The following is a 57,671-nucleotide window of genomic DNA, read 5'->3' as shown; positions in this document are numbered from 1 at the left end:
TAAGAGATGCGGCCTACAAAGATGTACTAACCGGTATTTCTAATCGTACTAATTTTATTGAGCGGGTGGTGCGTTATCAAAAACCACATGTTAATGACTACGTTTTTGTATTAATTGATGTGATTGGTTTTGCAGATATTAACAATGGCTTAGGACAAGAAATTGGCAATCATTTGTTAATCGAGATTGTAAAGCGGCTTAAAGATGCTTACCCAGACGCAAAGTTATTGTCGCGTATTGGTGCAGATGTATTTGGCTTTATTATTCGCCAAACGGAGTTTGACCTTGAACAATTTAACGACGTGCTAAGTGTGCCTTTTAGTGCTGGCGAGCATATTTTGCCTGTCGATTTTAGAATTGGTTTATGTCAGCAGCAAGACTTTCAAAGTACTGGGTTAGATACACTCAAAGTTGCCTATATTGCATTAAACCAAGCTAAAAAGCTTAAATGCAAAGAGGGTATTTACTACGATATTGATATGCAAGACAAAATGGCTTGGCGCTTAGGTATTATTAGGCAGTTACGTCATGACTTTGCTCGGCAAAAGCTCCAAGTGTGGTATCAGCCTCAGCTTTCACTCGATAATTTATCTTTGATTGGCTGTGAAGCATTGCTGCGCTGGCCATCAGAAGATGGCTCGTTTATATCTCCCGCGGTGTTTGTGCCTTTAGCTGAGGATGCCGGTTTAATTGTTGATATTGGCCAATGGGTTTTAGAACAAGCTTGCCAACAGCAAAGACGCTTAGAGGCACTCGGTGAAGAAATTTGCATTGCTGTAAATGTATCTGTGCCGCAATTTAAGGTTAAAGGCTACGCTACAACAGTAAAAAACACCTTACAAAAGTACGATGTTAAACCCTGCAATATAGAGTTAGAAGTGACTGAAAGCGTGGTAATGGATGAATTAGAAACCGTGATCAATACCCTAAAAGAGTTAAAAGAATTAGGCGTAGAAGTGGCGATTGATGATTTTGGAACGGGCTTTTCTTCGTTAAGTTACTTACAAAGTTTACCGCTTGATAGGCTTAAAATAGACCGCGCATTTGTAAAAGATTTACCCGATAACGATACCGGTGCTATTGCTGCTTTAGTGGTGTCGCTTGGTGCTAAACTAGGACTAAAAACAATTGCTGAAGGTGTAGAAACACAGCAGCAGGCAGAGTTTTTGAAAAACTTAGGGTGTGATGAAGTACAAGGTTTTATGTACGCTAAGCCAATGCCTGAGCATGAACTTTTAGAGTTTATTAAAGAGCGAAATAAAAAAACTTAATATCAACAGACTTTACAGTAGGCGCGATATCTCTAGGTAATGTTGTATAAATAAGCAATGTATTAGGATATAATTCGCGCCTTTTGTTATTCTACGGCCAAAACTATGAGCTCCCTTAAAGCTGAACGCGCGCTATTTTCATACCCCAAATATTGGGCTGAATGTTATGGCACCGCCCCATTTTTACCTACCACTCGCGAAGAAATGGACGCTCTTGGCTGGGATAGCTGCGACATTATAATTATTAGCGGCGATGCCTATGTAGATCACCCTAGTTTTGGTATGGCGGTTATTGGCCGTGTACTTGAAGCGCAAGGCTTTAGAGTAGGTATAATTGCTCAGCCAGATTGGCAATCAAAAGATGCCTTTATGGGGCTTGGTAAACCAAACTTATTTTTTGGTGTAACAGCCGGCAACATGGATTCGATGATCAACCGCTACACGGCAGAAAAACGAATGCGCCATGACGATGCCTATACACCAGGTAATGTGGGTGGCAAGCGCCCTGACCGTGCGGTGATGATTTACTCTCAGCGCTTACGCGAAGCCTACAAAGGTGTGCCTATTGTTATTGGTGGTATTGAAGCAAGCTTGCGCCGTATTGCTCATTACGACTACTGGCAAGAAAAAGTACGCCGTAGTATTTTATTTGATGCCAAAGCCGACATCCTTATTTATGGTAATGCAGAGCGCCCGCTGGTGGAAGTAGCCCACCGTATAGCCGCTGGCGAAACTATGGATACAATTCAGGATATTCGTGGTACAGCGGTTATTCGTAAAGAGCCAATACCGGGCTGGCGCGGAAGTGATTCAACAGCGATTGATAAAATAGGCAAAATTGATCCTATCCCAAACCCCTATGGAGCTGATGATGTTGGGTGTAGTAAATCAGAGTTTAAGCAAGCCGGTATTGATTTAAAAGCCGAGGCCGCTAAACCCATTACCATTCAACCTGCGCGCCCTAAACCGTGGGAAAAAACATACGTTAAACTGCCTGCATTTGAGCAAGTAAGCGTTAATAAACCGCTTTATGCCCATGCTTCGCGCATTTTGCACCAAGAGACCAACCCAGGTTGTGCTCGTGCGTTATTTCAGCGCCATGGCGATCGCTCTATTTGGGTTAACCCGCCGGCATTTCCGCTCGAAACCCATGAGATGGATGATGTATTTGGTTTGCCTTATCAGCGTATACCGCACCCAAGTTATGGTGATGCAAAAATACCAGCCTACGATATGATTAAAACGTCGGTTAATATTATGCGTGGCTGTTTTGGTGGCTGTTCGTTCTGCTCTATTACCGAGCATGAAGGACGTATTATTCAAAGTCGCTCGCAAGAGTCGATTATTGATGAAATAGAACAAATTAGAGATAAAGTACCTGGTTTTACCGGTGTTATTTCTGATTTAGGTGGCCCAACGGCCAACATGTATAAATTACGCTGTACGAGCAAAAAAGCAGAAAGTACCTGTAGACGACTTTCATGTGTTTACCCTGATATATGTAAGCACATGGATACAGACCATACACCTACTATCGATTTATACAAAAAAGCCCGTGAAGTGAAAGGCATTAAAAAGATTTTGATCGCCTCAGGCGTTCGTTACGATCTAGCCGTACAAGACCCTCGCTATGTAAAAGAGTTGGTGACGCATCATGTGGGTGGCTATTTAAAAATTGCCCCTGAGCACACAGAAGATGGCCCTTTGTCTAAAATGATGAAGCCGGGCATGGGTGCTTACGATCAATTTAAAGAACTATTTGATAAGTACTCAAAAGAAGCGGGTAAAAAGCAGTACTTAATACCGTACTTTATTTCAGCGCACCCAGGTACCAAAGACGAAGACATGGTTAACATGGCATTGTGGCTTAAATCTAACGACTTTAAGTTAGACCAAGTACAAAACTTTTACCCGTCGCCTATGGCCAATGCAACCACCATTTACCATACAGAAATGAACTCGTTGCGTAATATTAAAAACAATAAAGAGCAAGTACCCGTGCCAAAAGGAGCGCGCCAACGTCGCTTACACAAAGCCATATTGCGTTATCACGATCCATCGGGTTGGCCAATGATCCGCGATGCACTGCGTAGTATGGGGAAAGCTAATCTAATTGGTAAAGGCCCAAATTGCTTAGTGCCAGAAGAAGGCCGCGATGAAAAAGCACATAAAGGCGCTGGTAAAGGTAAAGGAGGGCGCCCAGCCTTAACGCGCCATACTGGGTTTAGCCAATTTAAAAAGGCTAACACTAAGCCTAAAGTGGGCGGCAATCGCCAGCGTGCTTCTCGCTAAGCGTTAAAACAAGTAAACAAAAAACCCGATACTGAGTAACAGTATCGGGTTTTTTATTGCGTTAATTTACTGCTGTTAGGTGTGCATTACACCTTAAAGTTTTCTACCGATATTCTTAGCTCTTCAGCAAGTTTGGCTACTTCTGAGCTTGAAATGTTTGTTTGATTTGCACCCTCAGCTGTTTGCTCGGCTATGGCTACAATAGATTCTAAACGTTCACTAATTTCTTGTGATACTTGTTGTTGCTCTTGAGCTGCGGTAGAGATTTCTTCACTTACATCGTGTGCTTGCGATACGGCAAGTGTAATTGAGTCTAATGCGCTGCTTGCTAAGTCGCTTTGTTCAACACATGATTCTGCTTGCTGTTTACCTTTATCCATTGCTGTTACAGCCGCTTCTGCGCCACTTTGAAGCGATTCAATCATAGATTGTATCTCTTGGGTCGACTCTTGCGTTTTGCTTGCCAGTGAGCGTACTTCATCCGCTACTACCGCAAAACCTCGGCCATATTCACCTGCACGCGCTGCTTCAATTGCAGCGTTAAGTGCTAATAGATTGGTTTGCTCTGCAATGCCGCGTATTACATCTAAAATACTGCCTATAGATGCGCTGTCTTGATGAAGCTTATTGATAACACCTGATGCATCGTCCACCTCGCGAGCAAGTTGCTCAATAGTGGCTTTGTTCTGATGAGATATACCTTTTACACGTTCAGCTTCTTTATCGGCATTTTTTATTTCGTTAAGTGCCTGCTGTGCGCTGTTGCTTACTGTTTGCGACGTGCTGCTCATTTCGGTTGTGGCTGTTGCCGCTTGCTCTACTTGTGCTTGTTGGTTACGGATAGCTTGGCTTGACTCACCGGTAATGGCCGATGTTTGCTCAGACGCCGCTGCTAATTGAGTTGAGCGTGAAATAATGCCCTTAATTAAGCTACGTAGGCTATCTATAAGGGTGTTACAGCTTTTTGATAGCTCGCCAAATTCATCTTTTGCAGAGTCATCTAAGCGTTGGGTCATATCACCGCTGGCAACAATATCTAAAATCCGATTAACCTCAGCCAGTGGCTTAGTGATTCTATTAACGGTAAGAATCGCAATTGCAATTGCAATTAACGTTGCGATGATCATACCTGCCCATGTCCAGAGCGTCGCTGAGTCTACATCCTCGCGAACACCTTCTTGTAATTTGTAAGCTACAGTACTTGCTTGTGTTACTAAATCATCAATTTGCGACAGTGCCATAGTGGTCGCTTGCTCTGATTGGGCAAGTTCTTTTTCGGTAAGTGCGATAGCGTCAATAAGGCGCTGCTTATTGGCCGCTAGGCTATTATTACCGCTAATATTTTCTATCAGCGTATCAACGTATGCTTGTAAATCACTGTATAGGTCGTTGTTATCTTGCTCTATAGCTGGCTTTATTAACGTTAAAGTACGAATTACTTCGTCAAGGTAATAAGCTTGCTCATTTTTTACAATATCTAAGGTGTTTGTCGTCTTAACCGTGAGCATATCGGTACTGTTACTCACCACAGACATAAAGTTGTTTTCTAAGTTATTGGCGGCTTGGTAAGCGCGTGGGTGATTTTGCTCAAAGTTAGTAATATCTGTGATATCAAGCACGACTGAATTGGCATCTTCAGCTGCAATCTCAATTGTTTCAAGCTGTGCTGTGAGGGTTTTATTAAGTGCTAGTTGTTTATCTTTATCAGCTAATAGGTTTTCGACCGTACCTAAAAAGCTTAAGTAGGTTTTTTCTACAGCTTGGCTTTTTTGACTCAGTGATGCATCGTTTTTTACAACACGTTGAAGGTCGGCGTGCAGCGAGTTGAATTTGTCTTTTTGCTCAAGTACTTTTTGTTTTATAGGGGTGAGCTGTGCGCTTGAGGTGGTATAAAAACTAGCTTGGGCTGCTTTACTCATTAAAATAAATTCAGCTTGTAGTTCTGAGCTTTTATTAAGCGCGGGCAGTGATAACTGGTTTACCTGCTGGGTAGAGCGGTCAATGCTCGCAATTTTTATTAAAGAGTTACCACCAATGATTATGAGTAATAAGGTGATAAATATAAAACCACACCAAATTCGTTGGCTTACTGTCAGATTCATATGGATTTCCAATTAAAGTACTTCAATCACATCTTATCGGCTTTTTAACCAATAAGTTAAGCAATTAATATCTATTAATTTAAATTTAACATATGTGGTGGGGTTTTACAGTTTATTTAGATAAAAGCGTCGGCTTTTCTACTATTTTTTGCTTAGTTTGCAAGTTCATCATCGTTAAAGCACCGCCCCATATGCATCCGGTATCGAGCGCATGTATGTGATTGAGCTGAGTAACCCCTTCAAGAGCGGCCCAATGGCCAAATATAAGGTTGTTTTCTAATGCTTTTATATTAGGGTGAGTGAACCAGGCTGTTAACGTTTTATTATCGCTAATTGCGCCTTTCGCACTAAGCTCTAACGTGTTGTTGCTGGTTAAAAAGCGCATGCGGGTAAAGTAGTTAACAATGTACCTAAACTTATCAAATTCGTTTAAATCGTCATGCCATATAGCGGGATGAGGCTGATACATTTTTTCAAAAAAGTGCTTAGCATTTGCCGATTGATAACAACGCTGAGCAAACTGTGCGTATTTAAGTGCGCTTTCTATAGACCAATTAGGGTTAAGCCCTGCATGCGATATAAAGCTGCGATGCTGTGCTAAATAAATAGCAAGCGGCTGAGTTTGCAAATAGGCGATATAGTGAGGAAGCTTTTTACTATCAAAAATAGCACCGAGTTTATCTTTGGGGTTGATTGGCTTATTAAGATAGTGACAGGCAACCATGTGTAAATCATGATTGCCTAAAGTAACAGTCATGCTGTCTTGATGGCGATAAATATAATCTAGGCAGGCCAGAGAGTCCGGCCCACGTGCGACGATATCGCCCACTAAATAAAGGTGATCTTTGCTTGGGTTAAAGTCAACCCGTTTGAGCAAGCGGCTAAACTCTTCAAAGCAGCCTTGTAAATCACCAATTGCGTAATCAGCCATGGCGCTTTTTACTAATGTAAAATGTTAGGGCACGCTAAACGAAATACGCTTATAGGTGCTTCAAACTCAGAGCCAAACTCATTGCGCAGTGTGTAGTGTCCCTGCATGGTGCCAACAGGGGTGTCCAATATTGCGCCACTGGTGTATTTATAAGTTTCGCCTGGGCCTATAACGGGGGTTTCGCCCACAACGCCTTCGCCTTCTACTTCAACTTCTTTACCATTGGCATCGGTGATCAACCAATAACGGCTCAAAAGTGTAGCGCTGCAAAGACTGTGGTTTTTAATTGTCACTGAGTAGGCAAAAACGTACTTTTCTAGCTCAGGCTGAGATTGCCCTTCAACATAAAAAGTCTCTACAGAGACTTTTACAGGAGAGCCAATATTACTGCTTGTTGTCATAAATCCAATTAGCTATATCAATAAATTGTTGTAACGTTAGGCTTTCAGCACGCAAAGTAATATCAATACCAATGCTGGTAAGCTCATCTGCGGTGAGTAAGTTGCCTAAGCTGTTACGCAATGTTTTACGGCGTTGATTAAAGGCTTCTAAACACACGGTGTTTAAAATTTTCACGCTTTTAGCGGTACGTTGCTCGGCTTTTTTAGGGATCAGACGAATAACCGCAGAGTCTACTTTAGGTGCTGGTTTAAAACACTCTGGCGGTACTTCAACCACGGGCATTGCGTGGCAGTAGTACTGTGTCATTACACTTAAGCGGCCAAAGGTTTTGCTGCCTGGGCCTGCAACCATACGTTTTACTACTTCTTTTTGCAGCATAAAGTGCATGTGCTCAATATGATCAGCAAACTCAAAAAGATGAAACAGTAATGGCGTAGAAATATTGTAAGGCAGGTTACCAAACACTTTTAATTTTTTGTCATCGCGTACAAGGCTTGCAAAGTCAAACTTCATTGCATCGCCTTGGTTTACGTTTAATTTAGGACCTAAAAAAGGGTGCTCAATTAAACGCTGAGCTAAGTCTTTATCTAGCTCAACAACAGTAAGTTGGCCGCTTAAATCGGCAACAGGCTCGGTAATTGCGCCTAAACCTGGGCCAATCTCTACTAAGTTGTCTTGTGGTTTAGGATCGATTGCAGTCACTATTTTATCAATGATAGATTCATCAAATAAAAAGTTTTGCCCAAAACGTTTACGGGCGCGGTGTCCTAAATGTACTTTATCGGTCATTGATTCTGTGCTTTTTCATGGGCGAGCTTAATTGCTTCGCGGATCGCTAATTCAAAACTGCCAACTTCAGCGTCACCGGTGCCTGCTAAATCAAGCGCAGTACCGTGATCAACCGAAGTGCGGATAAATGGTAAACCTAAGGTTATATTTACCGAGTTACCAAATCCCTTGTATTTTAGCACAGGTAAACCCTGATCGTGATACATAGCAAGCACGGCATCGGCTTGAGAGAGGTATTTATCCTGAAATAGGGTATCAGCAGGAAGCGGACCAATTAAATTCATGCCTTGGCTGTTTAAAAGCTCAAGCGTAGGTGAAATTGTTTCTATTTCCTCAGTGCCTAAATGACCGTCTTCGCCGGCATGGGGGTTTAATCCACACACTAAAATTTTTGGTTGCTCAATACCAAACTTAGTTTGTAAGTCGTGGTTTAAAATACTAATAACTTTAGTTAAGCGCTCTTGTGTAATAGCACGCGATACATAAGCCAGTGGTATATGCGTTGTTACTAGGGCAACACGCAAGCCTTCAGTTGCTAGCATCATTACTACATCAGAGGTGCCCGACTGCTGAGCAAAGTACTCAGTGTGGCCACTAAAGGAAATACCGGCTTTATTAATAATCCCTTTATGAACAGGGCCCGTGACAACGGCATCAAAGGTACCGTCCATATTTTTTTCGCTGGCAATACGTAAGGTATCAAGCACGTATTGGCCATTTAAGTCGTCTAGTTTACCTAGCTTAACGTCAGTGCCTAAATCTACTTGGTGAATATAAATGCTACCTGCAGGCGCTATAGCTGCAGGGGCATTTTCATCAAAATCAATTAGCTCAATATTAAGGCCCAAGTGTTGAGCGCGTTCTTTTAATAACTGTTTGTCGGCGATAGCGACCAGTTGTGCTTGCCATGGTTGCTGCGCTAATTGCAGCAGCAAGTCAGGGCCAATCCCCGCAGGTTCACCCGGGGTAATTGCAATTCGTAATGTCATAATTACTCGTCTATAGGGAAAATTTCAACATGGGCTTGTTCGCGCATTTCTTGCTGCCAGTTAAAACTTTCTTCTTTAAATTTACGATTAAACAACATGCCGTGCGCACGGTTACGTTTAGCTAGCTCGGTTTTATCTGCTACACGTTTATCTAAAAGTTGTACTATGTGCCAACCAAATTGTGTTCTAAATGGTTCACTAATTTGATTTTTATCAAGTGATAACAAAGTATCTTTAAACGCGGGTACATACGTTGTAGGGTCAGTCCAATCATACTCACCGCCTTTAAGGGCTGAGCCTGGATCTTCTGAGTATTCTTTAGCAAGCTCAGCAAAGTCTGCTTTTCCTGCGCGTAAATCTTTGGCAAATCCTGCTAGCATGCTACGTGCTTTTTCTTCACTTAAAATAATTGAAGGCTTAATAAGAATATGGCGTGAGCGTACTTCTGTAGTTTCTACTAATTGGCGACCACGTACATCTTGCACCTTAATTATATGAAAGCCAGCACCCGAGCGAAGCGGGCCAACAATAGCGCCTTTCTTTTGACCTTTTACAGCTTCGGCAAATAACGAAGGCATTTCGTTGATACCCATATAACCGAGTTGTCCGCCTTCAAGTGCTTTTGAGCCACCTGATGATGAAATAGCGATGCGTTTAAACTCTTGGCCATCGTTTAATAGTTCAATAACTTTGTCAGCACGGGTTTTAGCACTGGTGATTTCATCTGCTGTTGCATCGTTAGGAATATCAATAAGGATGTGGCCAATATCATACTCTTCAGAGTTTTGACCTTGGCTTTCCATTATCTTTAACAGGTTATCTACTTCTTGTTGGCTAATATAGATTCGACGATCTACATTGGCACGGGTAACCTGTTGGGTGGTGATCTCTTTACGAATTTCTTCGCGGTAGGCTTGAAAACTCTCGCCAGCGGCTTCAATGGTACGACGAAGATCGGCAATGCTGCCGCCTTGATCTTTTGCCATATTCGCGAGTGTTTGGTCTAACTGGCTGTCTGAAATTTCAAGGCCCATACGTTCAGCCATTTGCATCATAAGCGTTTGGTTAACTAAACGCTCAACGGCTTGTACGCGAAGCGTTTCGTCTTTAGGAAGTTGTTGGCCTTGCTCTGCGGCTTGCTTTTTAACACGATTAATTATGGTGTCTACTTCACTTTTTAAAATTACGCCTTGGTTTACAACACCAATTACCTTGTCGATTTCCTGTGGGGCGGCAAATACGCCATGGCATAAGCTTAAGCTTAAAATAGCTGTTGATAATAGTTTTTTTAAATTCATATTCTTTTTACTACTCTTCTAATAGTACTGCTTTAAAACAGGGCGTACTGCATTTTAGGGCTTTAAAGTATCACCTTAATTGCTCGTTTGCCTTAATTATTAAGAAAATACGGTCTACGGTAGCCAAAAATACCTTGTTGTAATAATTTTTGTGCATCGTAACGGCTCTTACTGCCAAGTCCTTTTAATACAAAGTTTAAACTAATACCTGAATCAAAAGTGGCTTGTTGCTGCCCGATAGACTGATTTAAATCGGTTTCAATCTGACGGTGACCAGTAATTTGGATTGCCCAACAGCATGATTCATACTGTAATCCGCTTAAAAATTCGATGCTTCGATTATTTTCAAGGTCCCGGTGGTAGCTTGCAATAAATTGCCACTGATCACTAATTGGGATACTTGTAAATACACCCGTTTGCTCGATTGTATTTCCTGAGACATCATTTGCATAGCGATGGTTCAATTGAACTAGCTCATTATTGTCACCTTTGTAATCGAGGGTGACATTTGACTGGATCATTTGCTTACCATCCGTGTCGTATTGCATACCCGCTGAGAGGTACCAACGGCGGTGCCAATGTAGCATTGTTTGCGCTGCAAAAAGGGCGTTGTAGTTTGTCTCTGAGTCTAAATCTTGCTCGGTAGGTTTAGCTGAGTCGTTTAGGTAAAAAATTTGACCCGCGCTAAAGTTAAACACTTCTTCGTGTTTATTATCAAATAAGCGTGTTGTTGCACCTAACGTAAATTGGTTAGCTGCGGCTATACGGTCTACACCCGAAAAGCGCGTATCTCTAAATAGGCCAAAAAAGTCATCCTGTAAGCGGGTGGTGTCAAATAGACCTATCTCAGATTGATCCTTATTAGGGGTATATAAATACTGTATTTGTGGCTCAAGAGTTTGAATGCCATCTTCAAAAAAGGTCGAGGTGTCACGTTCAAAGTTAAGCTGCGAGTACAAACGTACTTTTGGTAAGGTACGCGAAACGCTATCGCTATATTGAGTGCCCGTTAAATTACCACTTTGTTTGTAGTTAGTTTGCAATAAGCTCACTTCTGAGAGAAACGACCACGCATGTGTTGCGTAGTTAAAGCGCGCTTTTGGCTCTACGTGTACACGGGTAGCACTGTCTATGGCTATTTCTGAAGAGTCGTTGGTAAAGTGGCTTACTTCACCCGACAAACTAAAATCAAAGTTATCAAAACGCCACGGGGCGGTTTGTGTAAAGCTAATTTGTGGAACCGCGGCATACGACTCTAAGTGATCGCCCAGTACTTCAAAGTTTTGAAATTTAATATCGGTACGCCATGTGTCACCAAGGTGAGTCACAGAGCCGGTACGATAAAGTTGGGTATCGGTTTTATTTGCGTAATTAGAGCTTAAATCGGTGATGTAGTTGTCATCACTGACGTTAGTTACATCAATATTGGCGCGCCAGTCTTCACTTAAATAGCTTTGTTGCTGCCAATGAAACATATAGCGTTCATCAAGGCTTGGCTCCGAATCATCGCTATCTAAATACTCAATACCGACTAAGCCTTCATGTTGCTCTGTGAGGTATCTAAACTCAGTTTGCAATTGTAAGCCTTTGCGCGACATATAACGTGGTGTAATAGTGGCGTCAAAATTAGGCGCAATATTCCAATAATAAGGCGTAACAGTTTCAAGGCCGTAACGGTCGGAGCTTGAAATGCTTGGTGTTAATAAGCCCGACTTGCGTCGCTCATCCAGTGGAAACGTGAAATAAGGTAAATATAAAACGGGGGTATCAAGAATACGTAAAACGGCATTATAGGTTTCGCCCCAGCCTTCTTCACGAGAGAGGTTAATTTCGTCGGCTTCTATTTCCCACACGGGTGTATCGCTTGGGCAAGTAGTAAAGCTTGCATTCATTAACAATAAGCCAGACTCGTTGACGGTGAGTTTTTCGGCGCCACCTTTACCTTGTTGCGCTGTTAAGCTGTAATCGGCACCTAGCAGGCTTATTTCTGAATTATTTAAATCGGCATTTAAACCTGAGCTGTTTACTTGGCTTACCCGGTCTTGATAAGTAATAGGGCCTGTTGCATTAAGCAAACCGCGCTGTTTATCTATAAGCGCAGTTTGTGCGGACAAACTCATATCAAGGGTGTTAATATCAACATTGCCGGTAAATTCAGCGCTTTGTGTGCCTAGGAGCTCTACATCGTCAGCTTGTATATCAACCGATCCTACCGCTAAGTTTGGTAGAGGTTGCCAAGCTCTGGTTTGCATTGAAATGCCACATAAGTTGTGTGCCAGTTCAGTTTCGGCAAGCGATGGTGCGCTAATTACGCCTAGCATCAATATGCCCCAGGTTTTGCTCATTTATCGACCTTAATGCTCTTTGGTTTATTATAAGCTAGACATAATAAAGGAAAACAATGGCAAATACAGTAATTGACCTATAAAAATAGACATCTTATATAATGACACGCTTAGATAATTTACAACTATTTATAAATACGCACTTTGATGCTAAACCACACTCCTTAGTAGCCATTACTGGGGATGCCAGCTTTCGCCGTTATTACCGTTTAAGCTGTGCCGGAAAAGCGTTTATTGTGATGGACTCCGACCCACAAAAAGTAAATAACGCTCCGTATACCTCTCTTAATAAAGTATTCACCGACAACGGCTTTTTATTGCCTGAAATAATTGCAAGCGATGAAGAACAAGGCTTTTTTGTGTTAAGTGACTTAGGAAATACACACTTAGCCGATAAGCTCGATGAACCAAATAGAGATGAATATTACAAGCAATTAATCCGTTTAGCGGCAAGCTGGGCCAAAACACCTGAATCAGCAGCTATGCAAAATTATAATAAAGAATTTATTCACCTTGAGCTGAATATTTTTAGCCAATGGCTGGTTACTGATTTTATTGGCTTAACAATGAGTACTGAGCAAAAAACACTTTGGCAGCAAAGCTGTGAGCTATTAACGAACGCTATGCTAGCGCAGCCTACGGTCACGGTTCATCGTGATTATCACAGCCGTAATATTATGTATAGCAATGAGCGGTGGGCAATTATAGATTACCAAGATGCCGTGCGCGGGCCGCTGTGCTATGACTTAGTGTCGCTGCTACGTGATTGCTACTTTAAGTTGCCACAAGCACAGCTTAATCAGCTGCTTGAGTACGGATATGAAGAATTTACAGCGCAAAAATTAACAACAGATACTTCTTTTGAGCAGTTTAAACAGTGGTTTGATTTAACGGGTATTCAGCGCCATTTAAAGGCAGCGGGAATATTTTGCCGGCTCTATTTACGCGATGGTAAAACCGGCTACCTTGATAATATTTTACCGACGTTGGATTACATTGTTGATGTTGCTAAAACCTATCCAGAGCTTGCAGCGTTAAGTGAGTGGGTAAGCAGCATTGTAATACCGCAGGTAACACTAAAATTAGCTAAGGAGCGCACATGAAAGCCATGATTTTAGCTGCCGGGCGCGGCCAGCGAATGATGCCGCTTACACAAGCTATGCCTAAACCTATGCTAAAAGTGGCGGGTAAACCGCTGATTGAGCACCATATTAATAACCTTAAAGCCGCTGGCATTACTAACATTGTTATAAACCTAGCTTGGCAAGGGGATAAAATAAAAAGCTATTTTAAAAATGGTGCTGAGTTTAGTGTGCGCATTGAATATAGCCAAGAGGCTGAGGGCGGCCTTGAAACCGCAGGCGGAATTATTCAGGCGCTGCCATTACTAGGTGAGCAATTTATTGTAATTAATGGCGATGTATACACAGATTACGATGTGAGTGCGCTTACACAATTGCACCTGCAAGACGGCGAGGCTCACATAGTGTTAGTAGAAAACCCACCTCATAATGAAAAAGGGGATTTTGCGTTAAGTCACTTATCGGCTGAGAGTCAAAAGTATACATTTTCGGGGATTAGCCGTTACCACGCTAATTTTTTTAAAGGTTTAGAGCCTGGCATACGCCCGCTTGGGCCAATACTGCGAGAAAAACTCGCCCAACAAGTTATCTCAACTGAGCTTTATATTGGTCAGTGGGACGATATAGGCACACCACAGCGACTCGCGCAGCTCAACGAGCGCATACAAAACACACTTTAATAGAGGCAGTTAATTAGATGTGGGGAAAAATACTCGGTTTTTGTTTTGGCTTTATGTTTGGCAAAATTTTTGGTGCCATTTTAGGTTTATACCTCGGCCATTTATTTGATAAAAGCTTAAAAAACGATTTTGATAAAGCTGGGGGCTTTTCAGGTTTGTTTAAAGGTGATGATGTAAACGAGCGCCAAGCGTTGTTTTTTTCGAGCTGCTTTGCGGTTATGGGGCATATTGCAAAGTCGAACGGTCGCGTAAGCGAGGTGCATATAAAAGCGGCAAGTATGTTTATGGATGAAATGGGGCTAAAGGGCGATGAGCGCCGCGAAGCTCAGCATGCATTTCAATCAGGTAAAGACAGCGACTTTTCGATTAAAGAAACAGTACATGACTTTAAAGAACGCTTTGCAAAACGTTACGACTTACTGCAACTGTTTTTAGAAATTCAAATTCAAATGGCGTTTTCTGATGGCGTGCTCGCAGAGCAAGAAAAACAGCTCTTGCAAGAGGTAAGTAAGCAATTAGGTATTTCTAAAACTCATTTTGCTTTTATTCTTAAGCGTTACCAAGCTGAATTTAGTTTTAGACAGCAGCAACAACAGTATAGGCAACAGCAGCAAGGTCAAAGTAGCAGTTACCGTGAAGGCTCTGGTCATCATGTGCCCCCTAATAACAGCATGAACCGCTCACAGGCCTTGGCTTTATTAGGGTTAAGTAATGACGCGACGCAACGAGATATTAAAGTAGCGTATCGTAAATTAATGGCGCAGCATCACCCTGATAAATTAGTCTCTCAAGGGCTGCCTAAACACATGATGGAAGTAGCAGTTAAAAAAAGCCAAGATATTCAAGCGGCTTACGAGTATTTAAAAAAGGCGGCGTAAAAAACCGTCTATCACTTTAGTTAACCGTGCATGCTGCTCTGGCGCATCGCGCAGGCCAAAGAGTTGGCGCTGGCGGTAATCAAATTTAGCATTTCGATTTACCCAGCGCTGGCGGTTTTTAAGGCTCATAAGTATATCGGTATTGTCATTTGCATAGTAAATATCAAGTAAGGCGGGGGTCACCAGCGATGTGGTTTGCGCTAAACCTTTATTGCGCTGTGTATTAGGTAAATAACTACTTAAGCTTATAAACGCATCTATTCGCGAGTCAGGAAAATCGGCATAGTATTCTAGCAATACTCCCGCACTGGTACCTTGTGCTATGACGACAATATTATTTGGCTCGCTCATCGCGTTTTGATAGAGCGCCTCATAACGCATTATTAAATTAGTTTTATAATTACTTAGTACCTCATTACTCACCAAATCAATGGCATTAACAAAGTGTGGCTCTTGAGCCGTTGTAACAGCACCGTCGCTGTTACTTTGCGCCGTTTTTGTTGGCTCTTCATTTTGCGCTTGCGTACTTGATTGCGTGCTTGATTGGGTAGCTGCTTGTGCCGGTGCAGCCATGTCACTTGCTTGCCAATCTATATCGGGTACTGTCATGGCGTAGGTTGTGTAACCTAAATTAGTAAGCTCTTTTCGCAGGTAACTCATGCCTGCATTGCTGGTGGGGGTAGAATTCCAATCAGGAATGAGTAATACAATACCTCTAAAATCTCGGCTCATGTATTCGCTATACAAACTTAAAAACTCTGTATCACCAGCAAGTATGGGTTTAACTTCATCATTGGGTAGTAGACGCTTTATATCGCTATTTTCGATACTTGATAAAGAAGGTGGGGCTATATGCTCTGCAGCACTGGCATATGCGCTTAAGCATAACGCAGAGCAACAACATACACTTTGTAGCGTTTTTTTGATTAGCTGCGCAGATATCATAGTAAGCCCAAAACGTGAGTAATAACTAAGTATCGGCGCACTAAGGTAAAAGTTTAGTACTAACTTTGCGGGCTTTACCTATTAAAAGTCGGGCTCTACCTCAAAGGTCAGTACTTGCTCGGTCACGGGGTGTTTTAGTTGCAACATTTGCGCATGTAGTTGTAAACGTGGCGACGCGGCTAGGGCCTCTTTATGGGCATAAAGTCTATCGCCCAGTATTGGGTGGCCAAGGCTTAGCATGTGCACGCGTAATTGGTGCGAGCGCCCCGTAATTGGCGTGAGCTCTACACGTGTTGCGCCCGCTTCTCGTGCAAGTATTTTAAAGTGGGTTAGCGAGGGCTTACCGTTTTCATAATCAACCATTTGCTTAGGACGATTAGGCCAATCACATATAAGTGGCAAATCAACCGATCCGGTATCTTGCTCAAGTTGGCCGTAAACACGTGCAATATAGCGTTTTGCAGTTTCACGTTCTTGAAACTGCATACTTAAATGCCTATGAGCTGCCTTATTCATAGCAAGGCAAAGTATGCCCGAGGTTGCCATATCTAGGCGGTGCACTATTTTAGCTGTAGGAAAAACACGGTTAATGCGATTAATTAAGCTATCGGCATGTTTTGGATCTTTACCTGGGACGGTTAAAAGTTCGCTGGGTTTATTAACGATGAGCAAGTCGTCATCTTGGTGCAGTATTGTTAAATACGGACTCATTGGGGGATTGTAATTAACTAACACGGCCGACCTCAGTAATTTTGCAGGGCGCTATTTTAGGGGAGCGAGAGCAAAGGCTCAAGGAAAAGATAAAAGTTTAATTGCGTATTTTTCATGCTGGAGTAAAACTGCACCAGCTTAAAGTTATAGGAACACATTATGGCAAGGCAAAGTATTTCACTTACTGAACAGAATGATTTATGGCTTCGTAATTACGTTGAAAACGTGGGGGGAGTACACAAATAAAAGTGAATTGGTGAATGATTTAATTCGCCGTGCAAGAAGAGCAGAAGCAATAAATGGTAAGCTTGCTAACTCAGAAAAAAGCGGTTTTAGTGATCAATCGGCCGATCAAATGTTAGCAGAATTCAAATCAAGCATTAAGTAGTGCTCATATTTAAACTTTCAAACGATGGCAAAGAGGATTTGCGCCGCATTTATCAATATGACTGCCAAGCATTTTCACAACAGCAAGCGGACAACTACTTTTATAGTTTCTTCTCTATGTTTGAAAAACTACCAGCAAACCCCTATTCCTACCAATCAGTTGACCATATACGTATAGGCTGTCGACCTGACGTTTGTTGCTCAGACAGCATTTATTACAGAGTTACAGAAATAGGTATTGAAATAATGGCTATACTAGGTGGCTAAGATACTGATGAGTAATTGTAGAGGTGAATGTAAAAAGCACGGCCTGTAAACCGTGCTTTTTGAAGTGTAGTTTAGTTAAATCTTGAGCTAACTAACGGCAGATAGCTATAAACTAAACGCTCAAAAACCTTTAGTGTGAAACTACGATTAAGCGTATCGCATCAAGTTTTAACTGGGCTTTTTCTATATGCGTTGTCAGCTCGCTGCGCTGCTTATCGAAGAAGGTAATTTCTTCTTGGCGAATATTAGGGTTAATTTGCTTAAGCGCTTCAAGGCGAGCTTGTTCTTCACCTAAGGTGCTTTGCATTTTTTCAAGTGACGCACTGCGTATAACCTCAAGCTGTTGCTGAGCCATGTCTTTTGCGGTATTGATCATTGGATGAACCGCACCTTGTAAAGCGCCTGCTAATTTACTTGCAGTTTGACGACCAACGGCTGAAAGCTGTTGGTTAAAGCTATCAAACGCCACGTTTTCGCCGAGGTTATTACTGGCTTTATCAAGTAATATGCGAATAGGCGTTGGCGGTAAAAAGCGACCTACTTGCAGGGCTTTTGGTGCCATAGCTTCGGCTACAAATATTAGCTCAACAAAAAAGGTACCTGGTGGTAATTTTTTGTTTTTAAGCAAAGCTACAGAAGCACTACCAAAGTCATCATCACAAATCATGTCCATCGTGCCTTGCACCATAGGATGATCCCAGCTAATAAAATGTACGTCTTCTTGCGAAAGGGCGGTATCGCGGTCAAAGGTAACCGTCATGCCATCTTCTTTTAAGCTAGGGAACGATGCACTTAGCATATGCTCTGTTGGCTTTAAAATAATGGTGTTTTCGCCTTTGTCTTCTTGGCTTACTCCAAATGTGTCGAATACGTTGATCATGTAACTTGGTAACTCAAATTGGTTATCAAGTGCTTCAATTTCTTCAACCAATGAATCGGCAGCGCCTTGGCCAGATGAATGCAGCTCTAATAAACGGTCACGGCCACTTTCCATTTGTTTGCGTAGCACGGCATTTTGCTTGGCTACTTGCTCAAGTAGAGGGTCGAGCTCTTCTTCATCACAATTATGGGCAGCAATGTAATCAAGTAGGTCTTCACTAAATTCTTTATACAATAGTTGGCCAGTGGTTGATGTGCTTTCAAATGCATCAAGGCCTTCGTTGTACCAACGCAGTAATACTTCTTGCGCTGTATTTTCAAAATACGGCACATGAATATTAACATCTTTTGTTTGCCCAATACGGTCTAATCGGCCGATACGTTGTTCAAGTAAGTCAGGGTTTAGTGGTAAATCAAATAACACTAAGTGATGCGAAAACTGGAAGTTACGTCCTTCTGAGCCAATCTCTGAACACAGCAGTATTTGTGCGTTGTCGTATTCATCGGCAAAAAAGGCTGCTGCGCGGTCACGCTCTATAATCGACATGCCCTCGTGGAACACAGATGCTTTTATTGCTTCACGCTCACGCAAAATTTGCTCAAGGCTAATAGCGGTTTCGGCTTTGGCACAAATAAGCAGTACTTTTTCGTGCTTTAGGGTTTTAAGTGTTTCGATTAACCAATCTACACGCGGATCAAATGCGCCCCAGCTTGCACTTTCACCTTCAAACTCTTGAAAGATTTTCTCTGGAAACAGAGCGCGTTGTGCGCTTAGCTCTGCACTTTGTATACCGCTCATGCTGCCAAGTACCGACATTGCTGTTTTATATTGCTTTGGCAGTGCCATTGGGTAAGCATGTAATTTACGGCTAGGGTAGCCATCAATTCCGCTGCGGCTGTTTCTAAACAAAATACGACCTGTGCCGTGGCGATCAAGCAGCATGTTAAGTATTTCTTTACGCGCCGGTAGATCACCTTGCTGAGCTTTTTCAAGCACATCGGTAATATCGGTTTCTTTTAATAGCTCAATGAGTGTGGCTTTGGCTGTATCATCAAGGGCTTGCGCTTGCAGTAGCTGATTTGCCGCTTCGGCAACGTCTTTGTAATTAGCTTCTTCTTCTTTGAATACATCGTAGTCGTAAAATCTATCTGGGTCGAGCAATTGTAAGCGGGCAAAGTGGCTACGGTGACCAAGTTGATCAGGCGTTGCTGTTAATAGAATAAGACCCGGAATATCTTGGCTAAGCTCAGCCATGCGCTGATATTCGGTGCTCGGCTTACCATTGTTAATGCTTAGGTGGTGCGCTTCATCAACAACTAATAAATCCCAATCAGCAAGTGTTGCTTGTTCAAACCAGCGTTTTTTCTTGGTTAAAAACTCAAGGCTGGTAAGCACTAGCTGCTCGGTATCAAATACGTTTGGCGAGTCTGCAAAGGCTTCGTCGCAGCGCTCTTCATCAAAAATAGAAAAACGTAAATTAAAGCGGCGTAGCATTTCTACTAACCATTGGTGCTGCAGGTTTTCTGGCACCACAATGAGTACACGGCTAGCACGGCCACTAATGATTTGTTGGTGTAAAATCATGCCGGCTTCAATGGTTTTACCAAGGCCTACTTCATCTGAGAGCAATACACGTGGGGCAAAACGTTTACCTACTTCTTGTGCAATATAAAGCTGATGCGGAATAAGGTTAGCGCGCTGGCCAATTAAGCCTTTAATAGGCGATTGTTGGCGCTCAAATTGGTGCTGCCATGTTTGGTAACGTAAGGTGTAGCGATCAAAGCGATCTACTTGGCCTGCAAATAAACGATCTTGCGGTTTATTAAACTTAATAAAATGATCTAAAAAGGTTTCTTTTAGCTTTGCTTCTTCGCCGGTATCAACGCGAGTACCTACGTAGCAAAGTAGTTCACCTTGCACTTCAATAGACTCTACTTCTAATTCCCATTCTTCAACGCTTTTGATCACATCACCTGGATTAAATGCCACACGGGTAACCGGTGCTTCTGCACTAGAATAAACACGGTTTTCACCACTGGCAGGAAATAAAATGCTGACCTGGCGGCCTTCAATGGCAACTACGGTGCCTAATCCTAAATCTGACTCTGTATCACTGATCCAACGCTGACCTAAGGAAAAATTCATGTATGTCTCGTCTATGAAGAAAAAGGCGGCTATGTTACCTGTTACATAACACCACTGCAAGGCGCTATTTGACTCACTTTTAATTAATTTTATAAGTGCGAATTAATCCCATTAACAGTGCTAACAAATGGCTCTTTTTTAGGTAAATAAAAACTATATCGTGTTTGTAATAAAACGGACTTTTATGACAAATAGACTAAACTTAGATTATGCCTTAGCAATTAAGTATTGCAGGTTTGAATTTAGGCCCGTTTTACTTAGTTATTTTGGTATAGCATAAAAATCATAAAACGTAAGGAAAGTGCTATGGAAAAAGCTTCGAACCTTGAAAGTAAAATGTATGTGCTAGACACCAATGTATTACTCCACGAACCCCTCGCTTATTTGTCTTTCCAAGAACATAACGTTGTCATTCCGATGACTGTTTTAGAAGAGCTTGACCACATTAAAGATAGAAAACACGACGTAAGCCGTGATGCACGAGTGGCTATTCGCGGCTTAGATGAGGTACTAAAAGACGCAACTCCTGAGCAAATGTTGCAGGGTGTTGCACTGCCTAGCAATAAAAAGGCAAATGCCAATTCCACCGGCACGCTCATTATTGTTAATGATCATCTTTTTGCAGATTCTATTTCTGGTTTACCGGGGGATGAAAACGACCACCGTATTATTAACTGCGCCGTGTATTTACAAAAACAGCACAGCGATTCAAAAATTGTATTGGTGACAAAAGATATAAACATGCGCCTTAAAGCAAAAGGTGCAGGCCTTAAATATGTTGAAGATTACCGTACCGACCAACTAATTGATGATATTGCTTTATTAACTAGCGGCTATAAAAAAATAGAGGGCGATTTTTGGCAGCACGTAGGGCAATGCGAAACACAGCAGCACGGCCGTGATACGTTTCATTATGTGGCTAAAAACTTAATTCCAGATGTGTTTTGCAATGAGTACATACTTGATGGCAGCGAGCACTTTGCTGCGCGGGTCAAATCTTACGATAACGAGCGTATTAAATTAAAAGATATTAGTGTTGAGCGTTTAATGCATCAGCAAGCGTGGGGCGTAAAACCTAAAAATATTTACCAAGGTATGGCACTCGACGCCTTGCTTGACCCTAGTATTGAGCTGGTTATTTTAACCGGCCCAGCTGGGTGCGGTAAAACATTACTGGCACTGGCCAGTGCGCTTGAAATGGTGATTGAACGTGGTATTTACGACAAGGTCATTGTAACGCGTAATACTCCAGAAATAGCTGAGTCTATCGGTTTTTTACCCGGTACCGAAGAAGAAAAAATGGCGCCGTGGTTAGCTGCAATTACCGACACCTTAGAGGTACTACACAAAGGAGACGAGAACCCAATTTCGAGTCGCAATTACATAATGGAAAAAGCCAATGTACAGTTTAAATCGGTGAACTTTATGCGTGGGCGTAGTATTCAAAATGCAGTGGTAATTTTGGATGAGAGCCAAAACTTAACGGCATCTCAGCTTAAAACTATTATTACCCGTTGTGGCGAGGGAACAAAACTAATTTGTAGCGGTAATTTAGCGCAAATAGATAGTAACTACTTAACCCCCGTTACCTCCGGCCTTACTTATATTGTTGAGCGTTTTAAAGACTTTGAAGGCAGTGCAACAGTTAATTTAAACGGGGTAGTGCGCAGCCGTTTAGCCTCCTTTGCAGAAGAAAATTTATAACTTGCGCAGAACAATTTGGCTCGATAGTCTAGTGGCTGACTATCGGGCCAAAACTTAGGCAAAACGTTGAAATTTTTACCTCTAAAAGACTATTACCGCTCTTTATTTGTAGCATTATTTGTTCCCTTATTTGTGGCATTTTTACTGTGTTTGCACTTGTATAATATAAAAGTTGAGCGCGCCATAGAAAAACGTCAAGCCGATTTTGAGCAAGTGTCGGCTCAAGTTAGCCATATAATGAGCTCGGTAAATGACTTTTTTGACAATGCCTTTATATCGTATCAGCAGCCTAGTGTTGAGCAGTTCAATCGCAACTTACTAGAAGGTATTAATCAATACGACAATTACTACTACCGCCACTTTAGCGAGCGCCAAGGCGAAATAGTCGGTAAAGGGCAGTTTGCTTTTTCTAACCGTGCGTTGATCCAATGGCAGCAAGCTACAACCCTAAGCCCAACGTTTAATACCGCGTTATCGCTTATGCAATCGTTATCGGCCGTTGCCTATGTTGATGATTCGGGGTTTGCCTATGTGGTAAGGCGTAATAAAAGCCAAAGCACTATGCTTAATAAAATTTTAAATGGTAATTTTAAGCCCACATTTATACCTGGCCAGCTTACCTCAAGCGCCATTGTTAAAATACGCGATAGCGCTTATTTTGCTATTGGCCGTAAAAAACAACCTAATTCGTCAGACTACATCATTTTAATATACGATTTAGAGGCCATGTCTAGCTGGCTTAAAAAGGTGGCACCAAGTGAAGGCGAATATGTGTTTATGAACCAGTCGCATCAAGTGATAGCCAGCTCTGTTAAGCAGTTAAATGAAGCAACAGCCTTAAAAGATTATTGGCCTGAATTAGCCCATAACAATGAAAAAATAAACTTAGTTAATAACACAAATGCGCAGTTTTTTATGCAAGCAATGGGGAACCTGCCCATTCATGCCGCCTTTTATGAGCCGCAAATAAAAGTGATCACGCCAATTAGGTATGAAGTTCTTTTAGAGTTTGCGTTTTTAACGTTATTTTTAAGCTTAATGTTTGCGGTATTTTTTTGGTTAAGCCAACGTATTTTTGTTAGGCCAATGACTCATTTAATGCAATATTTTGAACAAAATGATGCCCCTAAAGCCGCGCTTTCTAATTACCCCATCCCTCTAAATTGGCAGCCTTGGTTTTCTCGCGTTAAATATGTGTTTGATAAAAATGCACAGTTAGTTGAGTCGCTCCAAGAAGCTAATAAAGAACTCGATGATCAGTTACAGCTGCAATCTCAAAAGCTAAAACGCAGCTACGAAGCAAAAGAGCGACACCTAGCGCTATTAAATACAATGCTAAATAGTGTGCCTGATCTTATTTACTTTAAAAATATTGATGGCTCTTTTTTAGGTTGTAATAAAGCATTTGAAGCCTATGTAGGCAAAGAGCAAGCTATCCTAGTCGGTAAGCGTATTGAAGATTTAGACAGCGACGATTTACAGCTAAGCCTACTAGAAAAGCAAGTTTTACAAACCAAAAGTAGCATTGAGCAACGCATAGATAGCACCGACAAATCGTATCAATTAACGATTGCCCCATTTTATAACGAGCACCAGCACTTATTAGGCACTATGGGAATTGGGCGAGACATTACTGAGCAGCAGCAAACTCTATCGGCGTTAAAAGCGTCAGAATCTAAATTTAGAAGTGCAATAGAGTTTGCAGCAAACAGTGTGGTGTTACTTTCGCTTGAGCACACCATATTGCAAGTTAACAAAGCGGCTCGTAAGTTATTTTCACAGCAAGATATTTTAACTGGTGAGCCACTAAAAATGCTGTTTGATGAGGCGCAGTGGCAAGAAATAAAAAATGCGCTTTGTCACTTATTAGATGATAAAAAACGGGTTTATCACTTAACGCTCTCACAAGGAAAACTAACAAGTTGGCTGCAGCTGAGTGTGTCGCTGGTGTGGGATGAAAACCGTGATCCCTCTTATTATGTTATTCATATTCAAGATGTAAGTGCACTGACTAAAGCTAAGCATGACGCAGAACGCGCAACAATAGCTAAAAGCCGCTTTATTGCTAATCTAAGCCATGAGATCCGCACCCCTCTTAACGCTGTGTTAGGGCTGTTAGATATGATAGTAGAGCAAGGCTTAAAAAATAAGCAGCTGCAACAAACTAAGCAGGCTAAAAACGCAGCTCAAAGCTTATTGCTGATGCTAAACAGAATGCTCGATTTTGCCCGAGTAGAAAGTTCGCAAGCGCAAATTAAACCGGTGCCTTTTTGCTTAGTTGAACTGATTGATATTTGCGAGAGCTTAACAGCGCCATTGTGCCAAAACAAAGGGTTAAGCTTTAATATTGAAATAGATCCACTCATTAACCCCGCGCTGGTGGGGGATTCAATACGTTTGCAACAAATATTAGGTAACTTACTTACCAATGCCGTTAAGTTTACTAATAAAGGCAGTATTACCTTAAAAATGGTGCTTGAAGAAAATGACGTTTTAGATCAGCAACGTATTTGTTTTCACGTAATAGACAGTGGTGTAGGTATTGCTAAAGCTGACCAACGACGACTGTTTGATGCTTTTACTCAAGGCGATGAATCCTCTACGCGTATTCACCAAGGGGTCGGGCTTGGACTTGCTATAGTTAAACATGGTGTAGCCTTAATGGGCGGCGAAATTGCAATTAATAGCGACAAAGGCCGTGGATGTGAGTTTTTCTTTACTCTAGCGCTTGCGGTAGATACGGCTAAAAATAGTGTATTTATACCTAATACATTAGCCATTGTGAGCGATGACACTGTACAGCTAAACGAAGTGGTTAATGCCTACTCACAAGTGGTAGCTATTGATTTAGAAGAGGCGCTTCGCTACCCAATAAAGCTTGCTGATGCACAGCAACTGATTATTGATGAAACCACATTGAACGATTTATTAAAGGTTGAATCTATACACGAAACGCTCAGTGGCAACTCATACCCTGTGGTTGTGGTGAATCACGAACACACTTTAGCATTGCCTTGTACTACGCAAATTAACGCACAACATGTTAAAGCTACGGCGTTAGCTCAGCGCTTGATTAGCTTAAATGCTAATGCGGGGGCGGAGCCACCTAAAGCCGCTGAAAATAATGAAGAAGTAAAAAAAGATATATCGGGTCTACTTATTATGGCGGTTGATGATAACCCGCTTAATTTAGACATTATTAGCAGTGTGCTAAAACAGGCCCATATAAATGTAATAACGGTTACCAATGCGCCAGATGCAATAGAGCTGCTACAAATATTAAAACCAGATTTAATTTTGATGGACGTGCAAATGCCGCATATTGATGGTTGCCAAGCAACGCAATTGATTCGCCAACAGTTTGACGCGCGCCAGCTGCCTATTTTTGCTTTAACAGCACATTGTGAACCTGCAGATGTTGAGCGCTCACTTAGTAGCGGCATGAATAAGCATTTGACTAAACCTGTGGTTGCAGCTGTGCTGTTAGATGCAATTAGAGACGTAGACTTTATAAAACCTAAGTTTTATGACCAAAGCTTTGCGCTCACCCAGTTTAATTTTGATGAAAATTTACTGGCAACCATGGTCGGAAAGTTTGCGAAGCTGTGTGAAACGCAGTTAGAACAAATTGAAGAAAACACCCAGCGAGATGAAGTGGTACGCTTAGTGCATAGCATTAAAGGCGTGGCGGGTAACTTAGGTTTTATTAGGCTTTCATTGTGTGCCAAACAATGTGAAACGCACCTTAAAACAACTAACGAGCCGCTTCAGCACACTTTAAAAGAGCTAATCATTCAGCTAAAGCAAGTGATTATATTTATTGAAACCTTAGGGGGACGGGATGTCGAAAAAAGCTAAAATACTGATTGTGGATGATGATCCCCTTAACCGGTTGGTGCTTGAAAAAACACTGGGCACTGAGCATGACGTATTTTTAGTCGAAAGCGGCGAAAAAGCGCTCACCTTTATTAAATCTAATCAGGTCGATTTAATTATTTTAGATGTGGTGATGCCAGGCATTGATGGTTATGAAGTGCTTGTACAGCTTAAAGAAAACCCTATTACTCAGTCTATTCCTATTGTGTTTATATCGGCTAATAATAGCCACACCGATGAAGCAAAAGGACTTGAATTAGGTGCAATGGATTACATCACTAAACCCTTTAATGCGTCTATAGTCAAAGTGCGGGTACGCAACCAATTACTGATCAAGCAAAAAAATGATTTGTTAGAAATGCTTGCCTCAATTGATGGTTTAACGGAAATACCCAACAGGCGTTATTTAGATGAAAACCTCTCTCGTGAATGGCGCAGAAGTAAACGTAATGGCTCGTGTTTGTCTGTTTTATTAATGGATATAGATCACTTTAAGCGTTACAACGATTGCTATGGCCACCGAGCGGGGGATGAGTGTTTAAAGCAGGTTGCCCAGGCGTTAGCAGCGCAATGTGAGCGTAGTACTGACTTTATTGCCCGCTACGGGGGGGAAGAGTTTGCTGCGGTATTACCCGATGTTAATAAACAACAGGCATTAGCATTTGCCCAAAAGTTAAGAAAAGCGGTAAACAGCCTCAATATAGAGCACAAAGCTTCGTTAAATGCAGATCACATAACAATCAGTATTGGCATTGCCAGTATGGAAAACGGCAATGCAAGTGCCGAACAAGCCTTGCTTGAACAAGCTGACCTAGGGCTATATGCCGCAAAAGATGCAGGGCGCGATCAGGTGGTTGCGCTTAACTTATAATGTGGCTGTGTTTATATTAAAGCGTTATTTAAATCGGCCCCACACGTTAATGTTATTACCTAGCGGGGCGACTTTATGCTACTAACGCGTTGTTATTTTGTGATCATGCCTAGCGCGCTTTCACCAATACCTACCAATTTATCATTTTTAAATACCAATGGCGTGCATTCATCTTTTGTTGTTTTGCCATCAGAGTGAATGCTGTTAGTCACGTAAAACAGTACCTGATACACATCATCGTCTTTCTTCAATAGCTCGGTAAAGTTTGGCGTTTTTAATTGCGCTAAAACAGATTGGTAGCTGCTATCCATTGTTAAATCTGCAATCGCTTCGCGGTTTTTTTTATGCTGATGTTGCCAGCTTGATGAGTCGTTACCTGCCCAGTGCGTTTCTGCTTCGCCATCTGATACGGCAATAACACAGCCTGTTAAAAACGGAGCAATAAGTGCAGCAGCTAAAAGTGATTTTTTCATTGTTATAGTCCTTGATGAGTTTTAATTTAATTATTTACTTATCAGGAGCAAGTAATAGGCCAATATAACAAAGTTATAAAATTCATAGGGTTAGATTGTAATGGCTGTTTTTAAGTGATTAATTATAAAAATCATTAGCAAAAACAGCCACTTTTTAGGTTTTTTAACGATTAAGCTAGCCTGCGTTTATTTAGCCTAGCGAAAACACGTTACAGCTATTTACTAAATAGAATGAGCGACTTTGAGACAGGTAAAACCTAGCCTCAATGCGGCTAATTATTATTGCAAATTGTTATTATACCAAGCGGTTACGAGACTCGCCGTTAGTAAAGGCTGCAATATTTAGGCTTACTTCATTAATTAAGCGTACGATTGACTCTGTGCTGGCCCATGCAATGTGAGGTGTAAGAAGCAAGTTTTCGCCTGTGTAATTAGCCAGCGGGTTAGAAGGCTCTGCCGGCTCTTTAGTTAGTACATCAACACCCGCACCGGCAATTAAATTTTGCTCTAGGGCTGTGGCTAAGTCGGCTTCATTTATAATGCCACCACGGGCGGTATTGATAATAATACTGCTGGGTTTCATCATTTTTAGCTCATCTAACGAAATTAAATCGCGTGTTTCATCAGTAAGCGGGCAGTGCACGCTAATTATATCAGCGGTTTTTAATACTTCTTCAAAAGGTGTACGGCCTTCTCTACAAGAGGCGCCTTTACGCTCTGCAACCACTACATTGGCTCCAAAAGCTTGCGCTACTGTCGCCACACCTTTACCTAGCGTTCCACCACCTATAATGGCAAATGTTTTACCTTGTAAATCATTAAAGCTGTAATCTAATCTGCAAAACATCTCGCTTTTTTGCCAAGCGCCTTGCTGGCAGTCGCGCTGGTAGCGGTGTGTATTACCTAATAAATTAGTTACTAACGAAAACGTGTGCTGTACAACCGAAGGGGTCGAGTAGCCTGCTACGTTGGTAACGACAATACCAAATTCTTCAGCGGCGTTTAAATCAACATTATTAGTGCCTGTTGCACTTACGCAAATAAGCTTAAGCGTTTTAAGTTGGCTTATCGTATCGCGATTTAGCACAACCTTGTTGGTAATAAGGACGTCCGCGCCTTGGCTGTGAGCGACAACTTGCTCTGGTGACGTAAGTTCGTAAGTAGTTAGCTCACCTAGTTCTTCAATGCAAGTTAACGAGGTTTTAGCTAAAGTAGCGTTATCGAGAATGGTGATTTTCATTGTGTGTCCTATCTAAATGCGTACCGTAAAATGGCAAGAGCGTTTAAGGTACTACGAATACACACCTTTGTTAATGCTATTACTACCAAATGCTTAGTACAAAAAGTCAGGTTGCTGATAAAAGTTTAAATTGGCTGGTCTGCCCACTCAAATATAAATAACATGATATTTTAGCGGGCTATATCGCTGGGGCCTGTTTATTTTTTGAGGTTGAACTCACTTTCCTTTGAAAGGTCAACAAGCCTTATTAACGTTGATAAAACTAAAAAACAATGCACCAACCCCTTTTTGTGTGGTCATAGACTGAAATGGCTCGCAAATAAGCATAACCAAATGGCTATTTCTTATTTAAGAGTGGCTGAGTTATAATCAAAATTATATATAAACGGTACGTTTTGCGTGCCGTTTTTTAACATTGTAGATGCAGTAATGAGTGAATTAGAAGATAAGTACGCAGACATAAGACCTTACAACGACGATGAAGTTGCGGCCTCGCTAGCGCGTTTAATTAACGATAATGCGTTTATAGATGTAATAGCAAAGTACAACTTACCGCGCTTTATATCCGCTATGCCTTTTATTGCTCGTACACTGGTGAGAAGCCAGTTACGAAAAAAGTGGGGTAAATTTACGAGCGTTGAAGATGTACAAAACGAAGTTGCAAAGTATTTAGATAAACTTATAAAACGCACTACCTCAAAAGTTACCTTTTCGGGTTTAGACAAATTAGACCCGCAGCAGGCGTATTTATTTATATCAAACCACCGCGACATAGTGCTGGACCCTGCACTTGTTAATTGGGGTTTGTATCAACATAAAATGAAGACGGTGCGTATAGCAATTGGTGATAACTTATTGCAAATACCGTATATAACCGAGCTGATGCGCTTAAATAAAAGCTTTATCGTTAAGCGCTCAGCCAAAGCACCTAAAGAGATGCTTAAGGCGCTTACGCAGTTGTCGTCGTATATTTATGACTCGTTAACAGCAGGAAACTCTATTTGGATTGCGCAAAAAGAAGGGCGTGCAAAAGACGGCTTTGATCAAACAGATCCGGCGCTTTTAAAAATGCTGCAACTTAATGGTCGTAAACAAAAGAAAGAATTTGGCGAGTACATTAAAGAGTTAAAAATTGTTCCGGTGTCTATTTCTTACCAGTATGAGCCTTGTGCAATTTCTAAAGCAAAAGAGCTTTATCATAAACAGCAGCACGGTGAATACGTAAAATCAGCAGGCGAAGACATAGCAAGTATTGTTGAAGGATTTAGCTCTGCTAAAGGGCATGTGCATTTAGCATTTGGACAACCGGTTGAAAGCGGTTGCGATGATGCTGATGAGCTGGCGCAAACAATTGATAAGCACATTGTTGAGTCTTTTTACTTACACCCAGGAAATTACATTGCCGGTGGGTGCAAGCAAGCAGTTATTGATGAGCCCGATACCGCCACTTTTGAGCAGCGTTTAGCCTTAGTGCCAGAAGAGCTAAAGCCACTTGTTTTAGCTATGTATGCAAAGCCATTTCAACGCAAAACTGAAATCACAAACAAAGTATGTGAGCAAAGCCATTAGGCATCTGCGTTGGCAAGTAGCGTAATAAAGCAGCGTAAACGCTGCTTTTTTTTTGTGCATAAATAACGCTATACTCATACAAAGCAATTAATCTACTTAGGGGGCGCAATGCAACAAATTGAAATATTTGATATTCCAAGCCCCTGTAAAAGTATTTGCCAAGTAAACAACCGAGGTTATTGCAAAGGCTGCTACCGAAGCCGGGATGAGCGCTTTAATTGGAATGCGTTAAGCAATGCGCAAAAAAAGAAAGTACTTAGCTTGTGCCAACAACGTTACAAACGGTATTTACAAAAACGCCAAGCTGCGCAATCACAAGCCACTTTAGATAAACAACAAGGCTTTGAATTTTAAACCTTGCTGTACATGCTAGAGTTTTAAATTGTATTTTGCGCGCAATGCGCGACTAGTGCCGTTATCGTGTAGCTTATTTAAAGCATTCAATAATTTACTTACCAAAGCCGCGTGCTTTTTATGTACATAATGATAGAGCGAAAACGTACTTAGCAGCTGGGTTTGCATACAGGTCTCTGGCAGGGAAAAGTTATCGGCTTTAAGCACAAAGTCGAGCATAATTGCCCCATCAACTTTATGCTGGGCTAGTAGGTTAAGTTGGGTCGTAATATTTTTTACTTCAATAATATTGCCGTTAAACTTATGCTCATTTAAGTAATGGTGCTGAACTGGATAGCCTGATAAAACCGCAATACTATCGAGCTTATCGAGTGTATTGGGTTGGCAGTTTTTAAACAGTAAAAGCTTATAGTCAAACAGTGGGTAGTTAATTCTGATCAGGTTTTTATTGTCCGCCTCTATACTTATATCGCGGCCAAGTTGGCCATCTAACACCCCATTATTGGCTGCTAATAAGGCATTTTGGCGATTAAAATCAATTATGTGTACTTCATAATTAAGTTCTTTATAGGCTAATGTGAGTAAAGCGAGCGCATAGCTTGCTTGAGCTGAGTCGGCTGGGCGGTTAAATATAACGCTATTGTGATTGGCGAGTGTAATTTTACTAAAAAATAAAACGACTAATAAAAACAAAGCATTGAGCTGTATCTGCAAGGTTACTTCCGTTTAAAATAAGGAGAGGGCAAATGATCGCAGCGAATAATACCAAAATAGTCTGGTTTTTGCCCATGTTTGTTGCTTTTTAAACAGTAAATGGGTTCAAATATACGTATAATAAATGCGGATAACTAACCGTACTTAGGAGTGGTTGTGAGTTTTAATTTATGTGCTTTACCCCGAGAGCAAAAATACCAGATTCAATTAGATTACGAAGCCTCATTTTGGGCTTATCAAATTAAACGTAATAAAAAAACACGTGAGCAAGTTTATAACACGATTCATAGCCGCCCAGTGGCAGAGCAAACGTTTTTAAAGCAACAGTTTGAGCAGTATTTGGCGTTAATGCTAAGCTAATATATGTACACAGTACAAAAGTTAGACACACTTAAGATTCCATTAGTTAATAAGTTTTATGCACTGTATAGCGTAAGAGGACGTGCTAATAAGCAAGATCAGGTTTGGGTTGTTTACAGTGAAATGCAGATAGTTGCGGCGTGTCGAATACAAAATAAACACGATTTTTTATTTTTATCGACCGTATTTGTTGCCCCGCAGCACCGTGCAAAAGGGCTGGCAAAGCAACTTGTATGCGCCGCTATAAAACAGCAAAGCATGCCGCTTTACACCTTTGCTTATAAAAATATTACAGCTTTATATACGAGTCTTGGTTTTAACCAAGTATTAACATATACTCCTGGTTTAAAAGCACTTTTTGATATTTATACGCATCGAAATATAGTCGCACTCGAATACCTATAACAAAAACAACGGATCAAGCCATGAGTAAAGGCGTTCATTGGATCATTAGTTGCTGTATAGCTTTAATCGCTATATTTAGTTGCCATGTTGGCGCACAGGTTAAACGTTTATCCCCCAGTGAAGGCCTGTCGCAAAGCTATGTGAACACTATGCTGCTTGATGATAACGGTTACCTATGGCTCTCTACCGAAGGGGGGTTAAACCGCTATGATGGTTACCAAGTTGTTTCAATTAATGGCCCTAATGGCGAGCTTGAAGAAGCCATAATTGATTGTATTTACCAAGACCCCGCAGGCAATATTTGGATAGCCTCGTTACTTGCCGGCTTATTTAAATACGACCCAAGTACCGACACCTACCAGCAATTTATTTCTCAACCTACCAGCGAAAAACAAATTTTAAGCCAGTCGGTATTTAGTATGGCAGCGGTTGATGACAAAACCTTATGGATTGGGCGTGGTCGCGACTTTGCTAAATTAGATATTGAAACAGGTAAAATAACCAGCCTATTTGAGCTGCCTAAAGAATACGAAAACACCTTAGTCAGAGAGCTTTTTCATTACAATGGGTATATTTTTATAGGCACAAGCCATGGGGCGTTTGTATTTGATATCGCCTCTGAGCAAATTAGGCCGTTGCAGCATTTAAAAAGCAAAGCTGAGCATATTTATCAAAACAACGTTAAATCGTTTTCGGTCATTAAAAATAATCAGTTGTTAGTAGGCACCGTTAAAGGCTTGTATCAAGTTGATATTAGCGACTTGCCAGGCATGTTTGAACGCCCCGACATAGCATTTAAAAACCAAGCCGTTATTGCCGATTTAAATGTATGGCGCATCATCAACGAAGGCGAAAAGCTAGATCTGGCGACTAATAAAGGGCTCTTTAAATTTGATTTAAATACCAAAGAGTTGGTAAAAAACACACGGATTACGCAAAGTAAATACAGCCTATCTGATACCAGTATGATAGACATGGTAAAAGATAAATCGGGAGGGTATTGGCTCGCTACTAAAACCGATGGTGCATTTTATCTGTCTAATAATACCTATCACTTTAGCAATATAGATGGTAGTAAACTGGGTGGCGATGGCCTTTCTCATCCTTCGGTTTGGGGCATTACGGAGTATGGCAACAGCCTATGGCTGGCAACGCATAATGGCTTAACCGAAATTGATTTAGCCACTAACACCAGCCAAGTTTACTTAAAAAACCACAAAGTAGACTTACTGACTACCGAATTTAGCGTGTATGAAATTATTCCTTATAAGCAAAAGCTTTGGTTACATACAAACCGTGGGCTGTTTGAGTTTGACCCCATAACGCATCAAATTAACGAGCCAACAATAACAAACCCCAACAATAGAGCCTACATAGAAGGCTGGGTACACGGCGTAACCTTAATGCCTAACGGTGATTTGTACTATGTGCACTCAGATCACGGTATGTTTGTATATAATATTGATACTCAGCAGATCACCCGATTAGAAGGGGCCTTTAGCAAAATAGAGCCGTTTTTGGCGCATGGTTTTTCGCCAGCGCTGGCAACCAAGCCTGATATGCCCCTGTTTTTTAATGCGGGTATTTTATATCAGTTAAACCCAACCACATTAGCATTAAACACCATTTATAAAGTGCCAAAACAGCACGATAACGTGGCTATTAATGTGCTTTCTTACGTGGTCGATAACAACAATATTTTATGGATTTCGCTATCTAATTTTGGCCTGATTGGGCTTGATGCAGCCAGTTACAAATTGGTACACACGATTGACTTAGAAAAAAATAAGTTAGGTACCTTACTTTATGACATGGTGCTTGATGATAATGGCATGATTTGGATGAGTAGCCATAAAGGCATATGGCGACTAAACCCAGAAACACTTCATTTTCAGCAGTTTACTACATCTGAGGGGCTGCTTTCTGCTGAATTTAACAGCAGTGCCATGGCGCATTTAAGCGATGGGCGCATTGCCTATGGCAGCTTAAAGGGCATTACATATTTTCATCCGATGGAAAATCAAAATTACCACTCTTTAATTGATCATGTAAATATAACGCGAGTTGATTTAATGTCGCGCGACTTATCTATCGATTTAAAACAGCCATTAAATGAAATAGTCCTAAACCATGATGATATCGGTTTAGAGGTGGCGTTTTCGGCGATGGCGTTTAGCTATCAAGAGCGCATAATTTATGAGTACCAGCTCGATAACGGCCAAAAAACCTACACCCGTAATAATAATCGGGTGTTATTTCCTAAATTAAATCCAGGTAATTACCAGCTCAAAGTATGGGCTAAAGATCCATTAACCGGCGAGTACACGCCGCCTGCAGTGCTAAAAATTCGTGTTAAGTATCCCCTGTGGCGAGCGCCATATTTTATGGTGCTTTATGGCGTTTTGTTTATCGCATTTATTGCTTTTTGGGTAATGCGCCGCAACAAAATTCAGCGCATATTACTGGCCGCTAATAAGGAAAGTAAAGAAAGTGAAGCGCGATTGAAACTAGCCTTAGAGGGCAGCGAGTCGGGCATGTGGGATTGGCAGTCTACATCGAGTAGTATTTACCAGCCGCGCTTAAGTAATGAACTGGGGTATGATCAAGAAAGCGTGAGCCTAGATGACTACCTAGCTAAAATTCATCCGCAAGATAAAGCGCTTTTCAGATTAGAATGGTTAGAATTTTTATCAACCGATAAAGGCTACTTTAATTGCACTTATCGGTTACGCCACGCTAAAGGCTATTGGCGTTGGTATAAAGACTTTGGCAAAGTGGTGGAATGGAGCGGGCAACTTCCTAAAAAAGTAGCGGGTACTTACACCAATATGACCCGCGAAATGGTGTTTGAAGAGCATGCCCGTTTATTTACCGCTGCGTTTGAGCAAACCCGCGATTGGGTATTTATTCTTGATAAAAACTTTACGGTTCGCGCCTCTAACAAGTCGTTGCAAACGGCCTTTAACTTTCCTAGTGAGCCACGCTCTAGCCGTGCCCTTAATTTAGGCATATCGCGAAGTAATCGTTTTGACTACTTACGGATAATGCAAAAGCTGAATGTGGGTGAGCATTTTTCCTGTGAAGACTTAGTCACCCTAGCCTGTGGTGAGCAGCGCCATGTGTTAGTAAAAATAAGTGCAGTGGCCGACACTGAACACCGTTTAAGCAGCTACGTTATTATTTTAACCGACATTCATGCGCAAAAATTGGCTGAAAATGAGCTTCATATTTTAGCCAACTATGACTCATTAACCGGTTTGCCTAACCGTATGCTGTTTAACGACAGGGTTGAGCATGCGATTGAGCAAGCGCAAAATCATCAATGTAAAGTAGCTATGCTGCACATAAACATTAAGCGGTTTAAATACTTTAACGACTCATTTGGACGTGAAGCGGCTGATGAGCTAATAAAGCAAGTGGCTAAGCGTATTAAGCGCTCCTTGCGTCCTTCTGCAAGTGTTGCGCGCTTTGGTGGCGATGAATTTGTGGTGCTGGTGGAAGATGTGCAGCAAATTGAAGAAGTATTGCTTATTTGCTCTAAATTAATAGATTCTGTAAGCCAAAATATGGAATTTAATGGCCAGGTGGTAAACGTTAATTTAAGTATTGGTGTAGCAATAGCGCCTGATGACGCCGCAGATCATGCTGCGCTGTTAAAAGCTGCCAGTATAGCTTTGTACCATGCAAAAGAGTCGCTCGAAAGCAGTTATAAGTTTTACAAGCAGGAGATGAATCAGCATGTACAAAAAGCCCTGCATTTAGAGTCTTTGCTAACTAAAGCGTATCAAGAGCAAGAGTTTTGCAATTACTACCAGCCTATAGTGAATGCGCACACTCAAAAAACCGAAGGTTTTGAAGTGTTGTTACGCTGGCCAGAAAACACTTTAGTGCCCACGCAAGAGTTTTCTTTAGCGGCTGAGAGCATAGGGTTAATAACAAAAATTATGCTGCAAACCTTTGCCCGTGCGTTGCAAGCCCTCAAACAATGGCGTGAGATTTCACCTCAGCTGTACTTGTCGATAAACCTCTCAGCACTTGATTTTGAATACGAAGAGCTTGTAACCGACATTCATAAAGCGCTGAGCCACGCTAATGTGCCCTCAGAAGCCATAGTGTTTGAAATTACCGAGTCTATTTTAATGCGCGACTCTAAACATGCGCTGCACAGTATGGAAATGCTGAAAAAGCTTGGCTGTAAGCTCTACATGGATGACTTTGGAACAGGCTATGCCTCATTAACGTATTTAAAGCGTTTTCCTATCGATGTACTAAAAATAGATAGAAGTTTTGTGCAAGATATTGGCGTGGACTCGGATGATGAAGCCATTATTCAATCAACGCTGACCTTAGCTCATAGCTTAGGTAAAGAGTGTGTGGCTGAGGGCATTGAAAACAAACAACAGCTGCAGTTTTTAAAGCAGTTAGGGTGTAAGCATTTTCAGGGCTATTTATTTAGTAAGCCAGTACCTAAAGAAGCTGTTCCCGCACTGATAAAACAAGATTGGGGCAACATATTTAACCAGTAAAAATAAGCTTATTGGCGTTTACCACAGTGGCGGCAAAATAAATGGCTGTTGCGTTGATTAAGCTGCGTTTTAATTGCTTTATTGGCCTCAAGCTTACTTAAACCTAGTTTGTAGCGCAGCTCCTCTAAGTGCAAACGCTGTGAGTCATCTAAACTGCCTTGGTGAATTTGCTCATGTACGGCATCTTCAAAAAATTGCCGGCGTTTACGTATTTGCTCCGAAAAACTTGAGGCAAGCAAGCCTGTAGGAATTGCCACCATTCCCATGCTCACCAAAGTGACTACGCCACCAAATAGTTTACCAAGTGGCGTTAGCGGTACAACATCACCATACCCAACCGTAGTGAGGGTCGCCATAGCCCACCACATAGCCGCAGGAATAGAGCCAAATTTATCTGGCTGAATATCGTGCTCCAATAAATAAATACCGCAGGAGGCAAGTATTAGCAGTACCGACATAATAAAAAACGCGGCCAGTAACGAGCTCGCTTCGTCTTTAAATGCTTGTAATAACAACTGCATCGCACGTGAATAACGAGTAAGTTTAAATACTCTTAACAGCCTTAATACACGTAAAAAACGCAAATCCAGAGGAAACACAAACATTAACAAGCTGGGTAAAATGGCTATTAAATCGATGAGAGCCAAAGGTGATAAAAAATAATGCAGCCGGCGTTTTGCGTTTGAACCTTTTATAGCTACGTATTTGCTTTTATCGACACAGGCCCAAAGCCTTGCAAGGTATTCAAGGCTAAAAATAGCAACCGAAATAACCTCTAAAAGTAAAAACTGCGGGTAATACACTTTGTTTATACTCGGTACTGATTCCAACACAATGGCAATAACGTTAAGCATAATTAAAGCAATTAGCGCGGTGTCGAGTATATGCCCCGCTTTGCGGTAATCGCCAGTCCCTTCAAATACCTGCGCTAACGTTTGTCTTGCTGTGCTGCTCATGTGTTTAGCTTTAACAGCATATTAATACTGCCTTCTTCAAAATCACGGCTAATTGTAAAACCTAACTTACGGGCAAGCTCAATCATGCCGGTGTTCTCAGGCAGTGTTATGCCTTCAATTACTTCTACGCCTTGGCGCTTACAATGATTTATTGCAGCGCTCATAAGCAGCCTGCCAAGACCTAAACCTTGGTAGTCAGAGCGAACCACGGTTGCAAACTCAGCATGTAAATTATCAGGGTCCATAATAACGCGTGCTACACCTAGGGTGCGGCTTTTACCTTCAAAGCGCTGACAAACAATAAAGGCCATTTCTCGGTCGTAATCTATTTGCGTCATTTTTGCGAGCTGGTCGTGGTTAAACTGGGGCAGCTCACCAAAAAAGCGTTTGTAACGATCTTCTTTATTTAGTGATTGATCAAACTCTTGGTGGGCTTTTTCATCCTCCGGACGAATAGGCCTTAATGTAGCTCGCGTATTATTTTTAAGGGTTACTTCTTCTACAAGATCAATAGGGTAAGGGCGGATACACAAACGTTTACGATCGCTGCGTGCCTGATAGCGATTAACACTAATAGTGGCATCAAGCACTAAAAATTGCCCATTGCTGGCTAAAATAGGATTAAGTTCCATGGCACTTATATCGGGCTGATCGACAACAAGTTGAGATATACGTGTGAGCAGGGCGCATAAGCGATATTTATCGACTTTTTCTGGCAAAATGCGATCTTTTAATACGCCTTTATCGTTTGCGGCTGCAATGAGGTATTTAGCTAAGTTCATATTAAGCGGCGGCAAAGCGACGGCTGCTTGGGCATACTCTAACCCATTACCCGCTTCACCAAGTAATATAACAGGGCCAAAATTAGGCTCAGTTTTAATGGCGATTCGCAGTTCATTAGCGCCGGCGCGCGGCGCCATTTTTTGCAATGAAAACCCTTCAATAACAGCATCTGGATAGGTGTTTTTAATTCGTATCAGCATGGCAAAGGCGGTTTGCTCAACCTCGTTTGCATCGTTTAAATTAAGAACCACGCCCCCTACTTCTGATTTTGAGGCAATACTTGGGCTAATCAACTTTAACGCTACCGGAAAGCCTAGTTCAATTGCTTGCTCACGCGCCTCTGTGGGCGTGTAGGCTACTTCTGTTTGAATACACTCAACACCATAATGACTAAGAATTTGGCTTGCTTGATGAGTGGGTAAGTAGCTTTGCTCTTCTTCTAAAAATTCGTTAATGAGCGTAGTGGCCGCTGATTTATTTATTTTTGCATCATCGGTATTTGATTCGGGTGTTTGCGTTAAATGTTTTTGGTTACGACGATAGCTAACTAAATGCATAAATGCGCCAACCGCACCCTCAGGCGTACGATAGGTTGGAATAGTGTGGTTAGAGCAAACACGCCTCGCAGCATAAGCCGCATCTTCACCCATAAAGTTGGTCATTACATAAGGGCGCGCCATCTTTGGTATTTTTTGTAAGGTTTGCACTATCATATCGGCGTAGTCTTCACTTGGTGCCAGTGCCGAAGGGGTATGAATAATAAGTAAGTTTTTAACTTCTTCGGCGCGAAGTAAAATTTCTAATGCTTGCTTGTAACGCGCCGGAGCAGAGTCGCCAAAAATATCGACAGGGTTAGATGTAGTATCCGATTGCGGAATAACTTGATTGAGTGCGGATCGCGTTTGCTCGCTAAGCTGGGTAAGTTTACCCGAATTTAAAATAAGCTCATCGACCGCCATAACCCCCGGGCCGCCGCCGTTGGTTAAAATGGTTAACTGCTCAACTTTTAGTAATTTTGGGTGGATGGCAAGTGTTTGCGTGGCTGCAAAAAGTTCGCGCAGATCACTAACACGCAACATACCGGCTCGTTGAAAAAGCGCATCGTACACTGCATCTGAACTTTGCTTGCCACCAGTATGAATTTCAGCAGCCAGTGCGCCTGCTCCGGTCTTGCCCGTTTTAATGGCAATAACCGGCTTACTAAAGGCCGCTGCCCGTGCTGCCGATATAAACCCGCGAATATCCTCAATATTATCTATGTAGAGCAAAATCGCTTTGGTTTTAGCATCGCGGCCTAAAAAATCGAGCAGCTCATCAAAATCGATATCTAGGCAATCACCGACCGAAACAAAATATGAAAAGCCAATCTCTTTATTTTTAGCCCAATCTAAAATAGTGGAACACACCGCTGCGGATTGCGATATAAATGCCAGTTTCCCTGCTGCTGCAACTGTGTGAGAAAAGCTGGCATTAAGGCCAATATGCGGAATGAGCAGCCCTAAACAGTTAGGCCCAAGCAAAGTAACGTGATGGGCATTTGCAGCGCGCTTTAAGGCTGTTTTTTGGCTCAATGAGAGCCCATCAGCAATCACAATTGCACTTTTACAGCCAAGTTCACCTAGCTGCTCGATAATGCTCAGTAAGGTATTTTTATTTGTACAAATAACGGCTAAGTCGGGCACTTTGGGCAGCGCGGCAATATCAGGGTAGGCAAGCACACCGTGTACCGCACTATGGGTAGGGGTTACGGGCATAATTGGCCCTTTAAACCCACCTTGCAATAAATTGCGCATAACCACAAACCCCGCGCGTGTGGGGGTATTCGAGGCGCCAATAACGGCTACCGAGGCCGGATTAAAAAACTGGCTGATGCGCTTTAAGCTCATGGCATATCCTTGGCTGATTATATTTTGCGTTATTTATAGTCTCAATGTACCCTGTTTGCTGTGTTATTTCGAGCGCATAGATACTTATTATTGATATCAATCAAGGAGTTTTTTGTGAATAAAACACCCGGTTTTTACACCGTTATAGCCGCAATTTGCCTAAGTATAGGCTTAATTTTATTAGGCTTTATTATTAAAAGTGCCGCAGTAGATGTAAAAAGCATGGAGCGTAGTGTGCAGGTTAAAGGGTTAGCAGAGCGTGAAGTTAGTGCCGATACGGTAATTTGGCCGCTACAATACAGTGATGCAGACAACGACTTAGAAAAACTGGTTAGTCGGGTTGAGCAAAAAAACGATGCTGTTATTGCATTTTTAAAGCTACATGGCTTTGATGATGACGAAATAAGTACGGGTAGCCAGTCGATAATTGATAAGCAAGCCCGTGAATACGCTAACGATAATCAAAAGTTTCGTTACTTGGTACGCGCTAATATTATTGTGTATTCGAACGCGCCCGACAAAGTACAAAATGCACTGAGTAAAGTGAGTCAATTAGCTAAACAGGGCATTGCCATTGTGCAAAATAGTTACGAAACCAAAGTTGAGTATTTATTTACCGGCCTTAACGATATAAAACCAGCCATGGTGCAAGAGGCTACAGAAAAAGCCCGTGAAGTTGCCAACAAATTTGCTAAAGATTCGAACTCAACGCTGGGTAAAATAAAATCCGCTCGCCAAGGGCAATTTAGCATTAGCAATCGCGATTCAAATACGCCACATATCAAAAAGGTGAGGGTGGTCACCAGTGTTGAATATTACTTAAGTGACTAAATTGCTCTAACTAAGTGGGCAATTTGCGCGGTTGAGCGCTGTAGGTAAGCAGCGCTAAGTAAAATGCTGGTTTCGTTTATATCAGCGCCTTTTAATATATTTGCCAGTTGCTGTTTAGCGGTTGGATTTTGTTTTTGCTCTATTTCCATAAGCGCTAATAATGCTGAAAATTCATGCTTTATTGGTGTGCTAGGTTTATCAGCATAGGCGATATAACAGGCAACAGGGGTAAGGCCACGAGCATTTGTTTGTGCAAGGGCTTTTACTAAATTATCGTTAGATTCAAATAGCATTAATGAGCGCACATAGTTAAACGCCAGCTTTTGAGCATTGGCGTGTTTAAATACATTGTGCAGTACATTATTTCCTTGGCTGTCTTGTGCTAAAAAGCCGTTATTTTCTTTTAATGCAGGTGTAAAAAACGTTAATGCATCAGTTGTTGTTAATTGGTTGATAAAAGGTGCTGGTGGGGTGTTGGTTGTTAAAATACGTGTGGCTACATTTTGCATAAAGTCGTATTTAATACTCATCCGCAAAGCACTTTCGTAAAGGTGATTTAGCTGTAATGTTTGCTGAGCAGGGCTTAACTGTTTAAAGTCGTTATCGAGCTCGTCTAGCTGATGCTTAGCAATGCGCGCATTAAGTAATTGTATGCTTAAATCCATTCTTAACCCTACCTCTGAGCGTTTTTATTACTATAAAACAAAAAAGGCCGCATCAGCGACCTTTTTCTATTTATAACCAAGTATTAAGCTTTTTTACTTGCTACCCACTCGTTTACAAAGTTCTCTAGTACGTTAAGTGGTACAGGGCCATTTTTAAGTATAACGTCGTGGAACTGACGAATATCGAACTTATCGCCTAGTTGCTTTTTAGCATCTTCACGCAGTTCTAAAATCTTAAGCATACCTACTTTGTAAGCTGTTGCTTGCGATGGCATTACAATATGACGCTCAACCATTTTAACACCGTCAGATGTGGCATTAGGCGTATTATTTACGTAGTAATCAATACCTTCTTGGCGAGTCCATTTCATTGCGTGAATACCGGTATCAACGACTAAGCGACACGCACGCCATAATTCCATCGAAAGGCGACCAAAGTCTGAGTATGGGTCTGCGTAAAGGCCCATTTCTTTAGGAATGTACTCTGAGTATAAGCCCCAACCTTCAATGTAAGCGGTGTAGCCACCAAACTTACGAAACTTAGGCACACCTTCAAGCTCTTGTGAGATAGCAATTTGCATGTGGTGACCCGGAATACCTTCATGGTACGCTAATGCTTCCATTTGGTACGTTGGCATTGCTTCCATGTCGTAAAGGTTTGCGTAGTAAATACCAGGGCGTGAGCCATCTGGCGCAGGTTGTTGGTAAAATGCTTTACCTGCTGCTTTTTCGCGGAATGCTTCAACGGCTTTAACTTTAAGATCAGCCTTTGGCTTAACAATAAATAACTCATCTAGGCGAGTTTTCATGGTGTTGATTAGGCCAGTGGCTTCATCTAAATAACGCTGTTTACCTTGCTCGTCATTGGCATAATAAAATTGTTTATCCGTTTTCATAAACTGCATAAACGCTTTTAAATCACCTTTAAAGCCTACTTTGTCTTTAATTTCACGCATTTCATCATGAATACGTTTTACTTCAGCAAGGCCAATGGCATGAATTTCTTTAGCGGTTAAGTCAGTTGTTGTGGTGCGCTTAAGTGCGTTATTGTAAAACGCTTCGCCGTCAGGCAGTTTCCATGCGCCATCGCGGTTATCTGCACGTTTTTCTAGCTGTGCTAAGTAATTAATTAACTTAGAGTAAGAAGGCTTAACGGCTGATTTTAATGCATCAGTTGCCTCGCTAATTAAGGCATCTTTTTCATCTTGGCTAATTTCAAGAGCGCTTACTTTACGTTTAAAGTCGGCTAATAGGGTTGAGTCTTCACCTTTTTCAAACGGTGCACCATGAATGATGTTTTTGCTCGAATCTATAACATGTGGGAACACAAATTTAGGCGCAATAATGCCTTTATCAGCACGGGTTTCTAAATCAGTAATTAGCTGATCAAATACAGTAGGTACACCGTTTAAACGCGCAATATAATCTTTAGCTTCTTTAACATTACTAATTGAATGTTGGTTTATTAAAAACGCAGGCACCATAGAGTGAGTACCAAACATTTGGTTAACTGGGTAGTTATGGTAACGCCATTTAAAATCAGCAATCGAGCTTTCTAGGTCTTGTTTTTTTAAGTCGTAACTTACTTTAGTGGCATCATCAAGCAGGTCGCGGTTGATAGCATTTAAAGTAACTAAGTCTTCTTTTGCTTGCGCAAGGTCTTTTAGTTTTTGCTCTTCGCTGCCGTCATCCCATTTATCGTAATCTTTTTTAATACCCATGTAAGTTTGATAAACCGGGCTGTTCATTACATCGCGGTTAAAGGTATCTTCAAAAAACGCATTCGCTTTGTCGATTTCGCTTTGCACAGGTTGCGCTTGCACTGCAGGCGCCGGGGTTGTTTGTTGTGGTGCCTGCTGGCAGCCGGCTAAAATAGCAACGCTCACGGCTGCTGCAATAAAGGTAAGTTTACGCATTGTTTTCCCTTTGTTGTTAGAAACCCATTAGGGTGTATTATATTTATTTGCTTGTATTTTATGTTTATCGCGCGTGGTTAAAACCACTACACGAACAATTCTAGCAGGTCATTTAAAAAACGATGCCCTTTGAGGCTAACTTGCCAATGGCCGTTTTCTTGTATTAACAAACCTGCATTTATTGCTTTAGTTAACGCCGCTTGTTGGCTTTGCAATGGCTGATTAGTCAACGCACTGTAATCATCAATAGGGCAAGGCTCGACTAAGCGAAAGCGATTCATAAAAAATTCAAAGGCTAAATCGTCTTGCTCTACTTGCCAGCTTTTATACAAGTACGGCTTAAGCATATCCATATAACCGCGCGGATGCTTAATTTTTTCAGTACGGGTAATAATGCCGGTTTTTGCATCAGTCACCTTACCATGAGCGCCACAGCCAATACCGAGATAATCGCCAAAACGCCAATAATTCAAGTTATGTTGGCATTGAAAGCCTGGCTTTGCATAGCCCGATATTTCGTATTGTATGTAACCGGCTTGAGCAAGTAGTGCTTGACCTTGCTCTTGAATATCCCATAGGGTTTCATCTTGTGGCAAAGTTGGCGGCTTGGATGCAAATTGTGTATTAGGCTCAATAGTGAGCTGATACCAGGAAATATGTGGCGGGTTTAAAGCAATTATTTTTTTTAAATCGCTCAGCGCATCGTCAAGGCTTTGCCCCGGTAAGCCATGCATTAAATCAAGGTTAAAGCTATTTAACCCGGCTTGCTTAGCTTGCTCTGCAGCGTAGTGCGCTTCATCGGCACCATGAATACGGCCAAGTGCTTTTAACTTGTCGTTTTGCATGCTTTGCACGCCAATAGAAATACGGTTAATACCCGCTTTGACGTACTCTTTAAAGCGCCCGGTTTCTACGGTACCAGGATTTGCCTCAAGGGTTATTTCGCAGTTGTCGCTTAGGCCAATTAGGTTATCGACTTCGCTTAATAAGCGGGTGTATGCATCGCCAGTTAATAAGCTTGGTGTACCGCCGCCAATAAAAATACTGTGAATTTTACGCCCTTGCACCAAGTGCAAATCGGCTTTTAAGTCGTCAATTAAATGCTGAACATATTCAGCTTCAGGAATGTCGCCTTTTTGCCCATGGCTATTAAAATCGCAATAGGGGCATTTTTGCACGCACCAAGGTACGTGCACATATAAGCTCAGTGGTGGAAGGTTCACAGGCCGCCTTTGCTTTGTAGCTCTAGTAATAACTTTTTAAGTGCTTGGCCGCGATGACTCACCGCATTTTTTTGCTCTTTGGTGAGCTCGGCACTGGTACAGTTTTGCTCTGCTACAAAAAATACTGGGTCATAACCAAAGCCGCCTTCGCCATTTTGGGTTTGTGTAATTTCGCCTTCCCAGCTTGCGCTGCAAATAAGTGGGGTAGGGTCATCGGCGTGGCGCATTAATACCAGTACACACCAAAAGCGGGCTTTACGATTTGGGTTATCGGCTAATTCGTTAAGTAGTTTATCTATGTTGTCTTGATCGCTGGCGCTTTCACCGGCAAAACGAGCTGAGTAAACACCCGGCGCACCATTTAAGCCATCTACCTCTAAGCCTGAGTCATCTGCAATGGCTGGCATACCGGTAATTTTAGCAGCATGGCGGGCTTTAATTATCGCGTTCTCTACAAAGGTGGTGCCGGTTTCGGCCACTTCGCCTACGTTAAAATCGCTTTGCGGAAGCACATTTATATTAAGCGGGCTAAGCATATTGGCCAGCTCGTTAACTTTGCCAGGGTTGCCTGTGGCAAGCACTAATGTTTTGGTCATGTTTTTAATCTACGTAAAATTTTTGCTGAAACGTGAGTTTTTGAGACTGACTACCTTGCTGGATGTTTATCTCAAAACGTAAAATCTCTTCGTTGGTGTAGTCTACTTGCGCAAGGTAATAAATTGATTCACCTTCTTTTACTTCTTTAAAAGTAAGGGCTTGCTTATTGCCGAGTAGGTTTTTTGCGGTGCCGCTGAGCTGAGCGGTTTGCGCGGTTTTATCGCTATTGTTTTTCAGTACTGAAATATTAACAATGCCTTTATAACCACTACGCTCAAGGCCATATGTTTTAGCTATTTGCGGCTGAATAAAGGTAGATGGAAAAGCAATGTAATGCACTTGCCAAGGGCCCAGCTCTTTGTACTGTGCGCCTTGCATGTCTTCACTGTGGGCATTAAAAGCAAAGGCTAAAAAACTAACAAAGCAAAACTTAATTAAACGGTTCATTATGATGTCCTATATAAAAAAGAGGCCAAAGGGCCTCTTTTGCTTATAACAAAAAATTTAGGCTAAAAAGTCCATTAGCAGCATTTGTAAAAACTGAATACCAATAATTAGTACAAGCACCGATAAATCTAAGCCACCCATTGGTGGAATAATTTTACGAAGTGGCTTGAGCATTGGCTCAGTAAGCTGATGGAAAACCGCTTCTATTGGGTTATAACCTTGACTTACCCAGCTTAAAATAGCGCGAATAATCAATACCCAAAATACAAGGTTTAAGCCTTCTTTAAGTACGGTAATAAGTGCTTGTATAAACACAGGTTGCGCAGCCCATGCGCCGTATATCACCAGCATTAAAGTACTAATTTTGGCAACGGCTACAATAAATGCCAGCAATAGAGAGGCTAAATCAAGCCCACCTAGTCCAGGTATAATTTTACGTAACGGGTTAACTGCAAACGAGGTTGCTTTAACCACAAATTGGCTCATTGGGTTGTAAAAGTCGGCTTTTGCCCACTGTAGCCAAAAACGCAGTAGTACCACCATTAAAAACAAATCAAACAGGGTACTGATCAAAAATTGCATGGCATTCATAGTGTAACCTTCAATAAAAAGTAATTTTAAAGTTCTTTTTCCATTTGCATTGCACGCGCAATACACGCATCCATTGCATCGCTAACTGTTTGCACTAGGCCTTCGCCTTTTAAATGCTCAACCGCAGCATGGGTGGTGCCGCCTTTAGAAGTTACATTAGCGCGTAATTGCGAAATGCTTATCTCTGGTTGGCTCAATGCCATTTCGGCTGCACCTAACGCAGTTTGCTGTACTAAGCGGCGCGCATCTTCATCGTTAAAGCCAAGTGCTTTCGCTTTTTCTTCAATGGCTTCCATAAATAAGAAAAAGTAAGCGGGTGATGAGCCTGTCACAGCAATGACATCGTTAATTTGCGACTCTTGCTCTACCCAAACAACAATACCTGTGCACTCAAATACTTGTTGTACAAAGTCGTGCTCTTCGGCTGTTTCATCTGCGCCAAATAAACCCGATACACCACGCCCTAATAGCGATGGCGTGTTTGGCATACAACGTACCATTTTAACGTTTTGGCCAAGCATTTCGCGTAAACGCTTAACGGTTAAGCCAGCCGCTACCGAAATAAACAGTTTATCACTAAAGTCGATACCCGATTCTTGAAACGATTTACATAAATCGCCCATCATTTGTGGTTTAACAGACAATACAATGACATCAGCATCGCGTAAGGCTTCGTTATTGTCGCTGGTGGTTTTCACCTTGAAATCGTCTGCTACCTTGGCAAGCTTTTCTTGGTTGCGGTTTGTAGCAATGATGTTGTTTGCATTAAAACCGTTTTTTACCATGCCACCAATAATGGCGTAGCTCATGTTACCTGTGCCTATAAATGCGATTGTTTTATCTGACATATGTCTGTTATCACCTTTTAAGTTCGAGTTCCAAAAATATCTGTGCCGATCCTCACCATGGTTGAACCTGCGCTAATGGCGGCTTCAACATCATTGCTCATCCCCATCGACAACGTATCTATATGAGGATATTGGGCCTTTAGTTTATCAAAGCAAGTTTGTAATTGCTCAAAAGATTGACTTTGCTCACTCAGATCGTCGCTTTTAGCCGGAATAGCCATTAAACCACGCAAAGTGAGTTGCTCACATTGGTCAATAAACTCAGCTAGTTCGGGTATTTGCTCTACGCTACAGCCCGACTTTGCCTTCTCGGCGCTTATATTTACTTGAATAAGCACATTTAAAGGGGCTAGGTTTTCTGGACGTTGACTGTTTAAACGCTTAGCTATTTTTATTCTATCTACGCTTTGTACCCAATCAAAATGTGCAGCAACAAGGGCGCTTTTATTTGATTGAATAGGGCCAATGAAATGCCAAATGATGTCGCTAAATGTGTGTAGTTGAGCTATTTTATCTACAGCCTCTTGAACATAAGACTCACCAAATTGGCGCTGGCCATGCTCGTAGGCAGCAATAATATCGTCGCTTGGTTTTGTTTTTGATACTGCTAGCAGCGTAATAGCGTCGCTACTACGTTTAGCATTTTTAGCCGCGTTGGCAATTCTAGCGTAGGCGGATGTGAGTCGTTCTGCTATTGTAACCATATATTTATCAGTTAGTTGTGGAGTCATAAATGGATATTACCGAATTATTAGCGTTTAGTGTGCAACACAAAGCATCTGATTTACACTTATCGTCAGGTGTTTCACCTATGATACGCGTAGATGGTGATGTTCGCCGCATTAATATACCTGCACTTGCAGACAAAGATGTAAACAGCCTTGTTTACGACATTATGAACGATAATCAGCGCAAGGACTACGAACAAAATCTAGAAGTGGATTTTTCGTTTGAAGTGCCTAACCTTGCTCGATTTCGTGTTAACGCATTTAACTCAAACCGCGGCCCTGCAGCGGTGTTTCGTACCATCCCTAGCGATGTACTGACGCTTGAGGATTTAGGTGCGCCAGATATTTTTAAAACAATATCAGATAACCCGCGTGGTTTAGTATTGGTTACCGGCCCAACTGGTTCGGGTAAATCAACAACGCTTGCGGCTATGGTCGATTATATAAATCAAACAAAACATCACCATATCCTCACCATTGAAGATCCTATCGAATTTGTACACGATAATAAACTCAGTCTTATTAACCAACGTGAAGTACACCGAGATACGCATAGCTTCTCTAATGCACTGCGCAGCGCGCTGCGTGAAGACCCGGATGTAATACTTGTTGGTGAGCTACGTGACTTAGAGACTATTCGCCTTGCGATGACCGCCGCTGAAACCGGCCACTTAGTGTTTGGTACGCTACATACCACCTCGGCACCAAAAACGATTGACCGTATTATTGATGTATTCCCAGGTGAAGAAAAAGATATGGTGCGCTCAATGCTTTCTGAGTCACTGCGCGCCGTTATTTCGCAAACACTACTTAAAAAAATTGGCGGTGGACGCGTGGCCGCGCACGAAATTATGATTGGTGTACCGGCGATTCGTAACTTAATTCGTGAAGATAAAATTGCACAAATGTATTCGTCTATTCAAACGGGTGCATCACACGGCATGCAAACCATGGATCAATGTTTAAATAATTTAGTTAATCACGGTATTGTGACAACCGCAGCCGCAAAAGAAAAAGCTCAAGATAAAACCCAGTTTGGTGGCTAAGGACATATTATGAATTTATCTTTAAATCACTTTTTACACATAATGATTGATAAAAAAGGCTCGGATTTATTTGTCTCTAGCCAATTACCAGTCAGTGCAAAAATTAATGGTGAGCTTATCGCTCTTAGCGACGATAAGTTAAGTGATGAGCAATCGCTTGCGCTTGTAGAATCAGCGATGAGCGATAAACAAAAAAACGAATTTCATACCACTAAAGAGTGTAACTTTGCGATAGCCACAGACGAAGGGCGTTTTCGTATATCGGCTTTTTGGCAGCGCGATAGAGCGGGTATGGTTATTCGCCGCATTGTAACGCAAATACCTGATATAAGTGATTTAGGGCTGCCCTCTACACTTACCGATGTGATTATGTCAAAACGCGGGTTAGTGCTGTTTGTTGGTGGTACTGGCACGGGTAAATCAACTTCACTGGCTGCCTTAATTGGCTACAGAAATCGTCATCAGCGTGGCCATATACTCACCATTGAAGATCCGATTGAGTTTGTACACGAGCACCGTAAAAGTATTATTACTCAGCGCGAAGTAGGGCTTGATACCGACAGCTTTGAGTCGGCACTTAAAAGCTCTTTACGCCAAGCACCCAATGTTATTTTAATTGGTGAAATACGCTCGCAAGAAACCATGGAATACGCACTGAGCTTTGCCGAAACGGGCCACTTATGTGTGGCTACATTGCATGCTAATAATGCGAACCAAGCCATTGACCGTATTATGCACTTAGTCCCTAAAGAAAAACACGACAAGCTTAAGTACGACTTAGCGCTAAATTTACGCGCCATTGTTGCCCAGCAACTTATTCCCACTTCTGATGGGGAAGGGCGTGTAGCCGCGATCGAAATATTATTAAACTCCCCCATGGTGGCAGAGCTAATTAAAAATGGGGATATTGGTGGCATAAAAGAGGCCATGTCTAAGTCTAAAGAAATGGGTATGCAAACCTTTGACCAAGCCTTATTTGAGCTATACAAACAGCAGCGTATTAATTACGCCGATGCTCTACATCATGCTGATTCGCCAAACGATTTACGCTTAATGATTAAGCTGCGCAATAACGAGCAACAAGGTGCAGGATTTTTACAAGGTGTAACCATAGATGGACTAGATGATAAAAACAGCAATTAACATTGTATTTTATCCATAAAAAAAGCGCCACCGGGCGCTTTTTTTATGGATAAAATTACTTATAACGTTTTATACCACTGCGGTGTTTTTCGACCTTTAAAATAGACTACGTAATTAAAGGAGTTGGCATTATTTATTCACCATAACTGGCTTCAAAAAAACTCTCTAAAATTATCACTGCCGACATATTATCGACATTTCCTTTCCCTAAATTTTTATAGCCACCGTGCTCAAATAAACGCGCTTTTGCATCGGCGGTTGTGAGTCGCTCATCTTGTGTTTGCACCGGTATGCCGTAATGATTGTGCAAGCGATTAGCAAACTTTTTAGCTTTAAAGGTTACCTCTTGCGAAGTACCATCCATATTAAGGGGTAACCCGACGACCATTAAGTCGGGTTGCCACTCTTTAACTTGAATCGCAATATGATCCCAATTAGGAATACCATCTTGGGCTTTTACCGCTTTTAGGCTAGACGCACTGCCTGTTAGTTCTTGTCCTATGGCAATACCAATGCTTTTGGTGCCAAAGTCAAAGCCCATTACGGTGCGCTGGCCTTGCGGCTTAAGGTTTTTTTTCGTCATTATCGTTCTTTAAGCGTGTCCAGCTTCGCTGCAAAGTTGGCTAACATCAAAGCCCAGCATCGAAACTGCTTTTTCCCAGCGTTTTTCTACCGGTGTATCAAAAATGATCTTCGGATCGGCCTTAATGATCAACCAACTGTTATCTAAAAGCTCTTTCTCAAGTTGTCCTTGCTCCCAGCCCGAATAACCAAGCGTAATAATAAATTGCTCAGGTGCGTGGGCGGTGGTCAGGTTGGCAAGTACGTCTTTTGATGTGGTGATCATTATATCACTGCTAAGCTTTTGGCTTGCAGAGTAGCCTGGCTGAGGTGAATGAAGTACAAAACCTCGGTCGGTTTTAACCGGACCACCTGCAAACACAGAGACTTGCGCGGCTTGTTGGGTTTTGTCGTTGTCTATTTCTATTTTATCTAAAAGCTCACCAACGGTCACATCAATAGGCTGGTTGATCACCAATCCCATAGCCCCATCTTCATTGTGCTCACAAATATAGGTAACGGCACGTTTAAAAAAAGGGTCTTGCATCGACGGCATAGCGATTAAAAAATGATTTTCTAATGATTGCATAGATTTCACCCTTTTAGTTTATGAATACTTATTGAACTTTGAGTATGGCATAGATATATACGTAGCGTATAAAAAGTCCATTAATTGTATGAAATACTTAAATTAATGGACTTTTAAATGGTGTTTATTTAGCGAGCTTACGCTCAATTGCGTCAAACAAAATACCGGTAATAGATATATCGTAAGCGGCTTCAATTTCACGTACGCAGGTTGGTGCTGTTACGTTAATTTCGGTGAGCTTGTCGCCAATAATATCTAACCCTACAAACACTAACCCTTTTTCTTTAAGCGTAGGGGCAACTGCTTGAGCTATTTTAAGGTCTGACTCACTAAGTGGGCGGGCTTCACCACGGCCGCCCGCAGCTAAGTTACCGCGGGTTTCACCATTTTGTGGAATACGCGCTAAACAATACGGAATAACTTCACCATCAACAACCAATACGCGTTTATCACCTTGTTTGATCTCTGGAATGTAATTTTGCACCATGGCAAAGCGACTACCATGCTCAGTTAAGGTTTCGCAAATAACGCCAATGTTTGCATCATCTTCTTTAATACGAAAAATAGATGCGCCGCCCATGCCATCAAGTGGTTTTAAAATAATGTCTTTATGCTCAGCTAAAAACGCGCGTATTTGAGCTTGGCTGCGCGTTACTAGCGTATCTGGCGTATGCTCGCTAAACCACGCTGTAAATAGCTTTTCGTTAGCATCGCGCAGGCTTTGTGGTTTATTAATAATTAACGTACCTTCTTGCTCTGCACGCTCTAAGATATAAGTTGCGTAGATGTACTCCGTATCGAACGGTGGATCTTTTCGCATTAAAATAACGTCTAGGTCGGCAAGCGCGATTGTGGTTTTTTCTTCAAGTTCGTACCACTTTTCGGTGTTGTTAAATACCTGCGCTTTTGCTGCGGTTGCATACGATTTACCTTGGCGAAGTGATAAGTCATCCATCTCCATGTAGTAAATTTCGTAACCACGTTTTTGCGCTTGCATCATCATTGCAAAACCGGTGTCTTTTTTGATGTTAAATCCACTAATAGGATCAGAAATAATACCTAACTTTATCGCCATGCGCTGTGCCTTAATCTAATTATAATGACTACTAGAGTGTTAATAGTTTTAATATGAGGGTGCCATTGAGCTATTTCAATTAGCTAAATCGCCAAATTGTAATTGTAATGCACTTAAGACCGTTAAAGCGGCCGTTTCTGTTCGTAAAACGCGCGGCCCTAAGCGAATATCAACAAAGTGCTGATCTTTAGTTTGCAGCATTTCTTCATCGGTAAAGCCGCCTTCAGGGCCTACTAAAAAGCGTACACCGGCGCTTGGAACGGTTATTGTTTTAATGCTGTGCTCGGCACGAGGGTGCAAAGTGAGCTTAATAGCGTCTGTTTGTTGTTCAAGCCATTGCTTTAAATCAACCGGTGTGTGAACAACTGGCACAAAGTTACGCCCCGATTGTTCGGCGGCTGAAATTGCAATTTTTTGCCATTGTTGGTGTTTTTTTTCTAACCGGTCGCCACTGAGTTTAACGCCACAGCGCTGACTAAAAATAGGCGTGATTTCGCTAATGCCAAGTTCAACAGATTTTTGGATGGTAAAGTCCATTTTGTCGCCACGTGATACGCATTGCCCTAAATGAATTTTAAGCGGCGACTCGACATCATGCTCATCAAAACGTTGTGGCATAACAACAACTGATTTTTTAGTTACCTCAATAATTTCACTGAAGTATTCACCGCCTTCGCCATTAAAAATAGACACATGTTCGCCTACTTTCATGCGCAATACGCGGCCAATATGGCCCGCTGCATCGTCGCTTAAAGAAACCGGGGTGTTTAAGGCAATACTCGATGCCTGATAAATATGAGGTACTCGCATGGGGGTCACTTATTTTATAGCGTAAAGGTGTATAGCGCTATGGTAAGTAAGCAGGGCGTTGTACGCAATTATTTATTTTTGTTTAAGTGACTTGGCAAGTGCGATTAAATCTTTAGGTGTTTCGGCAATATCGGTATCGCACGATAAGTGATTTTTAAAGCCTTCGTCAGTAATACGATTAAATGTATAGCCGTTGTCGTCAAAGCTAACTACGTAGCGTTTTTCATGCAGGGAGTTATATATAAAGCGTTGTTTGTCGTCGGCAAGTAGATAGTCGGTATTATTAAATAGCACGCCCTGAATATCGTGGTGCTCGTGCAGGTAAGTGGCTAGTTCAGATACGCTAATTTCGTTTTCTAGGTCGCAATAGCAATAGTCTTTAATGAGTTCGTCAAACATCATTTTTACCAGCTTACGGGTGTTACTGCCTGCAACTATTAAGGTGCTGGGTGTATTGGGTGCCGCGTGCTTAAAATAATACTCGGCAAATGTACGACTAAATTCGTTATCTATATCAATTAACAAATAGTTAGTTACTTCAAATGACATAGGGCCCCGTTGCTTTATGCAAATGTGTTATGCCAGTTAACTAAATACGGGGCGCTTGGCGACTTATTTAATAGCGTGGCGTTAAAGTGAAAACATGCTAATAAGTAAATAGCCTATAGCACAAAAAACAGCAAACTCAATGCATGCTATGCCTATATTGTCCTGATGGTCGACCTCTAAAGCGGCATCAATATTGGGTAATGAAATTGCTTTTATTACAAAACTTAAACAATATAATAACACCCACATTACACCGCAATGCATTACCAGTGTAAATATATTTTCGACCATTTTTCCATTTTGAAAGGCCGCACTAGATAATCCAGCATACACGGCTAGGGCTAAACCTATTGATTTTCCTGCATATCTAATGCCAATAGAGGTGTTTTCAAGGTTAAAGTTACTTTGCAGTGACGCACCTTGGTTTGCTTTAGCGAAGCGGTATTCACGGATTTTGCTATCTAGCGCAAACATCCCTTGTAGCGTAAAAAAGCTAACAAAAGCAATAAGTAAGTTACTAAACCCTTGTGCATGAGTCCAGGTATACAAGCCAAGTGCAATAATGCAGTTGGCTAATAACATACCAGAATCAACCAATGCAGCGCATACATTTTGCTTTAATATAGCAGCTTCTTCATTAAATCTATGTAATATCCACTTTCTATGAATTAAATGTCCGGCTTTTATAAATGTAAATAATAGAACAATTAAAATAACCACTTTTAATGGATTATGTTGTGCCGTACTCATACTTATTTCATCAAATAAAAACGCCATAGTGGCAATAACCACGGTAATTTCTGAGGCGAAACTAATCCCCATTGCAAAATTATCATGCTGCGCTAGTTCGTCTTTAAGTGCCTGTTTTGCTTTTATTTGAGCGACAATTCTAAGACTAAAAATAGTAATGCATATAACCGCAAAACTAATGGCAATCGCAACTAAACTAGTGTTAGATAATGATAAATATGACATGCTGATCCTAAGTAGAGATAACCTTTCTTGGTTTTAGTTATTCTAGTATGGTTAGCGCATATATAAAAGAGAGGATTGATGAGTAACAAAATGCAACTTCCTATTCAATTACAAAAACTTGGCTCAACACGCTTTGCACAGCTGTATCCGCAGCAACCTATACAAGAAGAAGTTGTAAAATTATGTGCTTTGAGCGACTTTGCTTTTCGTAGTTTAGAGTCGCAACCTCAATTAAAAGACTGGTTAATAAACCCCGATGAGCAATTTAGCCGAGACGTGCCCGCGCCATTCGACGGCCTTGACTTGCAGCAGGTAGATGAAAACCAGTGCAATAAGATTTTAAGACAGTACCGAGAAAAATACTGGTTAAAAGTAGCGTATCTCGATTTGTGTTGCGATAACCCAATCAGTGACAGTATAAAATACATAAGCCTATTAGCTGATATGCTAATTAATAGCGCAAATAGATGGGCCCATGCGCAAACGGCAAAAACAGCAGGGGAGCCATTAGATGAGCAAGGTAACTCTTTGCCTTTAATGGTTTTAGGCATGGGTAAATTGGGCGGCCACGAGCTTAATTATTCATCAGATATAGATTTAATTTTTGCCTATCCGCGCAATGTACCGACCCAAGGTGGGCGTAAACGTATTGAAGCCCAAGTGTTTTACACCAAAGTAGCACAAAAGCTGATTAATGCACTTAATCAAGTAACCGGTGATGGCCAAGTATTTAGGGTTGATATGCGCTTGCGCCCATTTGGTGAAAGTGGACCTTTAGTGATGAGCTTTCACGCCATAGAAGATTACTACCAAGAGCAAGGGCGCGATTGGGAACGTTACGCCATGCTAAAAGGGCGGCTAATTGGCACACCCAATCAATATTGGGATGAATTTATACAGCTTTTAAAGCCCTTTGTTTATCGTCGATATATTGATTTTTCGGTGATTGAATCGCTGAGAAAAATGAAGCTTATGATAGCCCAAGAGGTTCGCCGAAAACGCCTGACCAACAATATAAAACTAGGTGCTGGTGGCATTCGCGAGGTTGAATTTATTGTACAAGCTTTGCAAATGGTGCGTGGTGGGCGAGAAGCTAACTTACAAACACAATCGTTACTGTACGCCTTAGAGCAGTTAACGTTAAACCAAGCGATGGATGAGCAAGAAGCGAATGAGCTAAAGCGCAACTACTTACACTTACGTAAAGTAGAGCAATACTTGCAAATGTTTGACGATCAACAAACACAAACCCTGCCCGATGATGAGCTTAATCAAGAGCGCTTAAATTACTTACTCGAGTCTGAAAGCTTTGACCATACCATGAGCGAGATTGAGCAGGTCATGGCCAAAATTCACGATGAATTTTTATTGGTGATAGGGGAGGAAACTGTTCCCCTTGATACCTGCGAAGGTGCATTTATAAGTGCTTGGGATCATGGTGATGTTAGCTTTTTAAACGATATAAAAGAGCAATGGCAAGTGCCACTTCATGATTTTAAACAACGTTTGAGTAAGGTAAATATAGGTAATCGTGGGCGAGATATTCTCGACAAGCTAATGCCTTTATTGCTCAAACAGCTCAGTGACTTTAATGCCAGTGGTGAGACATTTACCTTGGTATGCCAAATTTTAAATAAAATTGTATCGCGTACTGCTTACCTTGAATTACTGTACGAAAACCAAGGTGCGCTAAAGCAGCTTGTTTTATTATGTTGCCATAGTAAATGGATAGGGGAGCATATTTCCCGTTATCCTATTTTGCTTGATGAGCTAATAGACCCTGCTGCGCTTTACAAACCTACGCCGTTGAGCGCTTATAAAAATGAAATACGACAATATTTTTTGCGTATAGAACACGACGATCTAGAGCTACAAATGGAAGCGCTTAGGCAGTTTAAGCAAACACATCAATTACGTATTGCGGCTGCCGATGCAACCGGTGTGATTGATGTTATGAAAGTAAGCGATCACTTAACGGCTCTTGCCGAGGCTGTGGTAGACCAAGCCGTTAATATAGCGTGGTATAACACGGTTAAGCGCTTTGGCATGCCACCAAACACAGATGATGAACACAAAGGCTTTGCCGTTATTGCGTACGGTAAAACGGGCGGCTTTGAAGTAGGCTACGACTCCGACCTAGACCTTGTGTTTGTGCATAATCACGACGGTAATAGCAGTACCAATGGCGATAAATCGATTACCTCACGACAGTTTTATTTAAAACTTGCACAGCGCTTAATGCATTTATTTAATACCCGTACTGCCTCGGGCATATTGTATGAGCTTGATACACGCCTGCGCCCTGAAGGCGCCTCTGGTTTATTGGCTATTAACTTAGAGAGCTTTAATCATTATCAGCAAACCCAAGCATGGACTTGGGAGCACCAAGCGCTTGTGCGCGCCCGCGTTATATTAGGCCAAGGTGAGCTAAGAGCGCGCTTTGCACAAATTCGTAAAGAGATATTATGTGCCCCACGGGATGTAGATACACTCAAACAGGATGTGCTTAAAATGCGCGAAAAAATGCGCACGCACTTAGCTAAGGGAAACTCTGAGCAATTTGATTTAAAACAAGATGTAGGCGCCATGACCGACATTGAATTTATAACTCAATACCTAGTACTCAAAAACGCAAATCAGTTTAGCCAGCTAACGGTGTTTTCCGATAATGTAAGAATACTCACAGACGCTGCCGCGATTGGGTGTATCACTAAAACCCAAAAGCAGCAGTTAATCCAGGCGTATATTGATTATCGCTCACGTTACCACGTTTTAAGCCTAAATCAGCAAGGTCGCTTGGTGTCGCGTAAGGAGTATCAAACCGATATAGAAAGTGTAACGGCATGCTGGAATGCAATATTTGAACTAGGGCGTGTTGATCTTTGCGGATTGAAATTTGTTCAATCTAGGGACGATTAAATCGCGGCGCGAGGTTTGTAACCTAGTGGGCTCGATAACTGCTCCTG

The 57,671-nt window shown here is 41.7% G+C and carries 48 protein-coding genes (1 of these 48 cut by a window edge); 19 read left to right on the top strand and 29 right to left on the bottom strand.

All coding sequences use genetic code 11. From position 1 onward, the window contains the following. Both AN390_RS12915 and AN390_RS12910 read left to right on the top strand, forming a co-directional pair. Positions 1-1,271, top strand: partial view of an EAL domain-containing protein gene (locus AN390_RS12915; protein ID WP_055254928.1) — the 3' portion only. 931 nt of this gene lie to the left of the window's left edge; 1,271 of the gene's 2,202 nt are visible here — the last part of the coding sequence; the start codon falls outside the window, past its left edge; it ends in the stop codon at positions 1,269-1,271. Positions 1,272-1,376: 105 nt separating this feature from the next. Beyond that, positions 1,377-3,563: a YgiQ family radical SAM protein gene (locus AN390_RS12910; protein ID WP_024031514.1), complete on the top strand. Its 2,187-nt coding sequence runs from the start codon at positions 1,377-1,379 to the stop codon at positions 3,561-3,563. Between the two features lie 86 nt (positions 3,564-3,649). Here the strand turns inward: AN390_RS12910 and AN390_RS12905 are convergent, their stop codons facing one another. From AN390_RS12905 to lptD, 7 genes are all read right to left on the bottom strand, one after another. Then, positions 3,650-5,665 (bottom strand): methyl-accepting chemotaxis protein, encoded by a 2,016-nt coding sequence (locus AN390_RS12905; RefSeq protein WP_004585853.1) that lies wholly within the window; start codon positions 5,663-5,665, stop codon positions 3,650-3,652. Between the two features lie 112 nt (positions 5,666-5,777). Further along, the gene (locus AN390_RS12900; RefSeq protein WP_055254926.1) at positions 5,778-6,596 is read right to left on the bottom strand and encodes a symmetrical bis(5'-nucleosyl)-tetraphosphatase; all 819 of its coding nucleotides are present in this window, start codon (positions 6,594-6,596) and stop codon (positions 5,778-5,780) included. Positions 6,597-6,607: 11 nt separating this feature from the next. Continuing rightward, entirely contained in the window at positions 6,608-6,997 is a 390-nt protein-coding gene (gene apaG, locus AN390_RS12895; protein ID WP_004585855.1) for a Co2+/Mg2+ efflux protein ApaG, read from the bottom strand. Beyond that, entirely contained in the window at positions 6,981-7,787 is an 807-nt protein-coding gene (gene rsmA / locus AN390_RS12890) for a 16S rRNA (adenine(1518)-N(6)/adenine(1519)-N(6))-dimethyltransferase RsmA (RefSeq protein ID WP_004585856.1), read from the bottom strand. The genes apaG and rsmA overlap by 17 nt, the downstream gene beginning before the upstream one ends. Further along, on the bottom strand, positions 7,784-8,776 hold the full coding sequence (gene pdxA / locus AN390_RS12885) for a 4-hydroxythreonine-4-phosphate dehydrogenase PdxA (protein WP_055254924.1): 993 nt from the start codon (positions 8,774-8,776) through the stop codon (positions 7,784-7,786). Before pdxA ends, rsmA begins: the two co-directional genes overlap by 4 nt. Positions 8,777-8,778: 2 nt before the next feature. Beyond that, a complete protein-coding gene (gene surA / locus AN390_RS12880) occupies positions 8,779-10,074 on the bottom strand; it encodes a peptidylprolyl isomerase SurA (protein WP_055254921.1) in 1,296 nt (431 codons plus the stop codon). Between the two features lie 92 nt (positions 10,075-10,166). Further along, complete coding sequence (gene lptD, locus AN390_RS12875; protein ID WP_055254919.1) at positions 10,167-12,419, bottom strand: LPS assembly protein LptD; 2,253 nt, start codon at positions 12,417-12,419, stop codon at positions 10,167-10,169. Between the two features lie 101 nt (positions 12,420-12,520). Here lptD and AN390_RS12870 point away from each other — a divergent pair, with 101 nt between their 5' ends. The 3 genes from AN390_RS12870 to djlA are packed head-to-tail and all read left to right on the top strand — an operon-like array spanning position 12,521 to position 15,059. Further along, a complete protein-coding gene (locus AN390_RS12870) occupies positions 12,521-13,522 on the top strand; it encodes an aminoglycoside phosphotransferase family protein (RefSeq protein WP_055254917.1) in 1,002 nt (333 codons plus the stop codon). Next, positions 13,519-14,181 (top strand): N-acetylmuramate alpha-1-phosphate uridylyltransferase MurU, encoded by a 663-nt coding sequence (murU, locus tag AN390_RS12865; RefSeq protein ID WP_055254915.1) that lies wholly within the window; start codon positions 13,519-13,521, stop codon positions 14,179-14,181. Before AN390_RS12870 ends, murU begins: the two co-directional genes overlap by 4 nt. A 17-nt stretch (positions 14,182-14,198) precedes the next feature. Further along, on the top strand, positions 14,199-15,059 hold the full coding sequence (djlA, locus tag AN390_RS12860; RefSeq protein ID WP_004585862.1) for a co-chaperone DjlA: 861 nt from the start codon (positions 14,199-14,201) through the stop codon (positions 15,057-15,059). Here djlA and AN390_RS12855 read toward each other — a convergent pair. After that, the gene (locus AN390_RS12855) at positions 15,042-16,004 is read right to left on the bottom strand and encodes a DUF3530 family protein (protein ID WP_055254913.1); all 963 of its coding nucleotides are present in this window, start codon (positions 16,002-16,004) and stop codon (positions 15,042-15,044) included. The two genes, djlA and AN390_RS12855, sit on opposite strands and share 18 nt — an antisense overlap. A gap of 81 nt (positions 16,005-16,085) precedes the next feature. Next, positions 16,086-16,739 (bottom strand): bifunctional tRNA pseudouridine(32) synthase/23S rRNA pseudouridine(746) synthase RluA, encoded by a 654-nt coding sequence (rluA, locus tag AN390_RS12850; RefSeq protein WP_095206772.1) that lies wholly within the window; start codon positions 16,737-16,739, stop codon positions 16,086-16,088. Between the two features lie 232 nt (positions 16,740-16,971). On the opposite strand from rluA, the gene AN390_RS19945 reads away from it, so the two are divergent. Together AN390_RS19945 and AN390_RS19665 are read left to right on the top strand one after the other, a co-directional pair. Continuing rightward, positions 16,972-17,103, top strand: a complete 132-nt coding sequence (locus AN390_RS19945) for a hypothetical protein (RefSeq protein WP_269083496.1) — start codon at positions 16,972-16,974, stop codon at positions 17,101-17,103. Beyond that, entirely contained in the window at positions 17,103-17,369 is a 267-nt protein-coding gene (locus AN390_RS19665) for a type II toxin-antitoxin system RelE/ParE family toxin (protein ID WP_095206771.1), read from the top strand. Before AN390_RS19945 ends, AN390_RS19665 begins: the two co-directional genes overlap by 1 nt. A 130-nt stretch (positions 17,370-17,499) precedes the next feature. On the opposite strand, the gene rapA is transcribed toward AN390_RS19665, so the two are convergent. Continuing rightward, positions 17,500-20,394 carry an RNA polymerase-associated protein RapA gene (rapA, locus tag AN390_RS12840; RefSeq protein WP_055254909.1) on the bottom strand — a complete coding sequence of 965 codons (2,895 nt, stop codon included), beginning with the start codon at positions 20,392-20,394 and terminating at the stop codon, positions 17,500-17,502. A gap of 306 nt (positions 20,395-20,700) precedes the next feature. On the opposite strand from rapA, the gene AN390_RS12835 reads away from it, so the two are divergent. From AN390_RS12835 to AN390_RS12825, 3 genes are all read left to right on the top strand, one after another. Then, positions 20,701-22,098 carry a PhoH family protein gene (locus AN390_RS12835; protein ID WP_004585867.1) on the top strand — a complete coding sequence of 466 codons (1,398 nt, stop codon included), beginning with the start codon at positions 20,701-20,703 and terminating at the stop codon, positions 22,096-22,098. A gap of 66 nt (positions 22,099-22,164) precedes the next feature. After that, entirely contained in the window at positions 22,165-25,956 is a 3,792-nt protein-coding gene (locus tag AN390_RS12830) for a PAS domain-containing hybrid sensor histidine kinase/response regulator (protein WP_055254906.1), read from the top strand. Next, a complete protein-coding gene (locus AN390_RS12825; protein ID WP_024031527.1) occupies positions 25,940-26,845 on the top strand; it encodes a diguanylate cyclase in 906 nt (301 codons plus the stop codon). Before AN390_RS12830 ends, AN390_RS12825 begins: the two co-directional genes overlap by 17 nt. Before the next feature lie 92 nt (positions 26,846-26,937). Here AN390_RS12825 and AN390_RS12820 read toward each other — a convergent pair whose 3' ends face one another. Together AN390_RS12820 and AN390_RS12815 are read right to left on the bottom strand one after the other, a co-directional pair. Beyond that, a complete protein-coding gene (locus AN390_RS12820; RefSeq protein WP_004585870.1) occupies positions 26,938-27,318 on the bottom strand; it encodes a DUF3192 domain-containing protein in 381 nt (126 codons plus the stop codon). A 295-nt stretch (positions 27,319-27,613) separates the two neighbouring features. Beyond that, on the bottom strand, positions 27,614-28,558 hold the full coding sequence (locus AN390_RS12815) for a D-2-hydroxyacid dehydrogenase (RefSeq protein ID WP_055254904.1): 945 nt from the start codon (positions 28,556-28,558) through the stop codon (positions 27,614-27,616). Positions 28,559-28,987: 429 nt separating this feature from the next. On the opposite strand from AN390_RS12815, the gene AN390_RS12810 reads away from it, so the two are divergent. Then, entirely contained in the window at positions 28,988-30,127 is a 1,140-nt protein-coding gene (locus tag AN390_RS12810; RefSeq protein WP_029774392.1) for a 1-acyl-sn-glycerol-3-phosphate acyltransferase, read from the top strand. 108 nt (positions 30,128-30,235) lie between these two features. Next, complete coding sequence (locus tag AN390_RS12805) at positions 30,236-30,481, top strand: DUF1289 domain-containing protein (RefSeq protein WP_004586824.1); 246 nt, start codon at positions 30,236-30,238, stop codon at positions 30,479-30,481. A gap of 15 nt (positions 30,482-30,496) precedes the next feature. On the opposite strand, the gene AN390_RS12800 is transcribed toward AN390_RS12805, so the two are convergent. After that, positions 30,497-31,195 (bottom strand): ABC transporter substrate-binding protein, encoded by a 699-nt coding sequence (locus AN390_RS12800; protein ID WP_024031530.1) that lies wholly within the window; start codon positions 31,193-31,195, stop codon positions 30,497-30,499. 156 nt (positions 31,196-31,351) lie between these two features. Here AN390_RS12800 and AN390_RS12795 point away from each other — a divergent pair, with 156 nt between their 5' ends. The 3 genes from AN390_RS12795 to AN390_RS12785 are packed head-to-tail and all read left to right on the top strand — an operon-like array spanning position 31,352 to position 36,486. Further along, positions 31,352-31,555 carry a DUF3283 family protein gene (locus AN390_RS12795; protein ID WP_004586826.1) on the top strand — a complete coding sequence of 68 codons (204 nt, stop codon included), beginning with the start codon at positions 31,352-31,354 and terminating at the stop codon, positions 31,553-31,555. A gap of 3 nt (positions 31,556-31,558) precedes the next feature. Continuing rightward, positions 31,559-31,960: a GNAT family N-acetyltransferase gene (locus AN390_RS12790; RefSeq protein ID WP_004586827.1), complete on the top strand. Its 402-nt coding sequence runs from the start codon at positions 31,559-31,561 to the stop codon at positions 31,958-31,960. 20 nt (positions 31,961-31,980) lie between these two features. Beyond that, the gene (locus AN390_RS12785) at positions 31,981-36,486 is read left to right on the top strand and encodes an EAL domain-containing protein (protein WP_055254902.1); all 4,506 of its coding nucleotides are present in this window, start codon (positions 31,981-31,983) and stop codon (positions 36,484-36,486) included. Positions 36,487-36,494: 8 nt separating this feature from the next. On the opposite strand, the gene AN390_RS12780 is transcribed toward AN390_RS12785, so the two are convergent. After that, entirely contained in the window at positions 36,495-37,442 is a 948-nt protein-coding gene (locus AN390_RS12780; protein WP_055254900.1) for an ion transporter, read from the bottom strand. Further along, entirely contained in the window at positions 37,439-40,111 is a 2,673-nt protein-coding gene (locus AN390_RS12775) for a bifunctional acetate--CoA ligase family protein/GNAT family N-acetyltransferase (protein WP_055254898.1), read from the bottom strand. Before AN390_RS12775 ends, AN390_RS12780 begins: the two co-directional genes overlap by 4 nt. Before the next feature lie 114 nt (positions 40,112-40,225). Between AN390_RS12775 and AN390_RS12770 the strand changes: the two genes are divergently transcribed. Continuing rightward, positions 40,226-40,942 (top strand): SIMPL domain-containing protein, encoded by a 717-nt coding sequence (locus AN390_RS12770; RefSeq protein ID WP_004586831.1) that lies wholly within the window; start codon positions 40,226-40,228, stop codon positions 40,940-40,942. On the opposite strand, the gene AN390_RS12765 is transcribed toward AN390_RS12770, so the two are convergent. From AN390_RS12765 to AN390_RS12730, 8 genes are all read right to left on the bottom strand, one after another. Further along, complete coding sequence (locus tag AN390_RS12765; RefSeq protein WP_004586832.1) at positions 40,939-41,607, bottom strand: hypothetical protein; 669 nt, start codon at positions 41,605-41,607, stop codon at positions 40,939-40,941. The genes AN390_RS12770 and AN390_RS12765 overlap by 4 nt on opposite strands. A gap of 83 nt (positions 41,608-41,690) precedes the next feature. Then, positions 41,691-43,523, bottom strand: a complete 1,833-nt coding sequence (locus AN390_RS12760; RefSeq protein WP_055254896.1) for a DUF885 family protein — start codon at positions 43,521-43,523, stop codon at positions 41,691-41,693. An 86-nt stretch (positions 43,524-43,609) separates the two neighbouring features. Then, entirely contained in the window at positions 43,610-44,746 is a 1,137-nt protein-coding gene (gene hemW, locus AN390_RS12755; protein WP_055254894.1) for a radical SAM family heme chaperone HemW, read from the bottom strand. Then, the gene (locus AN390_RS12750) at positions 44,743-45,342 is read right to left on the bottom strand and encodes an XTP/dITP diphosphatase (protein ID WP_055254892.1); all 600 of its coding nucleotides are present in this window, start codon (positions 45,340-45,342) and stop codon (positions 44,743-44,745) included. The genes hemW and AN390_RS12750 overlap by 4 nt, the downstream gene beginning before the upstream one ends. Positions 45,343-45,346: 4 nt before the next feature. Beyond that, complete coding sequence (locus AN390_RS12745) at positions 45,347-45,790, bottom strand: DUF4426 domain-containing protein (RefSeq protein WP_055254890.1); 444 nt, start codon at positions 45,788-45,790, stop codon at positions 45,347-45,349. Between the two features lie 57 nt (positions 45,791-45,847). After that, the gene (locus AN390_RS12740) at positions 45,848-46,381 is read right to left on the bottom strand and encodes a YggT family protein (RefSeq protein ID WP_004586837.1); all 534 of its coding nucleotides are present in this window, start codon (positions 46,379-46,381) and stop codon (positions 45,848-45,850) included. A gap of 26 nt (positions 46,382-46,407) precedes the next feature. Continuing rightward, on the bottom strand, positions 46,408-47,229 hold the full coding sequence (proC, locus tag AN390_RS12735) for a pyrroline-5-carboxylate reductase (protein ID WP_004586838.1): 822 nt from the start codon (positions 47,227-47,229) through the stop codon (positions 46,408-46,410). 17 nt (positions 47,230-47,246) lie between these two features. After that, positions 47,247-47,960 (bottom strand): YggS family pyridoxal phosphate-dependent enzyme, encoded by a 714-nt coding sequence (locus AN390_RS12730; RefSeq protein WP_055254888.1) that lies wholly within the window; start codon positions 47,958-47,960, stop codon positions 47,247-47,249. 2 nt (positions 47,961-47,962) lie between these two features. Between AN390_RS12730 and AN390_RS12725 the strand changes: the two genes are divergently transcribed. After that, positions 47,963-49,003, top strand: coding sequence for a type IV pilus twitching motility protein PilT (locus tag AN390_RS12725; RefSeq protein WP_004586840.1), 1,041 nt, complete (start codon positions 47,963-47,965; stop codon positions 49,001-49,003). Between the two features lie 9 nt (positions 49,004-49,012). Further along, positions 49,013-50,146, top strand: coding sequence for a PilT/PilU family type 4a pilus ATPase (locus tag AN390_RS12720; RefSeq protein ID WP_055254886.1), 1,134 nt, complete (start codon positions 49,013-49,015; stop codon positions 50,144-50,146). 133 nt (positions 50,147-50,279) lie between these two features. Here AN390_RS12720 and ruvX read toward each other — a convergent pair whose 3' ends face one another. The 6 genes from ruvX to AN390_RS12690 form a co-directional block, all read right to left on the bottom strand. Next, positions 50,280-50,729: a Holliday junction resolvase RuvX gene (gene ruvX / locus AN390_RS12715; RefSeq protein WP_055254884.1), complete on the bottom strand. Its 450-nt coding sequence runs from the start codon at positions 50,727-50,729 to the stop codon at positions 50,280-50,282. A 9-nt stretch (positions 50,730-50,738) separates the two neighbouring features. Further along, entirely contained in the window at positions 50,739-51,296 is a 558-nt protein-coding gene (locus AN390_RS12710; RefSeq protein ID WP_004586843.1) for a YqgE/AlgH family protein, read from the bottom strand. A gap of 124 nt (positions 51,297-51,420) precedes the next feature. Beyond that, positions 51,421-52,371 (bottom strand): glutathione synthase, encoded by a 951-nt coding sequence (gene gshB / locus AN390_RS12705; RefSeq protein ID WP_029772385.1) that lies wholly within the window; start codon positions 52,369-52,371, stop codon positions 51,421-51,423. A 75-nt stretch (positions 52,372-52,446) separates the two neighbouring features. Beyond that, positions 52,447-53,181 (bottom strand): 16S rRNA (uracil(1498)-N(3))-methyltransferase, encoded by a 735-nt coding sequence (rsmE, locus tag AN390_RS12700; protein ID WP_055254882.1) that lies wholly within the window; start codon positions 53,179-53,181, stop codon positions 52,447-52,449. A 72-nt stretch (positions 53,182-53,253) separates the two neighbouring features. Further along, on the bottom strand, positions 53,254-53,730 hold the full coding sequence (locus tag AN390_RS12695; RefSeq protein WP_004586846.1) for a hypothetical protein: 477 nt from the start codon (positions 53,728-53,730) through the stop codon (positions 53,254-53,256). An 81-nt stretch (positions 53,731-53,811) separates the two neighbouring features. Continuing rightward, entirely contained in the window at positions 53,812-54,705 is an 894-nt protein-coding gene (locus AN390_RS12690) for a hypothetical protein (RefSeq protein WP_024031545.1), read from the bottom strand. Between the two features lie 78 nt (positions 54,706-54,783). Here AN390_RS12690 and glnE point away from each other — a divergent pair, with 78 nt between their 5' ends. Next, a complete protein-coding gene (gene glnE / locus AN390_RS12685) occupies positions 54,784-57,624 on the top strand; it encodes a bifunctional [glutamate--ammonia ligase]-adenylyl-L-tyrosine phosphorylase/[glutamate--ammonia-ligase] adenylyltransferase (RefSeq protein WP_055254880.1) in 2,841 nt (946 codons plus the stop codon). Positions 57,625-57,671 lie beyond the last annotated feature (47 nt).

The sequence above is a fragment of the Pseudoalteromonas sp. P1-11 genome (assembly GCF_001399995.1).
Classification (GTDB): domain Bacteria; phylum Pseudomonadota; class Gammaproteobacteria; order Enterobacterales; family Alteromonadaceae; genus Pseudoalteromonas; species Pseudoalteromonas atlantica.
The sequence above is the reverse complement of the archived record's forward strand: the minus strand, read 5'-3'. Positions and strand labels throughout refer to the sequence as shown.

Coding starts and splice junctions, on each gene's coding strand:
- AN390_RS12910 (WP_024031514.1), top strand. CDS start 1,377: ATGAGCTCCCTTAAAGCTGAACGCGCGCTATTTTCATACCCCAAATAT.
- AN390_RS12905 (WP_004585853.1), bottom strand. CDS start 5,665: ATGAATCTGACAGTAAGCCAACGAATTTGGTGTGGTTTTATATTTATC.
- AN390_RS12900 (WP_055254926.1), bottom strand. CDS start 6,596: ATGGCTGATTACGCAATTGGTGATTTACAAGGCTGCTTTGAAGAGTTT.
- apaG (WP_004585855.1), bottom strand. CDS start 6,997: ATGACAACAAGCAGTAATATTGGCTCTCCTGTAAAAGTCTCTGTAGAG.
- rsmA (WP_004585856.1), bottom strand. CDS start 7,787: ATGACCGATAAAGTACATTTAGGACACCGCGCCCGTAAACGTTTTGGG.
- pdxA (WP_055254924.1), bottom strand. CDS start 8,776: ATGACATTACGAATTGCAATTACCCCGGGTGAACCTGCGGGGATTGGC.
- surA (WP_055254921.1), bottom strand. CDS start 10,074: ATGAATTTAAAAAAACTATTATCAACAGCTATTTTAAGCTTAAGCTTA.
- lptD (WP_055254919.1), bottom strand. CDS start 12,419: ATGAGCAAAACCTGGGGCATATTGATGCTAGGCGTAATTAGCGCACCA.
- AN390_RS12870 (WP_055254917.1), top strand. CDS start 12,521: ATGACACGCTTAGATAATTTACAACTATTTATAAATACGCACTTTGAT.
- murU (WP_055254915.1), top strand. CDS start 13,519: ATGAAAGCCATGATTTTAGCTGCCGGGCGCGGCCAGCGAATGATGCCG.
- djlA (WP_004585862.1), top strand. CDS start 14,199: ATGTGGGGAAAAATACTCGGTTTTTGTTTTGGCTTTATGTTTGGCAAA.
- AN390_RS12855 (WP_055254913.1), bottom strand. CDS start 16,004: ATGATATCTGCGCAGCTAATCAAAAAAACGCTACAAAGTGTATGTTGT.
- rapA (WP_055254909.1), bottom strand. CDS start 20,394: ATGAATTTTTCCTTAGGTCAGCGTTGGATCAGTGATACAGAGTCAGAT.
- AN390_RS12835 (WP_004585867.1), top strand. CDS start 20,701: ATGGAAAAAGCTTCGAACCTTGAAAGTAAAATGTATGTGCTAGACACC.
- AN390_RS12825 (WP_024031527.1), top strand. CDS start 25,940: ATGTCGAAAAAAGCTAAAATACTGATTGTGGATGATGATCCCCTTAAC.
- AN390_RS12820 (WP_004585870.1), bottom strand. CDS start 27,318: ATGAAAAAATCACTTTTAGCTGCTGCACTTATTGCTCCGTTTTTAACA.
- AN390_RS12815 (WP_055254904.1), bottom strand. CDS start 28,558: ATGAAAATCACCATTCTCGATAACGCTACTTTAGCTAAAACCTCGTTA.
- AN390_RS12810 (WP_029774392.1), top strand. CDS start 28,988: ATGAGTGAATTAGAAGATAAGTACGCAGACATAAGACCTTACAACGAC.
- AN390_RS12805 (WP_004586824.1), top strand. CDS start 30,236: ATGCAACAAATTGAAATATTTGATATTCCAAGCCCCTGTAAAAGTATT.
- AN390_RS12790 (WP_004586827.1), top strand. CDS start 31,559: ATGTACACAGTACAAAAGTTAGACACACTTAAGATTCCATTAGTTAAT.
- AN390_RS12785 (WP_055254902.1), top strand. CDS start 31,981: ATGAGTAAAGGCGTTCATTGGATCATTAGTTGCTGTATAGCTTTAATC.
- AN390_RS12780 (WP_055254900.1), bottom strand. CDS start 37,442: ATGAGCAGCACAGCAAGACAAACGTTAGCGCAGGTATTTGAAGGGACT.
- AN390_RS12775 (WP_055254898.1), bottom strand. CDS start 40,111: ATGAGCTTAAAGCGCATCAGCCAGTTTTTTAATCCGGCCTCGGTAGCC.
- AN390_RS12765 (WP_004586832.1), bottom strand. CDS start 41,607: ATGGATTTAAGCATACAATTACTTAATGCGCGCATTGCTAAGCATCAG.
- AN390_RS12760 (WP_055254896.1), bottom strand. CDS start 43,523: ATGCGTAAACTTACCTTTATTGCAGCAGCCGTGAGCGTTGCTATTTTA.
- AN390_RS12750 (WP_055254892.1), bottom strand. CDS start 45,342: ATGACCAAAACATTAGTGCTTGCCACAGGCAACCCTGGCAAAGTTAAC.
- AN390_RS12745 (WP_055254890.1), bottom strand. CDS start 45,790: ATGAACCGTTTAATTAAGTTTTGCTTTGTTAGTTTTTTAGCCTTTGCT.
- AN390_RS12740 (WP_004586837.1), bottom strand. CDS start 46,381: ATGAATGCCATGCAATTTTTGATCAGTACCCTGTTTGATTTGTTTTTA.
- proC (WP_004586838.1), bottom strand. CDS start 47,229: ATGTCAGATAAAACAATCGCATTTATAGGCACAGGTAACATGAGCTAC.
- AN390_RS12730 (WP_055254888.1), bottom strand. CDS start 47,960: ATGACTCCACAACTAACTGATAAATATATGGTTACAATAGCAGAACGA.
- AN390_RS12725 (WP_004586840.1), top strand. CDS start 47,963: ATGGATATTACCGAATTATTAGCGTTTAGTGTGCAACACAAAGCATCT.
- AN390_RS12720 (WP_055254886.1), top strand. CDS start 49,013: ATGAATTTATCTTTAAATCACTTTTTACACATAATGATTGATAAAAAA.
- ruvX (WP_055254884.1), bottom strand. CDS start 50,729: ATGACGAAAAAAAACCTTAAGCCGCAAGGCCAGCGCACCGTAATGGGC.
- AN390_RS12710 (WP_004586843.1), bottom strand. CDS start 51,296: ATGCAATCATTAGAAAATCATTTTTTAATCGCTATGCCGTCGATGCAA.
- gshB (WP_029772385.1), bottom strand. CDS start 52,371: ATGGCGATAAAGTTAGGTATTATTTCTGATCCTATTAGTGGATTTAAC.
- rsmE (WP_055254882.1), bottom strand. CDS start 53,181: ATGCGAGTACCTCATATTTATCAGGCATCGAGTATTGCCTTAAACACC.
- AN390_RS12695 (WP_004586846.1), bottom strand. CDS start 53,730: ATGTCATTTGAAGTAACTAACTATTTGTTAATTGATATAGATAACGAA.
- AN390_RS12690 (WP_024031545.1), bottom strand. CDS start 54,705: ATGTCATATTTATCATTATCTAACACTAGTTTAGTTGCGATTGCCATT.
- glnE (WP_055254880.1), top strand. CDS start 54,784: ATGAGTAACAAAATGCAACTTCCTATTCAATTACAAAAACTTGGCTCA.